This window comes from Actinomadura atramentaria DSM 43919 (assembly GCF_000381885.1).
Classification (GTDB): domain Bacteria; phylum Actinomycetota; class Actinomycetes; order Streptosporangiales; family Streptosporangiaceae; genus Spirillospora; species Spirillospora atramentaria.
Window position 1 is genome coordinate 396,070 of sequence record NZ_KB907212.1, and the last position, 53,929, is coordinate 449,998.

At 73.8% G+C, this 53,929-nt stretch carries 46 protein-coding genes (1 of these 46 cut by a window edge); 32 read left to right on the forward strand and 14 right to left on the reverse strand.

Annotated features, from left to right (window positions below):
- Positions 1 to 721: the 5' portion of a rod shape-determining protein gene (locus G339_RS0115205; RefSeq protein WP_019631938.1), read on the reverse strand. The gene continues 356 nt to the left of window position 1, outside the view; the window shows 721 of its 1,077 coding nt (coding positions 1–721); the start codon lies at positions 719 to 721; its stop codon lies beyond the left edge, outside the window.
- 906 nt (positions 722 to 1,627) lie between these two features.
- On the reverse strand, positions 1,628 to 2,914 hold the full coding sequence (locus G339_RS0115210; protein ID WP_019631939.1) for a L,D-transpeptidase: 1,287 nt from the start codon (positions 2,912 to 2,914) through the stop codon (positions 1,628 to 1,630).
- A gap of 296 nt (positions 2,915 to 3,210) precedes the next feature.
- Between G339_RS0115210 and G339_RS0115215 the strand changes: the two genes are divergently transcribed.
- Positions 3,211 to 3,987 (forward strand): thioesterase family protein, encoded by a 777-nt coding sequence (locus G339_RS0115215; protein ID WP_019631940.1) that lies wholly within the window; start codon positions 3,211 to 3,213, stop codon positions 3,985 to 3,987.
- On the opposite strand, the gene G339_RS0115220 is transcribed toward G339_RS0115215, so the two are convergent.
- Together G339_RS0115220 and G339_RS0115225 are read right to left on the reverse strand one after the other, a co-directional pair.
- Entirely contained in the window at positions 3,984 to 5,183 is a 1,200-nt protein-coding gene (locus tag G339_RS0115220) for a PucR-like N-terminal domain-containing protein (RefSeq protein WP_019631941.1), read from the reverse strand. The two genes, G339_RS0115215 and G339_RS0115220, sit on opposite strands and share 4 nt — an antisense overlap.
- A gap of 344 nt (positions 5,184 to 5,527) precedes the next feature.
- On the reverse strand, positions 5,528 to 6,712 hold the full coding sequence (locus tag G339_RS0115225; protein ID WP_019631942.1) for a cytochrome P450: 1,185 nt from the start codon (positions 6,710 to 6,712) through the stop codon (positions 5,528 to 5,530).
- Between the two features lie 181 nt (positions 6,713 to 6,893).
- Between G339_RS0115225 and G339_RS0115230 the strand changes: the two genes are divergently transcribed.
- Entirely contained in the window at positions 6,894 to 7,709 is an 816-nt protein-coding gene (locus tag G339_RS0115230) for an SAM-dependent methyltransferase (RefSeq protein WP_019631943.1), read from the forward strand.
- A 6-nt stretch (positions 7,710 to 7,715) separates the two neighbouring features.
- Here the strand turns inward: G339_RS0115230 and G339_RS0115235 are convergent, their stop codons facing one another.
- Positions 7,716 to 8,114 carry a PPOX class F420-dependent oxidoreductase gene (locus tag G339_RS0115235; RefSeq protein ID WP_019631944.1) on the reverse strand — a complete coding sequence of 133 codons (399 nt, stop codon included), beginning with the start codon at positions 8,112 to 8,114 and terminating at the stop codon, positions 7,716 to 7,718.
- 100 nt (positions 8,115 to 8,214) lie between these two features.
- On the opposite strand from G339_RS0115235, the gene G339_RS33785 reads away from it, so the two are divergent.
- Complete coding sequence (locus tag G339_RS33785) at positions 8,215 to 8,901, forward strand: hypothetical protein (RefSeq protein ID WP_019631945.1); 687 nt, start codon at positions 8,215 to 8,217, stop codon at positions 8,899 to 8,901.
- A gap of 83 nt (positions 8,902 to 8,984) precedes the next feature.
- Complete coding sequence (locus tag G339_RS0115245; protein WP_019631946.1) at positions 8,985 to 11,048, forward strand: catalase; 2,064 nt, start codon at positions 8,985 to 8,987, stop codon at positions 11,046 to 11,048.
- 125 nt (positions 11,049 to 11,173) lie between these two features.
- Here the strand turns inward: G339_RS0115245 and G339_RS36705 are convergent, their stop codons facing one another.
- Positions 11,174 to 11,632 carry a MaoC/PaaZ C-terminal domain-containing protein gene (locus tag G339_RS36705; protein ID WP_019631947.1) on the reverse strand — a complete coding sequence of 153 codons (459 nt, stop codon included), beginning with the start codon at positions 11,630 to 11,632 and terminating at the stop codon, positions 11,174 to 11,176.
- Positions 11,633 to 12,652: 1,020 nt separating this feature from the next.
- Between G339_RS36705 and G339_RS0115255 the strand changes: the two genes are divergently transcribed.
- Together G339_RS0115255 and G339_RS0115260 are read left to right on the forward strand one after the other, a co-directional pair.
- Positions 12,653 to 13,417: an enoyl-CoA hydratase family protein gene (locus G339_RS0115255; protein ID WP_019631948.1), complete on the forward strand. Its 765-nt coding sequence runs from the start codon at positions 12,653 to 12,655 to the stop codon at positions 13,415 to 13,417.
- A 641-nt stretch (positions 13,418 to 14,058) separates the two neighbouring features.
- Positions 14,059 to 14,625, forward strand: coding sequence for a hypothetical protein (locus G339_RS0115260; RefSeq protein WP_240489819.1), 567 nt, complete (start codon positions 14,059 to 14,061; stop codon positions 14,623 to 14,625).
- Here G339_RS0115260 and G339_RS0115265 read toward each other — a convergent pair.
- Positions 14,600 to 14,827 carry a hypervirulence associated TUDOR domain-containing protein gene (locus tag G339_RS0115265; RefSeq protein WP_019631950.1) on the reverse strand — a complete coding sequence of 76 codons (228 nt, stop codon included), beginning with the start codon at positions 14,825 to 14,827 and terminating at the stop codon, positions 14,600 to 14,602. The two genes, G339_RS0115260 and G339_RS0115265, sit on opposite strands and share 26 nt — an antisense overlap.
- Positions 14,828 to 15,699: 872 nt before the next feature.
- On the opposite strand from G339_RS0115265, the gene G339_RS36710 reads away from it, so the two are divergent.
- The gene (locus G339_RS36710) at positions 15,700 to 18,951 is read left to right on the forward strand and encodes a prolyl oligopeptidase family serine peptidase (RefSeq protein WP_169514737.1); all 3,252 of its coding nucleotides are present in this window, start codon (positions 15,700 to 15,702) and stop codon (positions 18,949 to 18,951) included.
- 1,086 nt (positions 18,952 to 20,037) lie between these two features.
- Here G339_RS36710 and G339_RS33805 read toward each other — a convergent pair.
- Together G339_RS33805 and G339_RS38795 are read right to left on the reverse strand one after the other, a co-directional pair.
- Positions 20,038 to 22,788, reverse strand: a complete 2,751-nt coding sequence (locus tag G339_RS33805) for a VIT domain-containing protein (protein WP_051107842.1) — start codon at positions 22,786 to 22,788, stop codon at positions 20,038 to 20,040.
- Positions 22,785 to 23,408: a MerR family transcriptional regulator gene (locus G339_RS38795; RefSeq protein WP_019631957.1), complete on the reverse strand. Its 624-nt coding sequence runs from the start codon at positions 23,406 to 23,408 to the stop codon at positions 22,785 to 22,787. Before G339_RS38795 ends, G339_RS33805 begins: the two co-directional genes overlap by 4 nt.
- A gap of 202 nt (positions 23,409 to 23,610) precedes the next feature.
- On the opposite strand from G339_RS38795, the gene G339_RS36715 reads away from it, so the two are divergent.
- Positions 23,611 to 24,867: an RNA polymerase sigma factor gene (locus tag G339_RS36715; protein ID WP_019631958.1), complete on the forward strand. Its 1,257-nt coding sequence runs from the start codon at positions 23,611 to 23,613 to the stop codon at positions 24,865 to 24,867.
- Positions 24,868 to 24,911: 44 nt separating this feature from the next.
- Positions 24,912 to 26,399, forward strand: a complete 1,488-nt coding sequence (locus tag G339_RS33815) for an NlpC/P60 family protein (protein ID WP_084693254.1) — start codon at positions 24,912 to 24,914, stop codon at positions 26,397 to 26,399.
- 96 nt (positions 26,400 to 26,495) lie between these two features.
- Here the strand turns inward: G339_RS33815 and G339_RS0115320 are convergent, their stop codons facing one another.
- Positions 26,496 to 26,987 carry an inorganic diphosphatase gene (locus G339_RS0115320; RefSeq protein WP_019631960.1) on the reverse strand — a complete coding sequence of 164 codons (492 nt, stop codon included), beginning with the start codon at positions 26,985 to 26,987 and terminating at the stop codon, positions 26,496 to 26,498.
- Between the two features lie 217 nt (positions 26,988 to 27,204).
- Here G339_RS0115320 and dacB point away from each other — a divergent pair, with 217 nt between their 5' ends.
- From dacB to G339_RS0115375, 11 genes are all read left to right on the forward strand, one after another.
- On the forward strand, positions 27,205 to 28,506 hold the full coding sequence (gene dacB, locus G339_RS0115325) for a D-alanyl-D-alanine carboxypeptidase/D-alanyl-D-alanine endopeptidase (protein ID WP_019631961.1): 1,302 nt from the start codon (positions 27,205 to 27,207) through the stop codon (positions 28,504 to 28,506).
- Between the two features lie 114 nt (positions 28,507 to 28,620).
- Positions 28,621 to 29,745: a zinc-dependent metalloprotease gene (locus G339_RS33820; protein WP_019631962.1), complete on the forward strand. Its 1,125-nt coding sequence runs from the start codon at positions 28,621 to 28,623 to the stop codon at positions 29,743 to 29,745.
- A gap of 150 nt (positions 29,746 to 29,895) precedes the next feature.
- Positions 29,896 to 30,888 carry a tRNA lysidine(34) synthetase TilS gene (tilS, locus tag G339_RS0115335; protein WP_026341469.1) on the forward strand — a complete coding sequence of 331 codons (993 nt, stop codon included), beginning with the start codon at positions 29,896 to 29,898 and terminating at the stop codon, positions 30,886 to 30,888.
- A 56-nt stretch (positions 30,889 to 30,944) separates the two neighbouring features.
- The gene (hpt, locus tag G339_RS0115340) at positions 30,945 to 31,508 is read left to right on the forward strand and encodes a hypoxanthine phosphoribosyltransferase (RefSeq protein ID WP_019631964.1); all 564 of its coding nucleotides are present in this window, start codon (positions 30,945 to 30,947) and stop codon (positions 31,506 to 31,508) included.
- Between the two features lie 333 nt (positions 31,509 to 31,841).
- Positions 31,842 to 33,854, forward strand: a complete 2,013-nt coding sequence (ftsH, locus tag G339_RS0115345) for an ATP-dependent zinc metalloprotease FtsH (protein ID WP_033323109.1) — start codon at positions 31,842 to 31,844, stop codon at positions 33,852 to 33,854.
- A 4-nt stretch (positions 33,855 to 33,858) separates the two neighbouring features.
- On the forward strand, positions 33,859 to 34,485 hold the full coding sequence (gene folE / locus G339_RS0115350) for a GTP cyclohydrolase I FolE (RefSeq protein WP_019631966.1): 627 nt from the start codon (positions 33,859 to 33,861) through the stop codon (positions 34,483 to 34,485).
- A 45-nt stretch (positions 34,486 to 34,530) separates the two neighbouring features.
- The gene (folP, locus tag G339_RS33825) at positions 34,531 to 35,424 is read left to right on the forward strand and encodes a dihydropteroate synthase (protein ID WP_169514738.1); all 894 of its coding nucleotides are present in this window, start codon (positions 34,531 to 34,533) and stop codon (positions 35,422 to 35,424) included.
- On the forward strand, positions 35,417 to 35,839 hold the full coding sequence (locus G339_RS0115360) for a nuclear transport factor 2 family protein (RefSeq protein WP_019631968.1): 423 nt from the start codon (positions 35,417 to 35,419) through the stop codon (positions 35,837 to 35,839). Before folP ends, G339_RS0115360 begins: the two co-directional genes overlap by 8 nt.
- Positions 35,836 to 36,201, forward strand: coding sequence for a dihydroneopterin aldolase (folB, locus tag G339_RS0115365; RefSeq protein WP_019631969.1), 366 nt, complete (start codon positions 35,836 to 35,838; stop codon positions 36,199 to 36,201). The genes G339_RS0115360 and folB overlap by 4 nt, the downstream gene beginning before the upstream one ends.
- Positions 36,198 to 36,773, forward strand: coding sequence for a 2-amino-4-hydroxy-6-hydroxymethyldihydropteridine diphosphokinase (gene folK / locus G339_RS0115370; RefSeq protein ID WP_019631970.1), 576 nt, complete (start codon positions 36,198 to 36,200; stop codon positions 36,771 to 36,773). The genes folB and folK overlap by 4 nt, the downstream gene beginning before the upstream one ends.
- Entirely contained in the window at positions 36,770 to 37,243 is a 474-nt protein-coding gene (locus G339_RS0115375) for a DUF3180 domain-containing protein (protein WP_019631971.1), read from the forward strand. Before folK ends, G339_RS0115375 begins: the two co-directional genes overlap by 4 nt.
- 1 nt (position 37,244) lies before the next feature.
- Here the strand turns inward: G339_RS0115375 and G339_RS0115380 are convergent, their stop codons facing one another.
- Positions 37,245 to 38,408 carry an NADH-quinone oxidoreductase subunit D gene (locus G339_RS0115380; RefSeq protein WP_019631972.1) on the reverse strand — a complete coding sequence of 388 codons (1,164 nt, stop codon included), beginning with the start codon at positions 38,406 to 38,408 and terminating at the stop codon, positions 37,245 to 37,247.
- A gap of 164 nt (positions 38,409 to 38,572) precedes the next feature.
- On the opposite strand from G339_RS0115380, the gene G339_RS0115385 reads away from it, so the two are divergent.
- Together G339_RS0115385 and G339_RS33830 are read left to right on the forward strand one after the other, a co-directional pair.
- Positions 38,573 to 39,106 (forward strand): PH domain-containing protein, encoded by a 534-nt coding sequence (locus G339_RS0115385; RefSeq protein ID WP_019631973.1) that lies wholly within the window; start codon positions 38,573 to 38,575, stop codon positions 39,104 to 39,106.
- A 1,091-nt stretch (positions 39,107 to 40,197) separates the two neighbouring features.
- Positions 40,198 to 41,331 carry a PH domain-containing protein gene (locus G339_RS33830; RefSeq protein WP_240489820.1) on the forward strand — a complete coding sequence of 378 codons (1,134 nt, stop codon included), beginning with the start codon at positions 40,198 to 40,200 and terminating at the stop codon, positions 41,329 to 41,331.
- Here the strand turns inward: G339_RS33830 and G339_RS0115395 are convergent.
- Positions 41,328 to 42,335, reverse strand: a complete 1,008-nt coding sequence (locus G339_RS0115395) for an SAM-dependent methyltransferase (RefSeq protein WP_019631975.1) — start codon at positions 42,333 to 42,335, stop codon at positions 41,328 to 41,330. The two genes, G339_RS33830 and G339_RS0115395, sit on opposite strands and share 4 nt — an antisense overlap.
- A gap of 100 nt (positions 42,336 to 42,435) precedes the next feature.
- On the opposite strand from G339_RS0115395, the gene G339_RS33835 reads away from it, so the two are divergent.
- Positions 42,436 to 43,638, forward strand: coding sequence for a sensor histidine kinase (locus tag G339_RS33835; RefSeq protein ID WP_019631976.1), 1,203 nt, complete (start codon positions 42,436 to 42,438; stop codon positions 43,636 to 43,638).
- On the forward strand, positions 43,635 to 44,309 hold the full coding sequence (locus G339_RS0115405) for a response regulator (protein WP_019631977.1): 675 nt from the start codon (positions 43,635 to 43,637) through the stop codon (positions 44,307 to 44,309). Before G339_RS33835 ends, G339_RS0115405 begins: the two co-directional genes overlap by 4 nt.
- A gap of 503 nt (positions 44,310 to 44,812) precedes the next feature.
- On the opposite strand, the gene G339_RS0115415 is transcribed toward G339_RS0115405, so the two are convergent.
- Positions 44,813 to 45,442, reverse strand: a complete 630-nt coding sequence (locus G339_RS0115415; RefSeq protein ID WP_019631979.1) for a hypothetical protein — start codon at positions 45,440 to 45,442, stop codon at positions 44,813 to 44,815.
- 122 nt (positions 45,443 to 45,564) lie between these two features.
- The gene (locus G339_RS38800) at positions 45,565 to 46,332 is read right to left on the reverse strand and encodes a hypothetical protein (protein ID WP_157407683.1); all 768 of its coding nucleotides are present in this window, start codon (positions 46,330 to 46,332) and stop codon (positions 45,565 to 45,567) included.
- Positions 46,333 to 46,545: 213 nt separating this feature from the next.
- On the opposite strand from G339_RS38800, the gene G339_RS0115425 reads away from it, so the two are divergent.
- From G339_RS0115425 to G339_RS0115455, 8 genes are all read left to right on the forward strand, one after another.
- The gene (locus G339_RS0115425) at positions 46,546 to 47,418 is read left to right on the forward strand and encodes a helix-turn-helix domain-containing protein (RefSeq protein ID WP_019631981.1); all 873 of its coding nucleotides are present in this window, start codon (positions 46,546 to 46,548) and stop codon (positions 47,416 to 47,418) included.
- 20 nt (positions 47,419 to 47,438) lie between these two features.
- Positions 47,439 to 47,696, forward strand: coding sequence for a DUF397 domain-containing protein (locus G339_RS0115430; protein WP_019631982.1), 258 nt, complete (start codon positions 47,439 to 47,441; stop codon positions 47,694 to 47,696).
- A 234-nt stretch (positions 47,697 to 47,930) separates the two neighbouring features.
- The gene (locus G339_RS0115435) at positions 47,931 to 48,803 is read left to right on the forward strand and encodes a radical SAM/SPASM domain-containing protein (RefSeq protein WP_019631983.1); all 873 of its coding nucleotides are present in this window, start codon (positions 47,931 to 47,933) and stop codon (positions 48,801 to 48,803) included.
- An 11-nt stretch (positions 48,804 to 48,814) separates the two neighbouring features.
- Positions 48,815 to 49,615: a hypothetical protein gene (locus tag G339_RS0115440; protein ID WP_019631984.1), complete on the forward strand. Its 801-nt coding sequence runs from the start codon at positions 48,815 to 48,817 to the stop codon at positions 49,613 to 49,615.
- A complete protein-coding gene (locus G339_RS39845; RefSeq protein ID WP_019631985.1) occupies positions 49,612 to 49,842 on the forward strand; it encodes a hypothetical protein in 231 nt (76 codons plus the stop codon). The genes G339_RS0115440 and G339_RS39845 overlap by 4 nt, the downstream gene beginning before the upstream one ends.
- Complete coding sequence (locus G339_RS36145; protein ID WP_019631986.1) at positions 49,839 to 50,435, forward strand: hypothetical protein; 597 nt, start codon at positions 49,839 to 49,841, stop codon at positions 50,433 to 50,435. The genes G339_RS39845 and G339_RS36145 overlap by 4 nt, the downstream gene beginning before the upstream one ends.
- Positions 50,436 to 50,564: 129 nt before the next feature.
- Entirely contained in the window at positions 50,565 to 51,335 is a 771-nt protein-coding gene (locus tag G339_RS0115450; RefSeq protein ID WP_019631987.1) for an ABC transporter ATP-binding protein, read from the forward strand.
- Between the two features lie 3 nt (positions 51,336 to 51,338).
- Positions 51,339 to 53,837 carry an ABC transporter permease gene (locus G339_RS0115455; RefSeq protein WP_019631988.1) on the forward strand — a complete coding sequence of 833 codons (2,499 nt, stop codon included), beginning with the start codon at positions 51,339 to 51,341 and terminating at the stop codon, positions 53,835 to 53,837.
- Positions 53,838 to 53,929 lie beyond the last annotated feature (92 nt).

Sequence of the window (53,929 nt, forward strand, 5' to 3'; positions counted from 1 at the left end):
GCGGCAGGCCCGTCCGCAGGTCCGTGCCGTGGACGAGCGTCCGCTGGCGTCGGCGGCGGCCGCGCGGGTCCAGCGCGCCGACCGCGATCTTCACTTCCTCGGCGGCGTCGGGGGAGATCAGCAGGTGCAGTTCCTCCCGGACCCACGCCATGATCGCCGCGTCCAGCGCCTCGCCGCCGACCGGCGCGGTCACCGACCCGACGAGCCCGCCGAACGCCATCACCCCGACGTCGGTGACCTGCGCGCCGATGTCCGCGACCACCGCGATCTCCCGGCCGCCCTCCGGCAGGCCCGCGCCGATCGCCGCCGCCAACGGCACCGGGACGACGCTCACCTTCCGCGCGCCCGCCCGGTAGGCGACCTCTTCCATCGTCTGCCGCTGCAGCGGCGTCATGACGCTCGGCGCGGTCACCGCCATCTGCGGGCGCGCCATGTAGTGGCTGCGGTGGTGGGCGCGCAGCAGCTTGCGGATCAGGATCTCGACGTCCGCCGTGTCGCGCGGCACGCCGTTCCACACGGGACGGACGAGGTCCACGCCCGCGCGCCGGTCCGCGAGCGCCAGCGCCCGGTCCCCGACCGCGAGCGTCCGCCCGGACGCGGCGCACCGCGCGAGGACCGTCGGCTCGCTGACCACGAGGCCGCGCCCCGCGACGTGCATGCGGAGGGTCGAGCCGCCGATGTCCAGCGCGGTGCCGCGTCCGGGAAAGTCCCGCAGATTCATTCGTCCTACCCCCGAGGCCGGTGCCGATCGCGCGCACACGAAGGAGACCCTGAACTTGGGTGGGTTCCGGGCGAGTTGGTGTGCGTTGGCGGAGTTCTCGGTATGAGTCCTCGCCTGGGGGCCTTTGACCTAACGCCAGAGTCGAGTCTCGGTACGGCAAAAGACCCCACAGAGGGCAGAACCCCCGAGCGCCCGGCCACTCGCCTAGCGGCTCGCGGCCGCGCGCGGGAATCCCGGGCCCAGCCGTCGCACGCACCGAGCACGGCCGGACACCGCGCGGCCCCGCGCGCGGCGCCCCGGGGCGCCGAGGCAGTGCGGGGCTGCGCGCGGGAATCCCGAGCCCAGTCGTCGCGCGCACCGAGCACGGCCCGTGCGCGGCGCCCCGGGGCGCCGAGGTAGTGCGGGGCTGCGCGCGGGGAATCCCAGGCCCAGCCGTCGCACGCACCGAGCACGGCCGGACACCGCGCGGCCCCGCGCCGTACGCGCGCATCCTTGAGGATCAGGCGTCGCGGACAGCCGGGCGGCGCGAGCCGCGCGAGGCGACCTTTCGGTCGGGCTTTCGGTCGGGCGCGCGTGCGGCGCGGACGGCTGGGCGCTGCGCGTCCGCGCGGTGCCCGTGCGCGGGCGTCGCGCGACGGAAACGGCTGGGGCGCCGCGCGGCGCCGCGCGCGGCGCCCCGGGGCGCCGAGGCAGTGCGGGGCTGCGCGCGGAAGGCTCGCGGTCAGGTGTTCGCGTGTGGCGTGGACGGCAGGTGCTACGCGGCCGAGCGCGCGGGACGCCCCTGGTCGGGCCTCGCGTGTGGTGCGGGCGGCCGGGCGCTGCCCGGTCGCGTGCGCACCCGCGTCGGACACCGCGCAACGCGAACGGCCGGGCACCGTGTGGGGCCCGGCCGTTCGCGGAGGCTCGTCAGGGAGTGCCCGTCTCCGGGCCCGCGTTGGTGCCCGCCGGGGCGTCCGTGGCGGGGGCGGTCGGGGTCGCCGGGGTGCGGGGAGCCGTGGTGACCGGCTTCTTCAGGCGGCCGCCCTGCACCCACTGGTCGAACGGGAGCTGCCAGTAACCCCAGCCGTTCGTCCACTCCAGCTTCCGCTTGGTGCCGGTGATCGTCACCATGTCGCCCGGGTACGCCCAGTTGAAGAACCACTGCGCGTCGGCGGCGGGCGAGCGGACGCAGCCGTGGCTGCAGTTGCGGTTCCCCAGGCAGCTCGGGTCGTCCATGTTCTGGTGGATGTACTCGCCGCTGTTGGAGATGCGGTACGCCCACGGGACCTTCTCGTCGTACCAGCCGGGGTCGCCCTTCTTCTTGCCGGGCGGCCGCATGCGCTCCAGCCGGACCTTGTTCATGGTCAGGTGGACGCCGCTGGTGGTGAGCTGGTGGTCGATCCCGTCGGACTGGACGTCGCCGCCGGACCCGAGGCTGACGCCCCACGACCGCACGACGCGCCCGTTCTTCTTGACCGTCAGCCGGTCGGTGGTCGCGCTGACGGTGATGATGTGCGAGTCCCCGATGCGGAACGTGTGGGTGACGTCCTTGTCGCCGAACACCGCGTCGCCGATGCGCAGCCCCGCGTAGTGCGCGGTGACCGTCACCTTCTGGCGCGGCTTCCACGGCTTGCGCGGCCGGAACACCACGGACGGGAGGCCGTTGAACGACTCGCCCGCGCTGAGCCAGCGCCAGCCGCCCTCGGTCGGCTTGTCGGACTTGACCTCGAGGGCGCGCTCGATCGCGGTGCGCGCCTTCACCGGGACTTCCTTGTTGAACTGGACGAAGATCGGCATTCCGACGCCGACCGTCTCGCCGGTCGCCGGGACGATCTGGCTGATCTTCGTCGCGGCCGTGGCGGCGCTGGTGGTGAACCGGCTCGTCGCGGTCGTGGACGTCTTCTTGCCGTCCGCCTTCGCCGACACCTCGTAGCGGGTGCCGGGCTTCAGCGACCAGGTCGTGCGCCACGTCCGGTGGTCGGCCGCGAGCGCGCCCGGCACCTCCGCGCCGCCCGCCCGCACCGACACCTGGCTGAGCGTCCCGCCCTCGGCGGTGACCGTGACGCCCCGGTCCGGCGCGGCCTCGCCCGCCGCGTCGGCGGGGGTGATCGTCACCTTCGGCGCGCCGTCGGAGCCGCCCGCCGAGGTCTCTCCGCCGTCACCGCCCTTCGCCGAGCACCCTGTGGCCAGCGCCAGGATGGTCAACGCGACCAACGCGGTTCCCCGTCGCACGTTCTTCCGTGTCCCCTCATCGCGGCCGACGCCTGCGCGCCGAGCCATGCCGCCGGGGCGCGTGGTGCCCGCGCGGCGGCCAGGGGAGAACTTTATCCCTGAATGCCCTGTGGTTACGGGCGTATCACCGTTCCCGGTGGTCCGATATCTGGCCGGTCCTGGCCTGAAATGCCGTGGCGTCCGGTACACGGCGGGGCCGCGGCCCGCGTCCGGTGATCTTCACAGCGCGCACGGGCGCCGCCTAGGCTCGGTTCCGGCTCCCAGGTCTGGAGGACGCGATGGCCTTCTACGAACCGCTCGGCGGCGGCCGGTTCCGCAGCACCCCGGCGACCGCCGGGCCCTGGTCGCCCGAGACGCAGCACGCCGGGCCCGTCGCGGCGCTGCTCGGCCGGGCGTTCGAGCGGCACGAGCCCGCGCCGGGGCTGCGCGTGGCGCGGATCACCGTCGAGATCTTCGCGCCCGTGCCGGTCGCGGACCTGTCCGTCGCGGTGCGGACCGTCCGGCCCGGCCGCCGCGTCCAGTTCCTCGACGGCGAGCTGACGCACGACGGGCGGACGGTCGTCCGTGCGTCCGCCTGGCGCGTCGCCGCCGCGCCGGACGGGCTCGAACCGCTGCGGAACGCGCCCGCGCCGCCGCCGCTGCCCGCGTCCGCCACGCCGCTGACGACCTGGCCCGGCGCGCACGTCGGCGGCTACCTGTCCGCGATGGAGTGGCGGTTCGTCCACGGCTCGTTCGACAAGCTCGGCCCGGCCGCCGCCTGGGGGCGGGCGACGGTCCCGCTCGTCGCGGACGAGCAGGACTCGCCGCTCGTGCGCGCGCTCGTCGTCGCGGACACCGGGTCGGGCATCGCGGGGGAGATCGACCTGGCCTCCCACCTGGTCATCAACACCGACCTGACGGTCGCGCTGCACCGCGACCCGGTCGGCGAGTGGATCTTCATGGACGGCGCGATGCACGCCGACCCGGGCGGCGGCGGGCTCGTCGAGACCGTCCTCGGGGACGCGTCCGGGCGCGTCGGCCGCGGCCTCCAGACGATGCTGGTCGACCGCCGCTAGGGACGCTCGGTCCTGAGCAGCGACCGCCAGGTGTGCAGCAGCATCATCAGCTCCAGGTAGCGGTCCGGATCGGCCAGGTCGTGGTCGAGCAGGCCCTCCAGCGTGCTGAGCCGGTACCGGACCGTCTGCTTGTGGACCTGGAGGCGCTGCGCGGCGGCGGCCGCGTTGCGGCCCGTCTCCAGGTACGCCAGCAGCGTGTCGACGACGCGCTCCCGGCGGCTCGGCGGCAGCTCCATGATCGGCGCGAGCCGCTGCGGCAGCGCGGCCTCCAGCAGGTCCAGCCCGGCGGACGCGACGAGCGTCGGCAGGTGGTCCAGGCACCGCACGACGCCGCCGGGCGACTCGATCCGTCCCTGCTCGGCCAGCTCCAGCGTGCGGCGCGCCCAGCGCAGCGACACCGCGCCGCGCGACAGGTCCACGGTTGGGCCGACGGCGGCGGCGAGCCCGCCCAGCCCGTTCCGGAGCGGGTCGCCGGCGGGGCCGTCCGGGTCGGGGACGATCAGCGACGGGACCGGTCCGCTCCAGTCGGTCAGGACGGGCGGCGGCAGCACCGGCGGCGGCGCGCCGTCCGCGGGCGGCCGCACCGCGACGACGGCGATGGTGCTCGGCGCGGTCCAGCCCGCCGACCGGGCGAGCTGCGCGACGGCGGCGCGGTCCACCAAGCCCTCGCCCGTCAGCATCGCGTGCAGGCGGGCGCGGAACTGGGCGCGCTGGGTCTCGGGGCGGTCCTTGGCGGCGGCGTAGCCCGTCGCGGCGGCCTCGGAGATCGCGTCGAGGTAGGCGAACAGGGACTCGGTGAGCCGCCCCAGCGTCTCGTGCGGCCAGTCCGAGCGGGCGGCCTGCTTGGCGAGGCCGCGCGCGGCGACCTGCCCGCACAGCCGCATCGCGGTCTGCAGGCCCTCCAGGCTGCGGCCCTTGCGCGCCTCGTACGCGCCGATCTCGGCGTACGTCGCGTGGACGGTCTCCCAGGACGCGCCGGGGCGGGACACGATGGTGAGGAAGTCGGCGACCGCGCGGCGGATCGACTGCCACATCTTGCGGCCGTAGTTGCTGTCGATGGGGCGGGCGTACTCGGGGATGCGCTGCTGGATCCACTGCATCATCTCCCGGGCGATGTCGTCGACATACGGCCGGATCGGGTCGATCAGCTCACGCGGGATCGTCCCCCAGGGAACGTCAAGGGCCGGATCGCTCACGATCTCCTCCTCATGGCCTGTCCCCGATGCGCAAATTACCGGCAAGTAACCAGTTGGTGATATCCGACACGGCGGCCCCGGGTCAAGACGCTCACCGGCGGACGGGCGGGCCGTTCCCGCCTCGGCCGGGCGTCGCGGCGACGCGGCGGGCTACGCGTCCCGGCGGCGCCCCGCCGAAGCGGCGACGCCACGCCGAGCGGCGCGAGGGATTCGCAGGGGTGTGGAATCCGTCCGCACCCGTGCCCCATGCGACGCCTGAGCCCCCCGCGTCACAACGAAACCGGAACCGGGAGGAAACGGCGCGGCCCCGGACTCTGTGGAGTCCGGGGCCGCGCCGTGGTGGGTCAGCGGGGGGTGATGCGCGTCGGTAGGGAAGCGAAGCCGCGGTCGTTGGACGAGTTCACCCGGCGCGCGTTCGCCGTGTCGATCTCGTAGTCCGCGACGACCGCCGTCAGCTCGCCCAGCGCGATGCGCGCCTCCAGCCGCCCGAGGCTCGCCCCCAGGCAGTGGTGCCGCCCGTTCCCGAACGCCAGCGACCCGCTCGTGTCGCGGTCGAGGTCGAACCGGTCGGGCTCGGCGAAGACCTCCGGGTCGCGGTTCGCGGCGCCGGTGAGCAGCAGGACGCGCGCGCCCGCCGGGATCGTCCGCCCGTGCAGTTCGACGTCCTCGACGGCGGTGCGCGCGATGGCCTGCGTCGGCGGGTCGTAGCGCAGCGCCTCCTCGACCCAGTCCTCGACGCGTCCCGCGAACGCCTTCGCGCGCTGGTCGGGGTGCTCGTAGGCGGCGTGCCAGGCGTTGCCGAGCAGCAGCATCGTCGTCTCGATGCCCGCGCCGACGAGCAGGATCAGCACGCCGACGACCTCCTCGGGCGTCAGCCGGTCCTCGCCCTCGGCGGCGTCGAGCAGCCCGGACAGCAGGTCGTCGCGGCGCTCGCGGGCGCGCTCGACGGTCAGCTCGGTGTAGTAGCCGACGAGCGCGCCGATGGCGGCGACGGCCTCGGGCGGCAGGTCGGTGCCGTCGTCGTCCTCGGGCCGGTACATGATCGCCATGCCGAGGTCGCGGACGCGGGCGCGGTCGGCCTCGGGGACGCCGACCAGTTCGGAGATGACGTCCGTCGGGAAACGCCCCGCGAAGTCCGTCATGAGGTCGAACGTCCCGCCGTCGAGGGCGGGTTCGAGGCACGCCAGGGCGATCTCGCGGATGCGCGGCGCGAGCTCCTGGACGCGCTTGGCCGTGAACGCGCGCGCCACCAGGCTCCGCATCCGCGTGTGCTTCGGCGGGTCCATCGCGACGAACGAGAAGAACCGCTCCGCCTGCGGCCCCCAGAACGCGGGTTCGAGCCGGAGCCCGTTGCGGCTGGAGTACCGCGACGGGTCGCGCAGCGCCGCGAGGACGTCCGCGTGCCGGGAGATCGCCCAGAAGTCGTCCGCGTCGTTGCGGAAGACCGGGGCCTCCTCGCGGAGCCGCCGGTAGACGGGATAGGGGTCGCTCTGGATGCCGAAATCGAACGGGCTGTAGTGCAGGTCCATGACCCGCCTCCTGGGATCGTCGCTGCGCACCGGGAACGATCATGGCCGGACGTGCGGGCTTATGCCACCAGTTCGCCGTATCTGCCCAACATGCCGGTCAACTGTCGCTATCACCGGATGAGTGGGCACAATGGGCGGATCATGGTCCCTGCGGCGCGGGACCTGGGAAACCGAGGTTGCAGTGGACGACGAGCAGGCCCCCCGCGGGATCGACCCCACCAAGGCCCACCCGGCCCGGCGGTACAACTACTGGCTCGGCGGCAAGGACAACTACGCCGCCGACCGCGAGTCCGCCGCCATCGTCGCCTCGGCGTTCCCGACCGTGCGGCTCGCCGCCGTCGAGAACCGCAAGTTCCTCCGCCGCGCCGTCACGTACCTGACGGCGGACGCCGGAATCCGGCAGTTCCTCGACATCGGCACCGGGCTGCCGTCCGCCGGGAACGTCCACGAGGTCGCGCAGGCCATCGCGCCCGAGTCGCGGATCGTGTACGCCGACAACGACCCGATCGTGCTCGTCCACGCCCGCGCGCTGCTCACGAGCGTCCCCGAGGGGCGCACCGCCTACCTCGACGCGGACCTGCGCGACCCGGAGAAGATCGTCCGCCATCCCGACCTGCTGCGGACGCTGGACCTCGGCCGGCCGGTCGCGCTGATGCTCGTCGCGACGCTGCACTTCGTCACCGACGACGAGCGGCCGTACGAGATCTTCTCGACGCTGCGGGAGATCCTGCCGTCCGGCAGCCACGTCGTGATCTCGCACGCGACCGACGAGTACCTGACGCCGGAGGCGCGCGCCGAGGCGGACGCGGCGAACGTGCGCAGCGGCGTCCCGTTCCGGATGCGCTCCCGCGACGAGGTGCTGCGGTTCGTCGACGGCCTGGAACTCGTCGAGCCCGGGATCGGCTCGGTCGTGGACTGGCGGCCGGACGAACCGGTGGACGAGCGGCCCTCCGTCGAAGAGGTCTCGATGCTCTGCGTGGTCGCGCGCGTCCCCTGATCCGCGTCAGGGGATCTCGCGGCGCGCCATGCCCTCGGCGGACGGGTCCACACCCCACGTGAACACCAGGCGCGGCCGGACTCGGATGACCTCGCCGCTCAGCCCGGACGGGGTTTCCTGGCCGGTGAGCGCCTCGGCCGTCCCGCGGATCTCGATGCCGCGCACCTTCCACGGGTCGAGGCTGGCGATGTCGTCCACGACGAACGCGACCTGCGGGTTCCGCTGGATGTTGCGGAACTTGCGGCTCGTACCGAGGTTGTAGCCGTAGATGTCGATCGTGCCGCGTTCGGCGTCGTACCGGTAGCCGACCGGATTGTTCTGCGGGTCGCCGTCCGGACCGACGGTCGCGAGGCGGCCGAGGCGCTGCGTGCGCAGGTAGGCGCGTTCCTGTTCGGTGAGGCTCATGGGACGAGCGTGCAACCTCAGGTGCGGTGGAGGTCAAGGCTTACATCGCCGCGTGTCGGGTAGCGGGGGAGGACCGTAACCGACGAAAGGCGCACGTCCGATGAAACTGCCGTCTCCCGCCCGGTCCGTGGTGCGCAAGCCGCACGCGGTCCGCCGCACGCTCGGGGTGGAGACCGCGACGCGCCGCGGGCTGATCGGCGGCGTCGTCCCGCTCTGGCTCGGCGCGGGGCTCGCCGACTGGTGGTGCCACCGGCGCACGCACATCGAGCGCAACGCGGGCGCGCACGAGTCGGTGATCCACTCGCTGATGATGGCCGAGGCGGGCGTCCCGGTGGTGCTCGGGCTGTTCTGCGAGGTCAACTCGGGCGTCCTCGCGGTGTGCGGCGGCGCGCTCGGCGTCCACGCCGCGACGGCCGCGTGGGACGTGAGCTACGCCGAGGACCGCCGCCGCGTCACGCCGTTCGAGCAGCACTGCCACAGCCTGCTGGAGGTCGTGCCGCTGATGGCGACCGGGTTCCTCGCCGTCCTGCACTGGGACCAGGCGCGGGCGCTGTTCGGCCGGGACCTGCACCGCGCCGACCTGCGGGTGCGCCGGAAGCGCCCCGACCCGCTGTCGTGGCGGACGCGGCTCGCGCTGCTCGGCGCGATGGGCGTGTTCGGCGCGCTGCCGTACGCCGAGGAGATGGTCCGGTGCCTGCGGGCGCGCCGGACGATCCGCGCGACGCCGCCCGCCGAGGAGCCGCCGACCAGGACGCTCACCTTCGCCGCCGATCAAGAGATCCGGTAATTCGCGGTAAAACCTGCATATCGCCACGCCTTCCGGGCACGACTCGCTCCGCGATGCCGGATACGGAACGGAAGGTGGCGAGGATGGCGAACGGTCGCCGCGATGCCAAGGACGAGCAACTGGAGAACTACCGGGTCTCTCCCCAGGACGCGCCGTTGACGACGGATCAGGGCATCCAGGTCGACGACACCGACAACTCGCTGACCGTGGGCCAGCGCGGGCCGACGCTGCTGCAGGACTTCATCCTGCGCGAGAAGATCACGCACTTCGACCACGAGCGCATTCCCGAACGCGTCGTCCACGCGCGCGGGGCGGGCGCTTACGGCGTCTTCCAGGTGTACGGCGACTCCCTCGCCGAATACACGCGCGCGGAATTCCTGCGCGACCCGTCGATCGAGACGCCGGTGTTCGTGCGTTTCTCGACCGTCGCCGGATCGCGCGGGTCCGCCGACACCGTGCGCGACGTCCGCGGGTTCGCCACCAAGTTCTACACGAACCAGGGGAACTTCGACCTGGTCGGCAACAACATGCCGGTGTTCTTCATCCAGGACGGGATCAAGTTCCCCGACTTCGTCCACGCGGTGAAGCCGGAACCGCACAACGAGATTCCGCAGGCGCAGTCCGCGCACGACACGCTCTGGGATTTCGTCCAGCTCCAGCCCGAGACGATCCACATGATGATGTGGGCCATGTCGGACCGGGCGCTGCCGCGCAGCTACGCGCAGATGCAGGGGTTCGGAGTCCACACGTTCCGGCTGGTCAACGACCGCGACGAGGCGACGTTCGTCAAGTTCCACTGGAAGCCCAAGGCGGGCGTCCACTCGATGGACTGGGACGAGACGCAGAAGGTCGCGGGCAAGGACCCGGACTTCAACCGGCGCGACCTGTGGGACCGCATCGAGAAGGGGAACTACCCGGAATACGAACTCGGGGTGCAGCTCGTCCCGGCCGCCGACGAGCACAAGTTCGACTTCGACCTGCTCGACCCCACCAAGATCATTCCCGAGGAAGAGGTGCCGGTCCGGCCGGTCGGGAAGCTCGTCCTCAACCGTAACCCGAACAACTTCTTCGCGGAGACCGAGCAGGTCGCGTTCTGCATCGCGAACGTGGTGCCCGGCATCGACTTCACCGACGACCCGCTGCTGCAGGCGCGGATCTTCTCCTACCTCGACACGCAGCTCATCCGGCTCGGCGGGCCGAATTTCCCGCAGATTCCGGTGAACCAGCCCGTCGCGCCGGTGCGGAACCACCACCGCGACGGCTACCACCAGATGCGCATCGACACGCCGCACACGTCGTACCACAAGAACTCGATCTCCGGCGGCTGTCCCGCGCTCGCCGGGGACACCGCTTTCCGGCACTATCCGGAACAGGTCGACGGAAAGCTCATCCGGAAGCGCGCCGAAAGCTTCGAGGACCATTATTCGCAGGCGACGCTGTTCTGGAACAGCATGGCCGACTTCGAGAAGGAGCACATCGTTTCGGCGTTCCGGTTCGAGCTCGGCAAGGTCGACGACGCGTCCATTCGGGAAGGCGTCGTCAAGCACCTCAACCACGTCGACCACGGGCTCGCGACGCAGGTCGCCGAGGGCGTCGGCGTGCCGGTGCCGGACGAGGTCCTGCCGAACCACGGCCGGACGTCGCCCGCGCTCAGCCAACTCAACCTCGTCGGCGAGCCGCTGCCCGGCCGCAAGGTGGCGGTGCTCGTCGCGGACGGCAGCGACTCGTCCTCGATCGTCGCCGCCGGGGAGGCGCTCGCCACCAAGGGCGCGGTGCCCGAACTGCTCGCGCGGACGGACGGCGTCGTCCAGGCCGCGGACGGCGGGCGCGTCGAGGTCACGCGGGCGCTGCCGACGATGGCGTCGGTGCTGTACGACGCGATCCTCGTCCCGGACGGCGAACGCGCCGCCGACACCCTCTCCGGGGACGGCCTCGCGGTCTTCTTCGTGACGGAGGCGTACAAGCACGGCAAGCCGATCGCCGCCGTGGGCGCGGGCGCGAAGGTCCTCGAACGCGCCGGGGTGCCCCAGGACGCGCCGGGCGTCCTCGTCGCGGCGACGGCGGACGAGTCCTTCGTCCGCGCGTTCCTCGACGCGGCGAGCGGCCAGCGCTTCTGGTCCCGGGACGTGGCCCACATCCCGGCCTGACCGACCCGCGAACGCCAGGCGCCCAGGGCCGCGACGACCAACGCGACCTTGGGCGCCTGCCGTATGCGCCCAGCCGTCCTGCGCGGGCCGTCGTGCGGGCCGCAGTGGCCGACGCCCTGCGGCGTTCAGCCGGACGTGACGACGTACATGATCCAGTCGGCGATCACGGCGGTGCGCGGACTCGTGCCGCCGTCGTCCACCTCCATCGTGTTGCGCGTCGTGACGCGGGTCCGGCCGGGCTCCTTCTCCACGGCCTCCACCAACTCGGCCCGAACCCGCACCCGCGCCCCCGTCGGAACCGGGCGCACGAACCGCACCCGGTCGAGCCCGTAGTTGAGGGCGTAGCCGCCGCGCAACCTCAGCTCGCGCTTGTGGAAAGCCGCGAGCATCGACAACAGGAGGAACCCCGAAACCGCCCGCTCACCCGCCGCCCCGACCGGCGACGGACGACGCCCGAGAAAGTCCTCCCGCAGAAACGTGGCCTGGCAGAACGCCTCCTCGTCCTGCGGCCCGACCTCGACCCACCCGGACTGGAACAGCTCCGTCCCGGGCGCACCCGCAAGGTCGTCGAGCGTGTACGGCATCGGCAACTCCCTCGAACGACAACGGCCCGCCAGGACGCTAACCGCCCGCCCACCTCCGACCGGACGCCACCCCCGAAAAGCCCCGACGCCACCGTGCAGCCGGAACAACCCCACAACGAACTCAGCACACAACCGCGCGCGCTTCCTCCCGGCCGAGCACCGCTCGACGCGGCGCGCAACGGATACGCCCCTCCGACTTCCGCCAACCCGTGGACTCCGCACGGCATGAGCCCGGCGCCACCGGGACGGCCACGCAACGGGTTCATTACCGCCAAGCGCGCGCTTTCTCCCGGTTGAGCACCGCTCAACGCGGCCCGCAACGGATAACACCCAACGTCCAACTTCCGTGAACACGTGGACTGCCCACGGAACGACACGAGCCCGGCGTCACCGGACGGCCACGCAACGGATTCAGTACCACTAAGCGCGCGCTTTCTCCCGATTGAGCACCGCTCGACGCGGCCCGCGATGGGTACGCCCAACCTCCGACTTCCGTGAACACGCGGACTCCGCGCCGCACGACACGAGCACGGCACTCACGCCCGACACCTCGCTGCGGCGCCGCGACACGGTGGCTCGCTGCGATGCATCGGCCGGCAGCGCGGCAGTCCGGGGTGGGCGGCCCGATTGTGCTGCTGGCGGTTACCTGGCCGCCTGGTTGCGCGGTGGCCCAGTCGCACGGGGACCTGGCGGCCGGTGGATCGGCGGTGTGTGATCCGGCGGCGTGGACCGGCGGCTGGCGACTCGGCAGCATTTGACCGGTGGACCGGTGGACCGGTGGACCGGTGGACCGGTGGACCGGTGGCGCGGTGGGCCGGTGGTGCGGTGGGCCAGGGGTGCGGTGGCTTGGTGGCTCGGCTCTGTAGTGCGTCTGGCCCTTTCGCGCGGTGCGGTGCGTTCGGTCGGCGGGCCGTGTTGCTGGGCGGTAGGACCGAGTCGGGTTCGGTCGGCTTCGGGTGGGCGCGCTATAAAGCGAGGACGGCCGCGGCGCGCGTGCCGCCGTTTCGGGAGGGAGACCCGGTGAGCGAAGAGACCGTCGTCCGGTACGAGGTGGAGCGCGGAATCGCGACGATCACGCTGGACTCGCCCGCGAACCGCAACGCGCTGTCCGCGGCGCTGCGCACGGGCCTCGCCGCCGCGATCGAGCGCGCGGGCGCCGACGACGCGGTGCGCGGCGTCGTCCTGACCGGCAGCGGCACGGTGTTCTGCGCCGGCGCGGACCTGAAGGAGATCGCGTCCGGCGCCCCGCCCGCCGGGCCGGGCATCCCGGATATCCTCACCGCGCTGCTCGATCTGCCGAAGCCCGTCGTCGCGCGGCTGAACGGCACCGTCCGCGCGGGCGGCGTGGGGCTCGTCGCCGCGTGCGACATCGCGGTCGCCCCGGACGACGTGACGTTCGCGTTCACCGAGGTCCGCATCGGCGTCGCCCCCGCGATGATCGCCGTGGCGTGCGCGCCGCGCATGACGTCCCGCGCGGCGTCCCGCTACTTCCTGACGGGCGAGACCTTCACCGCCGCGGACGCCGTCGCCGCGGGCCTCGTCACCGCCGCCTGCCCGCGCGACGAACTCGACACCGTCGTCACCGCCATGCTCGACGGCATCCGCCGCGCCGAACCGAACGCCCTCGCGGCGACGAAACGCCTCGTCCGCGACCTCCCCGGCCTGGACCGCACCGAGGCGTTCTCCCGAGCCGAACGCCTCTCGGCCGAACTCTTCGTCAGCCCGGAAGCCGACGAGGGCCGCCGCTCCTTCTTCGAGAAGCGCCCGCCTTCCTGGGCACTCTGACGCTTTCCGGACGACCTGCATGCGGTGACCGAACCCCGCAGGCGGACCGTTCCAAGGCGCCGGACGTTCGTGCGCTGCGCGGTTCGCACACCGCCGATGCGTCCTGGCGCAATCGTTCGCCGCGCGCGGTTCGCGTTGGTGCGGTGGGTCGGCCTTCAGGCAACCGGCGATCGTGCGTGGTCAATTCGACGGCTGCCGGGGTGGTGACCGGGTCGCAACGTGGTGACCCGCGCCCGTAAAAGCTGGTGACCGTGCGTTCAGCAGTTGGTTCCCGTCGCGCGGTCCATGACGCGGGGTGGTTCGTCCGACGTCCGTGCGCGGTCTGGAGTCGTGGCCGTTCGTGGATCGCTCTCGGCGCGCGGTCGCGCGTCGCCGCCCTCGACCGACGACTGTTCGCGATGTCGCGTCTCGACGGTTGCTCAATCGCGGGAACGTAGGCCGTCCGCGCGCAGCGTCCTGTCCGCTTGGGAGGTCGTCCAGGCGCTCGCAGACTGACCCCGCTGTCGGAACAAGGCGTGACTAGGAGCGAACAAGCCGCGCGGGGGAGTCCGCGACGCTGATCTCCCTCCGACGGGGGAGGCTCGCGAACGGCGACCACCCGGATGCTCGGACAGACGGGTTCCGAGCGCCAAGGAGTCATCGTGATCAGCGGAAGCGCGGTTGCACAACGGAATGCCTTCCGAACGGACATACCGCCGTGGGCGCGACGCGCGGCGGCCCTCGCGGCGCTCACCACGCTGCCGTCCGGCCTCTGGCGGCTGCCGCTGGCGTTCGGTTATTCGATGGGCCTCGGCCCGGACGTGTCGCAGACCCTGGGCGCGCCCGGCTGGGGATCGGCGTACATAGTCGCGCTCAGCGTGCTCGCGGAAGGACTGGCCTTCCTGACGCTCGGACTCGTCCGACCGTGGGGCGAGCGGTGGCCGCGCTGGGTGCCGTTCGCGGGCGGTCGGCCGATCGCCGTCCGGAGCGCGGTCGTCCCGGCCGTGCTGGGCGGCTTCGCGATCACCGCACTCGCCGTCGCCTACCTCGCGGCGGCAATCCTGGGCAACGGCCCCGGCGAGGGATCGCACGGCCCGGCACTGTGGCTCATGTACGCGTGCTACGCGCCACTGATCGCATGGGGCCCGCTGCTGTTGGCGGTGACGCTCCACTACTACCGGCGGCGGACGGGCGGGGCGGACCTCAGCCGTCCCGATCCCGTTCGGTGAGCGCGGACGGCCGGTGGACGGCCTTCTTCCCGCTCTTGTCGCTGCGGACCAGGTACTGCGGGTCGTCCTCCGACGCGGCGACCTCCCGCCCCGCCGCGCGCGTCCGCTCGGTGATCCGACCCTCGACACGGCCGGGAACGCGGACCCCGTGGCTGCTCCACTCGACCTCGTCGCCCGGTGCGAACTCCTGTTCACCACCCATGATTGCCTCCGATCGCGGTCGGTTTCGCCCGCGCCTACCCCACGCAACCCGCCGCCGAACGTGCATCCGGACGGCCGCAATCGGCGAACCGCCGCCGCGCTGGTCTCCCGAGTCACGGCCGCGCGATGATCACGCCGACCTGGCCGACTCGTTGCGATTGAGACGGGCGTCCCACGGTCTCTGAACGAGGCTTGCCGCGCGTTCAGCGTTCCGCTCTGACGCTGTTCCCGCCGCGAGCCGTCGCCGCAGTTCGGCGCGCCCGCCGAAACCTGCGCGTCGGTCATTCCCTCGCGCGGTGTTCCGGCGACCGTTCGCTCCGCCGAGTGCCGGCTGCGCGTCGTCGAGCTGGTGGTCGGCCCGCCGCCGAGCGCGGCCGGGCCGCGTTGCGCGCCGGTTCGGTGACCTCGCGCTCGACCCGTACATCCCGCGCCGGGCCAAGCTCGTCCGCGCGCATTCCGGCCCGGCGGCCGCTGCTGTGCGACTGACGTCGAGAGACCCGCGCCCGTGCGGAGCGTCCGGCGCGGCGCCCGACCGTATGCATGCGGCGCGCGTCCGGCGTCCGCTGTTGTGCGACTGATGTAGGGAGGACTGCGCCCGTGCGGAGCGTCCGCCGCAGCGCGTCCGACCGTACGCATGCGGCGCGCGTCCGGCGTCCGCTGTTGTGCGACTGATGTAGGGAGGACTGCGCCCGTACGGAGCGTCCGCTGCAGCGCGTCCGAGGGTACGCATTCGACGCACGTCCGTTCCGCCCTGCCGACACCCAGCTCCCCGCGCAGCGTGCGCGCCTGCGGCTTCTTTCGTTCCGCCGTATCGGTCACACTCCGGCGTGGACAATGACGTTCGGCGACGACGGGGGGCGTATGGACGGCACGGTGGCGGGAACACGCGGTGGGGCGGTGGACGTCCTGCACGGCCGGACGGTCCATGATCCGTACCGGTGGCTGGAGGACGGCGACTCGGCTGCGTGCGCCGCCTGGCTGGGCGAACGGGCGGTCGAGTTCGAGGACCAAGCCGCGCGCTGGACCGGTCGCAGCCGGTTCCGGCGTTTCCTGGAGGACGCCGCGGGAGCCGGAACCGCCGCGACCCCGCCCGTGTGCCGCCGCGGCCGCCGCTTCTACCTGCGCGGCGCACCGGGCCGACCGTTCCCCCGGCTGATGGTCGCGGACGCGGACGGCCCCGAGCGGGTCCTGCTCGACCCGGCCGTCCTCGACCCGTCCGGCGGGACGACGCTCGACGCGTGGCGGCCGTCGCCCGGCGGCGGACTGGTCGCCTACCAGCTCTCGCGCGGCGGCAGCGAACGCCCCGAACTGCGCGTCCTCGACGTCGAACGCGGCCGGGACGTCGGCCCGCCGCTGCGGCCGGGCCGGGTGACGCCGATCGCCTGGCTCCCCGACGACACCGCCTTCTACTACGCGGACACGCCAGGCGGCGGCGCGGGCGGACGGCGGCTGCTCCTGCACCGCGTCGGGACCGATCCGTCCGCCGACACCGAGGTCTTCGCGACCGACCTCCCGCAGTTCTCCGTCGTGATCAGCCCGGACGGTCGGCGGCTCATGCTCAGCGCCGCCCAGGGCGCCGCCGCCGGAAACCTGCTCTGGCTCGCGGACCCCGCCGCGCCGCGGTCCGCGACCCTGATCCACGACGGCTCCCGCGACGGCTCCCGCGACGGCTCCCGCGCCGCGCTCAAGTTCGCCCCGGACGGCCGCATCTACGCGATCACCGACGCCGACTCGCCCTTCGGCCGCTTGTGCGCCGTGGACCCCGCCGCACCGCACTCCGCCAACTGGACGACGCTGATCCCCGAAGAACCCGGCAGCGTCCTCACCGCCTGCGCGCTCCTCACCGACCCCGAACCGCGCCTGCTGATCACGCGCACCCGAAACGGCGCAGGCGAACTATGGCTGCACAACACCGAGGGAGCGGCCCTAGCCCAGATCCCGCTCCCAGGCCGAGGCACGCTGACCCGCCTCACCGCACCTCCCGAGGGCGGCGACCGCGCATGGTTCGTCTACACCGACGTGACCACGCCCCCGACCGTCTACCGCCTAGAACCCGCCAACCACCGCACACCTCACAATCCATCCATCGACGTCCCGGAGCCGCCCGCACGCCGGACAGCCTCCGACGCACATCCGGCTGTAGTCGAGTCGGCCACCAGCGGGCCGACTGACGAACCGTTGCCCGCCGAAGACACCAATTCGGCTACGTACCGGCTCGTCCGAGAGTCTTTCCCAGCCGCCGAAGACATCGAGTCGCCTAGCCGCCCGACGACTGCCGAACTCCCAAGCGTCGACGCCGACGAGCCGCCCGCTCGCCGCGTAACCCCCGACCCGCCTCAGGCCGTAGAAGCGTTCACCCGCCAGGTGATCGCCCCACCGCCGAACGAACACGGCGAACCGGCCGTCCGCGTCGAGACTTCTGGGCAATCGTCGGCCATCGGCCACGCGGGACCGGCGGATGGCCGGGTGGCCGACGAGCGGCCTGCGGTTGAGGGACGCGCGGATGCGGTGGATGGGTGGGTGAGCGTCGAGTCGCCGTGTGACGGCGAAGAGCCGACTCGCGATCGGGCGGCTGTCGAGCGAGCGTCGGCCAGCGTGTGCGCGGAACCAACGGCGAGCTGGCGGGACGTCGGGTCGTCACCCGGTGGGTCCGCCCCTCGCGAGGCGGGGCCGGTAGTTGCTGGAGCAGTTGCCGAGCGGTCTGCGATTGGAGGCTGCGCGGACGCGGCGGTCGGGCAGGCGGGCGCGGGTTCGGCGTCGCGTGATGGTGCCGGGCCGACTGTCGAGCGGTCGTCGGCCGACGCGTGCGAGCAATCGGCGGCGAGCCTGACCGAGCCTGGCAGGTCCTCGCTCAGTGAAGAGGCTGGGCAGTCGGCCGGTGGAGCGGCTGCCGAGCGGTCTGCGGTTGTGAACTACGCGGACACGGCGGTCGGGCGGACAGGTGCCGAGTCGTCGCGCGCGGGCTCGTCGTCGGGTGATGGGGCGGGGTCGGCCGCCGAGCGGTCTGCCGTTGGGGGCCGCGCGGACGCGGCGGTTCGGTGGGCGGGTGCTGAGTCGCTGTCGGTCGGAGCCTCGCCCGGCGGAGGTGGGGGAGAGGCTGTTCGGCGGCGTGCTGCTGAGCGGTTCGCCGGTGTTCACGCCGAGTCGGCGGGGCGGCCGGGGGAGCTGTCGACTGGGTTTTCGCCCAGCCGGGATGCGGCGGCGGTTGCGCGTGAGGCGGGTGTTGGCTCGGCGGAGGTTGCTCGGCGGGTGGCGGTTGCGTGGCGGGCCGGGATCAGGGCGGGCGGTGGTGTGGGGCGGTCGGAGGTCCGCGAGCTCAGTTATCGGTCGTTTGACGGGACGTCGGTCGGGCTGCGCGTTGTCGTGCCGGTCGGGGCGGCTGGGCCGTTGTCGGTGCTGCTCACTGCGTACGGCGGGTTCGGGGCTTCGACGCCGCCCGCGTATTCGCCGGTCGTCGCCGCGTGGGTTCGGGCGGGTGGCGCGTACGCGGTGGCCGGGGTGCGCGGGGGCGGCGAGCACGGCGCCGCTTGGCATGACGCCGGGCGCGGGCCCAACAAGCCCGCGGCCGTCGCCGATCTTCTTTCCGCCGCCGACTGGCTCGTCGCGCAGGGGTGGACGACGCCGAAGCGGCTCGCCGTCAAGGGCGCGTCGCACAGCGGGCTGATGGCGGCCGCCGCGCTCGTCCGGCGGCCCGACCTTTTCGCGGCGGTCGTGTGCTCGGACGCGCTCACCGACATGGTCCGCTACCACCGGTTCGGGCTCGGCCGCCTGTGGACCGGCGAGTTCGGCACCGCCGACGACGCCGACCAGCTCGCCACGCTGCTGACCTACTCCCCGTACCACCTGGTCGCGCCCGGCACCCGCTACCCGGCGGTGCTGCTGACCTGCCCGAGGACGGACGCGCGCGTCGACTCCCTGCACACCCGCAAGCTCGCCGCCGCCCTGCGGCATGCGACCGCCGCCGACCGTCCCGTCCTGCTGCGCTGCGAGGACGGCGTCGGCCACGGCGCGCGTTCCCTCGACCGCTGGCTCGGCCTACAGGCCGACATCCTCGCGTTCTGCGCACTGCACACCGGGCTGGACGGGGAAACGCCCGTGCCTCCGACCACCGACGCCCTACGATGAGTGACCGATCGACTTCGTACCGACAACTGGAGGCATCCGATGAACGAACTTCCCCTGCCGGTGATCAACGGTCTCGGACTCCCGGCCGACGAGGCCGTCGAGATCGAGGCGTGGCGGCGCGAGCTGGCCGAGGGCGACGAGAACTGACGCCCACCGCCGCCGCCCCGCGTCGACGGACCCCGCCGACGCGCGGGCGACGGCCGGCCTCCGCCCGGACCACCGAGCGGAGGCCGCACCACCCCTGACGACCACCGCTACCGACCCGCCCCTCCGGCGATACGGCCGCTGCCTCACTCCCGCGCCCGCCGACCCTGCCGCCCGACCAAAAACCGCCGCCGCGTTTCAGCTCACGCGACCGCCGGTGCCCCGGCCCGGAGCGCCGCCTTCCGCGCCTGCTACAGCCGCGCGGTCTCACTCCCCCGACCGCCGACCCCTTGCCCCGGCCGAGTCGCCGCTACCTCGTTCATGCGACCGCCGACGTCATGCCGCCCTTCCGGAGAAATCCGCCGCCGCTGCCTAGCTCCCGCGACCGCTGACGCCCCGCCCCGGGGCCCGCCTTCCGCGTCTCCCCCAGCCGCCGCGGTCTCGCTTTCCGCGACCGTCGATCCCTGCCCTGGCAGAGCCGCGTTTCGTCGTTCGCGGAAACTTCGCCGCAATGCCGCGCCGCAGAAGCCGCCACCGCGTTCTCGCTCACGTGATCGTCGGCGCCGTGCCCCGGAGAGCCGTGTCCCGCGTCTGCCACAGCCGTCGCGATCTCTTTCCGCGACCGCCGACCCTTGCCCTGGCAGAGCCGCGTTCCTTCGCTTGTGGAAACGCCGCCGTCATGCCGTCCGCCGGAGAAGCCGCTGCCGCGTTTTAGCTCACGTGATCGTCGGCGCAGTGCCCCGGAGTGCCGTGTTCAGCGTCTGCCGCAGCCGTCGCAGTCTCATTTCCCGCGACCGCCGACCTCTTCCCCCGGCGGGGTGCGGACGCGGAGCGGCGGCGTCGGGCGGCGGCGTGTTGCGGCGGCGTCGGGCGGCGGGGGGTCCTTTCTGTTGGGGTCTTGGCGTGTGTCTGTGGGGGTTTGGCGGGTGGTGCTGGGGTGGGTCAGCGTGATCGTTTCCAGAAGGAGCGCTTCGGCGGGGTGGTGATCGTGTCGAGGGCCGTGATGGTTCGCGTCCAGAGGGCTTCCGTGGTGGGCGGGGTCGGGTTCGCTCGGTAGGTGTGCAGGGCGGTGACCAGGTCGTTCAGGCCGTTGAGCGTGTTCGGGCCGACACGGTTCAGGGCCGCTTCCAGAATCGGCAGCAGGTGGTACAGCAGATGCGTGCGGCGTTCGGGCTCGGTGCCCGTGAACGTTCGCAGCGCCTGCAGTTCCCGGGCGAGGACGGCCTTCGTGGTCTCCGGTTCGGGCAGCGGCGGTGCTGCGGGGGTCGGCGGGACGGGGCGGTCTATCGGGTACGGCATGCCGGGCACCGCGGATTCGTCGGGTGCGGCGGCGCGTTCGGCGGCCGAGTCCGGTGCTGCGCCGTAGCCGCCGGCGGGCGCGTTGGGCGAGGGCGCGGCGGGGGGCGCGGGCGGAGGTCCCGAAGGGGCGGCCGGTCTGCTCGGAGGGGCGGGCGGAAGTCCTGGGGAAGCGGGCGGTGTGCTCGACGGAACCGGCGCGGCTCCCGAAGGAACCGGTGCGGGACCCGAAGGGGTTGGCGCGGGTCCTGAAGAGGCGGGCGGGGGACTCGAAGGCGCGGGCGGTGTGCTCGAAGGGACGGGCGGGGGGTCCGAGGGGGCGGGCGGGGTCGCCGGGCGCGGGGCCGATCCGGGGGCGGGCGGGGCGCCGAAGGCGGTGGCGTCGGGGGCGGGGGCGCTGAACGCGGCGGGGGCCGGAGGCATGGCGCCGCGATCGCCTGCGGCGCGGAGCGCGCGCTTCGCCCGGCGCGGAGCGGGCGCCCCTGGAGCCGGGGCGCCCGGCACCGCGGGCGGGACGGGAACCGGGCCGCGCTGGGCGAAGGCGTCCTCCACGGGCTGGATCACCTGGTGCGGTGCCTGGCCGGTCGTGTTCACGCGCTCCGAGTCGACCGCGACGAAGGCGGTGAACCGGCACAGCACCCCGAACCGCAGGGACGTCCGCACGATCCGCTGCTCCTGGTCGACCGTGCCCTCGATGACGTAGCGGTCCTCCAGGTCGCGCAGATGGGCGCGCGCCCAGATCGCACCGGCCGCCGGGGCGTCCACCACGGCCGGGGCGAGCCGCCGTTCCCAGGGCTCGCCGTTGGCGGCCGTGCCGCGCAGGACGACGTCACCGGTGGGCGGGCCGGTGTAGCGGCCCGCGACGACCAGCGGGGAACCGGGGTAGAGCGCGCCGAACCGGCGCGGCGCGACGCTGTCGGGGTCGACGGCGAGCCCGGCGGGGACCAGCTCCAGCCCGGTGACCAGCGGCGCGCCGATCCGGTGGTGGATCGCCTCCATCGCCGCGTCCAGCCGGTCCTCGGACTCGACCAGCTCGCAGCGCCCGCCCGCCGCCAGCCGGTGCAGGAACCCGGCGTTCACGGCGCGGTCGATGCCGACCGTGTGGACGCGCACGCCGGTCAGCCGGGGCAGCAGCCGGGCGAGCAACTGGTCCTCGTTGCCGACCTGGCCATCGGTGATCAGGACGAGCACCCGGTCTCGCCCGGCGTCGGCGAGCAGGCCGGCGGCCTCGTCCAGCGGCGCGAGCATCTCGGTGCCGCCGCGCGCGTCGACCGCCGCCAGATGCTCCACCGCGCGGAACCGGTTGCGGTCGGTCGCGGGGTTGAGCCCGGCCGGCAGGTCGGGGCGCTCGGTCACCGTGTCGAAGGACAGGACGGCGAACCGGTCGTCGGCGGTGAGCGTGTCCACGATGCGCGCGGCGGCGCGCCGGGCGCAGACCATCTTCCAGCCGCCCATGCTGCCGGACCGGTCGAGGACGAGGACGACGTCGCGCGGCCGCACCCGGTGCTCGCCGGACGGCAGCACGGTCAGCGTGAACGTCCCGCCCGTCTCGTCGCGGTCCGGCGCGAGGGCGAGCGCGGCGACCTCCGCGGCCCCGTAGCCGAGGCGGAGGACGAAGTCCCGGTCGAGGCGCTCGCCCGGGTCCAGCCGGACGGTCGTGCGCCCCGGCGCGGACTCCTCCGACACCACGTGCAGCGCGGAGCGGATCTCGGTGAGCGGCAGGGCCGTGGTGTCGACGTCGACCGTGATGCCGAGCCGGACCGGGTTGGGGAAGCCGGGCAGCAGCACCGGCGGGCTGATCCGGGAGGCGTCGGGCACCGCGTCGGTGTCGGGCGCGACGCCCCGCCCGGCCTGCTCCCCGTCCAGCGGTGCGCCGGGGACGTAGCGGCGGGCGACGACGAGCGGGAACCGGAACTCCGCGACGCCGCCGGAGCCGGACGTCTCGTACGGCAGCGGCTGGCTGAGCGTCAGCCGCACGGTGACCCGCTCGCCGGGCGGGATGTTGCCGACCCGCAGCGTGAAGACGTCGGGCCGGTCCTCCTCGGCGATGGCGGCGCGCTGCCCGGCCGCGACGGCCGCGTCGTACCGCGCTCGCGCCGCGCCGCGTTCGGCGAGCACGCCGTCGACGACGCGGTCGGCGACCTCCATGCGCAGCGCCGTCACGGCGGCGCGGTCGGGCAGCGGGAAGACGTAGGTGGCCTCCAGCGGCACGTCGAACGGGTTGCGGAAGCCCTGCACGACGTCCAGCCCGGCGGCGAGGCCGGTGATCGACGCGCGGACGTCCACGGTGTCGAGCGGGAGGTTGCCGCGCTCGGTGGTCAGGGCGCCGAGACCGCCGCCCGGCGGTTCCGCGACGGGGGGCTCGGGGTCGTCGAGGGGGGCGATGCGCACGGTCACTGGGCTCTCCCGGCTGGGTGGTCGGACGTGCTGGGCTCGGACGGGGCGGCGGGGTCGGGGGCGAGCAGGCCGCGGCGGCGCAGCTCGCGCAGCAGCGGGCCGGCGGCGTGCGCGATGGCGTCGAGGTCGTCGCGGTCGAGGTCGGCGTCGTCCAGCAGGAGGGTGAGGCCGGGCGCGAGCCGGACGCCGCGCACCGGCGCCGGACCGGCCGCGGGGGCCGGGGCGCTCTCCGCCAGGACGGCCGGGACCCGGGACGAGACGTCGGGCCGCGCGGCCCAGAACCTCTCCCGCGGCTCCGGCGCGCCGTCCTCGATCCCGGCGACGGCGGCCAGCGTCGCGTCGGTGGCGGCGGCCAGCTCCACCTGGATCTCGGCGATCGACCGCCCCTGCGCCTGGCGGCGTTTGACCGCCACGAGCTGCAGCAGGTGCCGCCGCCCGTACAGCGCGACCCGGCCGCGCCGCCCGAGCGGCGGATCGAGCAGGCCGATCGTCGTGTACCAGCGGACGAGGCGCTCGTTCGGCACGTCGCGCACCCGGCCGTTGGCGCGCGGCGGCTCGTCCGCGGCGAGGACCGCCGCGGCGCGCTCCGCGAGCTGCCGGATCGTCCAGGTGTCGTCCATGCCGCCGATGGTGACACTGTAATCGTGACACTGTCAACTCGGCGTCCGCTTTGCCTGGAAACGGCGGCCGGTTCAGGGACGGCCCGCAGCGGCCGGGGGCAATCGACGCAACCTTTCTGGAGCCGGATGAAACGCTTAATGGTTGCTGCCGATGTCGGTAAACTGCCATGCGCTCTGCGCGTGAGCCTTTACCTTTCCCCTCATGGACGACCGCCTTCTGGTCGAGGCCCTGCGAGCGCGCGCGCCCGACGCACCGGCCGCCGTGTACGACGCCTACGGGGAGGGCCTTTACACCTACTGCCGCTCCCGGCTGGGCGACGCGGACGCCGCGCGGACCGCCCTGCGCGACGCGCTCGTCGTCGCCGAGACGCACGTCTGGCGGCTGCGCGAGGCCGGACGATTCCGCGCCTGGCTGTTCGCGCTGGCCGCCGGGGAGTGCGCCCGCGCGGAGAGCGGCGGCGCGCCCGCCGCGGGCGAGGACGGGGACGACGACGGCGAGCCGGGGCCGCGCCGCGCCGCCCGCCGCGCCGTCGCCGCGCTCTCCGCCGAGGCCCGCGACCTGCTCGGACTGCGCCACGAGCACGGCCTCGACCCCGCCGACGCCGCGCGCGTCGCGGGCGTCCCGGACGGCGACGCCGCGCTGGACCGGGCGCACCGCGAGCTGGAGGCCGCGCTGACGGCCGAGATCCTCGCGGACGTTCCCTGCCCCGACCGCCCGGCGGACGCGGACCGGCCCGCGCGGCTGCTCCAGCACGTCCGCGACTGCGACGTCTGCGCGCCGCGCGCCCCCCGCACGGTGTCGGCGGCGAAGGTGTTCGCGGAGCTGCCGCGCCCGCCGATCCCGCGCGCGCTGCGCCCGGAGACGATCGCGTGCTTCCGCGATCCGGAGCTGGTCGGCCGCCGGTTGTTCGTCGCGGCCCGCGTGACCGATTTCGGCGCGGACGGCTTCCCGGCGCTCCCCGGCCGCCCGGCCCGGCGCGGCGGGGGCCGCCGCGGGCTCGTGTTCACCGCCGGGGCGGCCGCGCTCGTCCTGGCGGGCGCGCTGTCGCTGGCGCTGTGGCACGGCGCGAACGGCTCCGAGCCCGCCGCCGGACGCGGCGGGGCCGCCGAGGGGGCGACCGCCGACGCGCCCTCGGCGCGGCCCGGCGCGCGGGTCACCGCCCGGCCCACCCGCCCTGCGGCGGGGCAGCCGACCGCGACGGTGCCCGTCTCGGGGAGCTACAGCTTCGGCGCGAGCGCGTCGCTGCCGCCGCCGGACCGGTCCACCGGTGGGCGTCCGCGCCCGCGGCGGCCGTCGCATCCGCAGCCCGCCCCGACGACGCCGGGCACGCGGACGGGCGGCGGCACGCCGGACGGCCCGCCCGCGGGCGGCGCGTCCACGCCGCCGCAGACCGACGAACCGACGACCCCGGCCTCGCCGCCGTCCACCGACTCCGAACCCGCTCCGTCCGGAAGCTGAGTGTCGCCGCGACAAGAATGATCTTGGACGGTTACGTTCGGTGAATGATCATCTCCGTGCGTCGTCGAACGACCGTCCTGGCCTGCGCGAGCGTCCTCGGCACGGCCGCGACCGGCACGGCCGCGACCGCGCCGGTCGCGGCGCGCGGTCCGGAACCGTCCGCGGCCGCCGCACAGGCGAACGCCAGGTCGAACGCGTCGCCTGCCCGCGGGAGGGCCGTCGCCGCATCGGATGCGCTCCCGGCCGCATCGGACGTACCCGCCGAGCGCACGGCCGCGCTCGGCGCAGCAGCCCGCTTCGCTGGGCCGGGCGCGCTCGCTGCCCAGCGCGCGACCGCGTTGGACGCGTTCGCTGTTCGGGGAACCGCCCGCCTCGCCGTATCGGGCGCGCTCGCCGCCGAGCGCACGGCCGTGTCGGGCGTACCCGCCGCTCGCGTGGCCGTGTCGGACGGGTTCGGCGCGGCCGCTCGCTTCGTCGGGCCGGGCGCGGTCGCCGCGCGGCGTGTGGCCGCGTTGGACGCTTTCGCTGCTCGGCGGGGTCGCAGGCCCGGGGACGTCGGGGGGATCGCGGTGCGGCTGGCGCAGGCCGTTGGGGAGTTGGATCGACTCGACGCGTGTGCCGAGGCGGCGGTGGAACGTTACAACGCGGCGCGCGTCGCGTTGGGTCGCGCCCGCGCCGACGCCGACGACACCGCCCGCCGCGCTGGGACCGCGCAGCGCACCCTCGAAACGGCCCGCGCCGACCTCGCCGCGCTCGCCGCCGCCGCGTACCGCGAGGCGACCGGCTTCGGCCCCTACGCCGCGCTCACCGGATCGGGCGGCCCGCAGGGCTACCTCGACCGAGCCGAACTCGCGGAGGTCGTCGCCCGCCACCGCGCCGCCGCCGTCGACCGAGTCCGCGCCACGGCGATCGTCGCCGACGTCTTCCGCCGCCGGTCCGCCGCGGCGCTGGCCGAGCGCGCCGCAGCGGCGAACCGCGCCGCCGCCGCCGAGCAGGCCGCGCGCGGCGAGGAGGCGGCGCAGCGCGCGACCGTCCGCACCCTCAAGGCCCGCGTCCGGGACCTGCGCCGCCGCCTCGGCCACCGCCCAGGAAAGCAAGAGCTACGCGCGGCGCCGCGCGGCAGGGGACGCGGCGCCGAAGTCGTCCGCGCCGCGCTCCGCTGGCTGGGCACGCCCTACTCCTGGGGCGGGGGTACGACAGCCGGGCCGAGCCGCGGCATCGAGCAGGGCGCGCGCACGAAGGGCTTCGACTGCTCGGGTCTGGCGATGTACGCCTGGGCTCGCGCGGGCGTCCGCCTCGACCACTGGACGGGAACCCAGTGGACGTCGGGCCCGCATGTACCGCTGAACGAACTGCGCCGGGGAGACCTCGTCTTCTTCGCCGACGACACCGGTGACCCGGCCACGATCCACCACGTCGGGATCTACGTCGGGGGAGGCCGGATGGTGGAGGCGCCCTACACCGGTGCGCGCGTCCGCGTCTCGTCGGTCCACCGCGCCGGGCTCATCGGCGCGACGCGTCCCGCGGGCTGACGGGGAGACGCCGCGGTCCCCTCCGCGCGGAGGGGACCGCTGATGCCGTGCCACGGGCGGCGGGAGCGGACGGAGCGGGCCGCCGCGCGGCCGGGATCAGTGCCCGCCCTGGTCGGCGAACCGCTTGCGGGACCGCTCGATCTCCTGCTCGGCCTCGACCCGTCCGGTCCAGCTCGCGCCCTCGACGGACTTGCCGGGCTCCAGGTCCTTGTAGACCTCGAAGAAGTGCTGGATCTCCAGGCGGTCGAACTCCGCGACGTGGTGGATGTCGCGCAGGTGCTCCATGCGCGGGTCCGTCGCGGGGACGCACAGCACCTTGTCGTCGCCGCCGGCCTCGTCGGTCATGCGGAACATCCCGACGGCGCGGCAGCGGATGAGGCAGCCGGGGAACGTCGGCTCCTGGAGGATGACGAGGGCGTCGAGCGGGTCGCCGTCCTCACCGAGGGTGTCCTCGATGAACCCGTAGTCCGCCGGGTACTGGGTGGAGGTGAACAGCATCCGGTCGAGACGGATGCGCCCGGTCTCGTGGTCTACTTCGTACTTGTTCCGCTGGCCCTTGGGAATCTCGATCGTGACGTCGAAATCCATCGGTGTCCTCCGCTCCCTGCTCGCTCGCAGTGAATAGTCTTTCGGGAGTCTGTGCGGGTGAGGCCGACCCCCACAGGGTGGTTACCCGGTACAAGGATGTCGCACGTTGGTCAGTGCCGAGCAGGAGAGGGGCGTTCAGGCGCCGATGGGGGCCCGCACCCTAGCAATCACCACGCTGTCCCTGCTGAACGTCTTCAGTGTCGGCGCCGGCGCCGCAGTGGCGAACTTCACACCGGAGCGGCGGCTCGCGCCGCGCCCGCCCGCGGTCGCCGAACGGGAGGTCGCGCTGACGTCCGGGGGCGTCCGCGCCGCCGACACCGGGAGCGCGCCGCTGCCGAACGCCGGGACGCTGACGGCGCGCCTCAACGCCGTCCTCGGCACGACGAAGACGCCCGTCAACGCCGTCGTCCTGGACGCGGCGACGGGCCGCGAGCTGTTCGCCAGGAACGCCGACGCCCCCGCGACGCCCGCGTCCACCACCAAGATCGCGACGACGGTCGCGGCGCTCGCGTCGGTCGGCCCGGCGCACCGCATCACGACCCGCGCCGTGCAGGGCGACGGCGGCGACGTGGTCCTCGTCGGCGGCGGCGATCCGACGCTGACCGCGCTGCCCGCCGCGAAGAACGCCGCGCACCCGCCGTACGCGTCGCTGGCCGACCTCGCCGCGCAGACCGCCGCCGCGTTGAAGGCGCGCGGCGTCGCGCAGACCCGCGTCGACTACGACGCCACCGCCTACCAGGGGCCGCGCACCGCGTACGGGTGGAAGCCGAACTACCTCCCGGACGGCGAGGCCGCGCCCGTCAGCGCGCTCACCGTGGACGAGGGGCGCGTCGACCCGGCGTCGCGCGCCCGCGTCCAGGACCCGCCCGCCGCCGCCGCGAAGACGTTCGCCCGGCTGCTGACGCGCGACGGCGTGCGGGCGTCGGCGGGCCGCTCGGTGCGGGCCGCGACGGGCGCGGCGCAGCTCGGCGCCGTCCAGTCGCCGCCGCTGTCCGCGCTGATCGAGCACCTGCTGACCGAGAGCGACAACGACGTCGCGGAGGCCGTCGCCCGGCAGGTCGCGATCAAGCGCGGCGCGGAGCCGTCGTTCGCGGGGGCCGCCGCGGCGGTGCGGCAGGTCCTCGCCGGGCTCGGCGTCGCGGACGGCGTCTCGGTCAACGACGGCAGCGGGCTGTCGGCCGCGAACCGCATCACGCCGCACGCGCTGGCCCGGCTCGCCGCGCTCGCCGCGTCCCCCGACCACCCCGAACTGCGGTCCGTCATCACCGGGATGCCGGTCGCCGGGTTCTCCGGGACGCTCCGGCCGCCGCGCTACACGACCGCGCAGACCGCGGCGGGCGCGGGCACCGTCCACGCCAAGACCGGGACGCTGTCGGGCGTCAGCACGCTTGCCGGGATCACGGCGGACGCGTCCGGGCGGCTGCTGGCGTTCGCGTTCATGGCTGGGGACGGCACCGCGCCCGTCGATCCCGGCGTCCTCGACCTCCTGGCCGCGTCCGTCGCCGCCTGCGGCTGCTGACGGGGTGTGGAGCCGGACGTACGGGAGATAACCACCACGGTCGTTCGTTGAACGATCGAGCAGGGCGCAGCGGCGCCGCGGCCGAGACGTACGGTGGTGTTCATGAGCGCCTCAATGATCGACTGGAACACGGCGGTCCAGGCGGGCACCCGGCTCGTCCGGCCGGGGCCGCAGGTCAGCCACGCCGAGGCCCGGGAGGTCGTGGCCGAGCTGCGCGACCTGTCGGCCATCGCGCACGGCCACGTCCGGGAGTTCACGGGCATGGCCAGCGAGGTCGATCCGGCGCCCGCGACCGTCGTGGACCGGCCCGGCTGGATCCGCGCGAACGTCGACGGGTTCCGCGTGGTGCTCGAACCCCTCATGGAGCGCATGCAGGAGCGGCGCACGTCCGGGTTCCTCGGCTACGGGCCGGGCGGCGTTATGGTGCAGGCCGTCGGGTCCCGCGTCACCGGGCTGCAGGTCGGCGGGCTGCTGGCGTACATGGCGAGCCGCGTCCTCGGGCAGTACGAGCTGTTCCTCCCGCCGGACCCGGAGGGCCGCGCGCCCACCGGGCGGCTCACGCTCGTCGCGCCGAACATCGTCCACGTCGAGCGCGAGCTCGAGGTCGACCCGCACGACTTCCGGCTGTGGGTGTGCCTGCACGAGGAGACGCACCGCGCCCAGTTCACCGGCGTCCCCTGGCTGCGCGAGTACGTGCAGGACCAGATGACCGAGTTCCTGCTGGCCTCCGACCTCGACCCCGGCGCGCTCCTCGACCGCATCCGGGACGCCGCCGACGTCGTCGCGGACGCGATCCGCGGCGGCGACGGCAACCTCATCGACGCGATCCAGTCGCCCGAGCAGCGCGCCGTCCTCGACCGGCTCACCGCCGTCATGACGCTCGCCGAAGGACACGGCGACTTCGTCATGGACGCGGTCGGGCCCGAGGTCGTGCCGAGCGTCCAGAAGATCCGGTCGCGGTTCCAGGGACGGCGCGAGGGCGGGTCGCGGCTGGACAAGACCGTCCGCCGCCTGCTCGGCCTCGACCTGAAGATGAAGCAGTACGCCGAGGGCGCGGTGTTCGTGCGCGCCGTGGTCGGCGAGGTCGGGATGGCGGGCTTCAACGAGGTGTGGACGTCGCCGGAGACGCTGCCGACGCACGCCGAGATCGCCGAGCCCGCGCGCTGGATCGAGCGCGTCCTCGGCCCGCGCGCGGTCGACGCCCCCGACGTGCCCGAACTCCCCGCCGACGACTCGTGACCCGCCGCACCGGCCGCGCCCTCGGGCGGCCCGGCCGCCGCCTCCGACGTGCCGCCGCAGGTCGTCGCCTCGGACGTGCCGCCGTTGGGCGGTCCGCCGCACGCGTCGGGCCGCCCGGTGGCGTGCGGGTCGGGCGCCGTCTCGTGCGCCGTGGGGCCTGAGCCGGTCGTCGCGGCGCTGCGGAACGCGGTGCGCGCGGCGCTGGACGGGCTGGCCCCGGACGCGCCCGTGCTCGTCGCGTGCAGCGGCGGCGCGGACTCCCTCGCGCTCGCCGCCGCGCTCGCGTTCGAGGCGCGCCGCGCCGGACGCCCCGCGGGCGGCGTCACCGTCGACCACGGACTGCAGGACGGCTCCGCCGACCGCGCCGCCGCCGTCGTCGCGACGCTCACCGGCCTCGGCCTGGACCCCGTCGAGTCCGTCGCCGTGACCGTCCCGTCCGGCACCGAGGCGGGCGGCCCCGAGAACGCCGCCCGCGACGCCCGCTACGCCGCGCTCGACGCGGCCGCCGCGCGGCTCGGCGCGTCCGCCGTCCTGCTCGGCCACACCCGCGACGACCAGGCCGAGACCGTCCTGCTCGGCCTCGCGCGCGGCTCGGGCGCTCGCTCGCTCGCCGGGATGCCGCCGGAGTTCGCGCGCGGCGGCGTCCGGTACCGCCGCCCGCTGCTGGACCTGCCGCGCGCCGCCACCCGCGCCGCCTGCCGCGCGCAGGACCTGACCCCGTGGGACGACCCCCACAACGACGACCGCTCGTACACCCGGGTCCGCGTCCGCCACGACGCGCTGCCCGCGCTGGAGAAGGCGCTGGGCCCCGGGATCACCGAGGCCCTGGCCCGCACCGCCCGCCTCCTGCGCGACGACGCCGACGCGTTGGACGAGCAGGCCCGCCGAGCCCTCGCCGCCGCGTCCGAGGGCGGCGAGGGCCTGGACGCCGCCGTCCTCGCCGCCCTGCCCCGCGCCGTCCGCACCCGCGCTCTGCGGTACGCGGCGGTCGAGGCGGGCTGCCCACCGGGTACGCTCGCGGCGGTCCACATCGACGCCGTGGATCGCCTGGTCACGGCCTGGCACGGGCAGCGTCACGTCGATCTGCCCGGCCGGGTCGGCGCGCGCCGGACGCGCGGCAGGCTGCTGTTCGGAAAGGGCTGACCCCCTTTCCCCGGCGCGCCCCCGCCGGCGCGTCCGTCTCCCGGGAGGGTGGAGTCGTGGACGAGAAGGACCTGGGTTCGGACCTGGCCGAAGTGCTGATCAGCGAGGCCCGGCTGCAGGAGAAGGTCCGCGAGCTTGCCGCGCAGATCGACGCGGACTACGCGGGCAGGGATCTGCTGCTCGTCGGCGTCCTGAAGGGCGCGGTCATGGTGATGGCGGACCTGGCGCGGGCGCTGCACACGCCCGCGTCGATGGACTGGATGGCGGTGTCGTCGTACGGGTCGGGCACCAAGTCGTCCGGCGTCGTGCGGATTCTGAAGGACCTGGACACCGACATCTCCGGCCGCCACGTCCTCATCGTGGAGGACATCATCGACTCCGGACTCACGCTGTCGTGGCTGATCAGCAACCTGCTGTCGCGCGGACCGGAGTCGCTGGAGATCTGCGCGCTGCTGCGCAAGCCGGAGGCGGTGAAGACCGAGATCGACTGCCGCTACCTCGGCTTCGACATCCCCAACGAGTTCGTCGTGGGGTACGGGCTCGACTACGGCGAGAAGTACCGCAACCTTCCGTTCGTGGGCACCCTCGCGCCGCACGTGTACGGCGGGTCCGCGGGCTGAACCGGCGCGCGCCGGGCGAAATGTGACGTTCGCCCAACGCGAACCGCCCGGCGCGGCCTCCCGGACCCGGTACAGGGAACAACAGGTCACCACGGATCGTTGCAAAGGTGGCTGATGGGTATATCCAACGGATCAGGGGATCGGCGCTGGCTGCGTCCTCTGTATTAGGCGGTGTACCGTCGATATCCCGGACCCCGCGGTCCGGGGGGCCGCACCGGGACCGAAGGGGACCGGCCAGGGTCCGCAGTGGACCTAGCCCGCACGGCGGGCGAGGAACCCCAAACACACGTTGGTCAGGAGGGACGGGCCTCCCCGCGAGGGGTGACCGGATACATGGACGTGAAGCGCTATTTCCGCGGGCCGCTGCTGTGGATCCTGCTGTTCGGCCTCATGGTCGCCCTCGTCATGTGGAGCGTCAACCCGGGTCGTTCCTACGACCAGACCGACACCTCCAAGGTCGTCCAGGAGATCAACGCGGGCCAGGTACATTCGGCCAAGATCGTGGACAAGGACCAGAAGATCGAGGTCACCCTCAACAACGCCGACAAGACGCGGCAGCAGGCGTCGTGGGTCGACGGGCAGGGCGTCCAGCTCCAGCAGCAGCTCCAGCAGCAGTACAACCAGGGCAAGCTGCCCGGCGGCTACAACGTCGACGTGCCCAAGCAGAGCGTCTTCATGAGCCTGCTGTTCAGTCTCTTGCCCATCGTCGTCATCGTGCTGATCTTCCTGTTCATCATGAACCAGATGCAGGGCGGCGGCTCACGGGTGATGAACTTCGGCAAGTCCAAGGCGAAACTGATCACCAAGGACACCCCGAAGACCACCTTCGCCGACGTGGCGGGCGCCGAGGAGGCGCTGGAGGAGCTCGAGGAGATCAAGGACTTCCTCCAGAACCCCGCCAAGTTCCAGTCGATCGGCGCCAAGATCCCCAAGGGCGTGCTGCTGTTCGGCCCGCCCGGCACCGGCAAGACCCTGCTGGCCCGCGCGGTCGCGGGTGAGGCGGGTGTGCCGTTCTACTCGATCTCCGGCTCGGACTTCGTCGAGATGTTCGTCGGCGTCGGCGCGTCCCGCGTCCGCGACCTGTTCGAGCAGGCCAAGGCCAACGCCCCGTCGATCATCTTCATCGACGAGATCGACGCCGTCGGCCGGCACCGCGGCGCGGGCCTGGGCGGCGGCCACGACGAGCGCGAGCAGACGCTCAACCAGCTCCTGGTCGAGATGGACGGCTTCGACGTCAAGGGCGGCGTGATCCTCATCGCCGCGACGAACCGGCCCGACATCCTCGACCCGGCGCTGCTGCGCCCCGGCCGGTTCGACCGGCAGGTCACCGTCGACCGCCCCGACCTGGAGGGCCGCAAGGGCATCCTGCGCGTCCACGGCCGCGGCAAGCCGTTCGCGCCGGACGTCGACCTCGACGTCATCGCGCGCCGCACCCCCGGCTTCACCGGCGCGGACCTCGCCAACGTCATCAACGAGGCCGCGCTGCTCACCGCCCGGTTCGACCGCAAGCTGATCGACATGGAGACCCTCGAGGAGTCCATCGACCGCGTGATGGCCGGGCCCGAGCGCAAGACCCGCGTGATGTCGGAGAAGGAGAAGAAGATCATCGCCTACCACGAGGGCGGCCACGCCCTCGTGGCGCACGCGCTGCCGAACTCCGACCCCGTCCACAAGGTGACGATCCTGCCGCGCGGCCGCGCCCTCGGGTACACGATGACCCTCCCGATGGAGGACAAGTTCCTCACCACCCGCTCGGAGATGGCCGACCAGCTCGCGATGCTGCTCGGCGGGCGGACGGCCGAGGAGCTGGTGTTCCACGAGCCGACGACCGGTGCGGCCAACGACATCGAGAAGGCCACGTCGATCGCCCGCAACATGGTCACCGAGTACGGCATGAGCGAGCGGCTCGGCGCGCGCAAGTTCGGGTCCGGGCAGGGCGAGGTGTTCCTCGGCCGCGAGATGGGCCACGAGCGCGACTACTCCGAGGACATCGCGTCCGCGATCGACGACGAGGTCCGCCGCCTCATCGAGTCGGCGCACGACACCGCCTGGGAGATCCTGGTCGAGTACCGGGACGTCCTGGACGACCTCGTCGTCAACCTGATGGAGAAGGAGACGCTGTCCAAGGAGCAGGTCCTCCAGATCTTCGCTCCGATCAACAAGCGCCCCCACCAGAACTCCTACACCGGCTACGGCAAGCGCCTCCCCTCCGACCGCCCCCCGATCCTGACCGCCAAGGAGATGGCGCTCCTCGGCCCGCAGGACGTCCCGAACCTGTCCAAGAGCAACGGGCAGAGCGGCGACGGGGAGCAGCCGGGCGGCGAGCAGCCCTCGGGCGAGAGCTGATCCGTTGCCGAACGAGCACGACGCGTACGCCGCGGCGGCGGTCCCCCCGGACCCCGCCGCGGCGCCCGTCGACCACGAGCGCATCGAGCGCGCCGTCCGCGAGATCCTGTTCGCGATCGGGGAGGACCCCGACCGCGACGGGCTGCGCGACACCCCGTCCCGCGTCGCCCGCGCGTACGCCGAGCAGTTCGCGGGGCTGCGGCAGCGGCCCGAGGACGTCCTGAACAAGGTCTTCGAGGCCGACCACGACGAGATGGTCCTGGTGAAGGACATCGAGTTGTACTCAGTATGCGAGCACCACCTCGTCCCCTTCCACGGGATGGCGCACGTCGGGTACACGCCGAACAAGACCGGGCAGGTCACCGGGCTGTCCAAGCTCGCCCGGCTGGTGGACGTGTTCGCGCGGCGGCCGCAGGTGCAGGAGCGCCTGACCAGCCAGGTCGCCGACGCGGTCATGCGCATCCTGGAGCCGCGCGGCGTGATCGTCGTCATCGAGGCCGAGCACCTGTGCATGACGATGCGCGGCGTGCGCAAGCCCGGCGCGCGGACCGTCACGTCCGCGGTGCGCGGCGACTTCCGCGACCACGCCGAGACGCGTGCGGAGGCGATGAGCCTGATCCTCGGCCGCTGAGCGGCCGGTCCCCCGGGCGGCCCGGCGGGGCTTAGGCTTGATGCCATGACCAGTGCCGTTGTACCCGAGATGCCCGCTCCGGGGCGTTGTCTCGTGATGGGCGTGGTCAACGTGACGCCCGACTCGTTCTCCGACGGCGGTTCCTGGTTCGACCGGGACAAGGCGATCGGGCACGGCCTCGACCTGGTCGCGGCGGGCGCGGACGTCGTGGACGTCGGCGGCGAGTCCACCCGGCCGGGCGCGCAGCGCGTCACGCTGGAGGAGGAGCTGCGGCGGGTCGTGCCGGTCGTGTCGGCGCTCGCGGCCGACGGCGTCCCGGTCAGCGTGGACACGATGCGCGCGGAGGTCGCGGAGGCGGCGGTCGGGGCGGGCGCGCGGCTCGTCAACGACGTCAGCGGCGGCCTCGCGGACCCGGCGATGGCGCGGGTCGTCGCCGCCGCGCGCGTCCCGTACGTGGTGATGCACTGGCGCGGGCATAGCCACGACATGTACTCGCGGGCCGTGTACGCCGACGTGGTGCGCGAGGTCCGCGACGAGCTGCTGCGCAGGGTGGACGCGCTGCTGGGCGAGGGCGTCGACCCGTCGATGATCGTGCTCGACCCCGGGCTGGGGTTCGCGAAGAACCCGGCCTCGCTCGACAACTGGGCGCTGATCGCGCATCTGGAGGCGCTGACCGGCACCGGCCATCCCGTGCTCGTCGGGGCGTCGCGCAAGCGGTTCCTCGGGAAGCTGCTGGCCGGGTCGGACGGCACGCCGCGCCCCTTCGCGGGCAGCGACGACGCGACCGTCGCCGTCACCGCGCTCGCCGCCGCGGCGGGCGCGTGGTGCGTGCGGGTCCACCGCGTCGCGCCGAACGCCGACGCGGTGCGGATCGCCGCGGCGGTGCGGGCCGCGCGCGGCGCGGGGCCCGGGTCCGACGGAGGGGAGCCGCGTGGCTGACGGTCCGGAGGAGGCCAACGCCGAGTACTACGCGGCGTTCGAGGCGGGCGACCTCGACCGGATGGGCGACGTCTGGGCGGACGGCGCGTTCGCGGCGGGCGTGAGCTGCGTCCATCCGGGCTGGCCGCTGCTGCGCGGCCGCGACGAGGTGCTGCGGTCGTGGGCGCTGATCATGGCGAACACGACGTACATCCAGTTCGTCCTGACCGACGTCGCCTGCGACGTCTACGGCGACCACGCGGTCGTCACCTGCAAGGAGAACACGCTGACCGCCGACGAGGACGACGCGGGCGGCGCGGGGTTCCTGGCGGGCGGCAGCATCGTGGCGACCAACCTGTTCGTCCGGTCGGGCGGCCGGTGGCGGCTGCTCGTCCACCACGGATCACCGATCCTCGGCACCCCAGAGGAAGAATGAGCGACGACCGCATCGAGCTGCGCGGACTGCGGGCGCGGGGCCGGCACGGCGTGCTGCCCGCCGAGCGCGAACTGGGGCAGGAGTTCGTCGTCGACGTGTCGCTGACGCTCGACACGCGCCCCGCCGCCGCGGCGGACGATTTGTCGCGTACGGTCGACTACGGATCACTCGCGGGGCGGCTCGTCGCGGCCGTCGAGGAGGACCCGGTCGACCTCCTGGAGACGCTGGCGGAACGACTCGCGGGGATCTGCCTGGCAGAGCCGGTGGTGGAGGCGGCGGAGGTCGTCGTCCACAAGCCGAGCGCCCCCGTGCCGCACCCCTTCGCGGACGTGGCCGTGAAGATCAGGAGGAGTCGCCTATGACAGCGTCCGACCGCACCGTCACCGGCGGGCACATGATCGTCGCGCAGCACGTCGTCCTGTCGCTCGGCAGCAACCTCGGTGACCGCCTGGACAACCTCCAGGAGGCCGTGGACGCCCTGTTCGACGCCCCCGGACTCGACTTCGCCGCGCTGTCCCCCGTCTACGAGACCGCCCCCTACGCGCCGCCCGGCGCGGACCTGCCCGAGCAGGGCGACTACCTCAACCTCGTCGTCACCGCCGACACGCGGCTCGCGCCGGAGAGCCTGCTGGAGCGGGTGCTGAACATCGAGACGTCGATGAAGCGGGTCCGCGAGGTCCGGTGGGGGCCGCGCACCCTGGACATCGACATCGTCGCGTTCGGCGACGTCGCGAGCGCCGACCCGGACCTGACGCTGCCGCATCCGCGCGCGCACGAGCGGGCGTTCGTGCTCGTGCCGTGGGCGGACGTCGAGCCGGACGCGGAGCTGCCCGGGCACGGCCGCGTCGCCGACCTGGCCGCCGCGAAGGCCGCCGAGGGCGGCGCGTCCGCCGTCACCCGCCGCGACGACCTGAGCCTGCAGCCGCCTGCATGAAACCGACGCGTCCGCTCTCCGTCGCCGGCCTGGTCGTCGTGGTCGGCGTGATCACCTGGGCCGTGCTCCACAGCGCGTACACGACGCTGCCGCCGCTGCCGTGGACGGCCGTCCCGACGCTGCTGCTGCTCGCGCTCGGCGAGGGCTTCACCGGCTGGAACATCCTGCGGCGCATCCGGCGCAAGCCGGGGACGCGGCCGGTGGAGCCGCTGGTCGTCGCGCGGATGGCGGCGCTGGCGAAGGCGAGCGTCCACGCCGCCGCGGTCCTCGCCGGGGTGTTCGGCGGGTTCGCGGCGGTGCTCGCGGGGGACCTCGACAAGCCCACGCCGCGGCACGACTTCTTCGTCGCGGGCGGGACGGGACTGGCCGCGCTGGCGCTGGTCGGCGCGGCGTACTTCCTGGAGTACGCGTGCCGCGTCCCCAAGGACCCCGACGAGGAGCACCGGAGCCACGGGGCCTCGCGGGCCTGACCTACTTGTCGATGTCGCCGACGACGAAGAACATCGAGCCGAGGATCGCGACCATGTCCGCGATCAGCGTGCCCGGCAGCATCTCCGACAGCACCTGGATGTTGTTGAACGACGCCGAGCGCAGCTTCATCCGCCACGGCGTCTTCTCGCCGCGCGACACCAGGTAGTAGCCGTTCAGGCCGAGCGGGTTCTCCGTCCACGCGTACGTGGCGCCCTCGGGGACCTTGAGCACCTTCGGGAGCCGCTGGTTGATCGGGCCGGGCGGCAGGTCCGCGAGCCGGTCCAGGCAGGCGTCGGCGAGGTCGAGGGAGGCGTGGACCTGCTCCAGCAGGCACTCGAAGCGGGCCAGGCAGTCGCCCTCGCCGCGGGTGACGACGCGGGTGTCGAGTTCGCCGTACGCCAGGTACGGCTCGTCGCGGCGCAGGTCGAAGTCCACGCCGGACGCGCGGGCGATCGGGCCGGAGACGCCGTACTGCAGGATCTGCTCGCGGGTGAGGACGCCGACGCCGCGCGTGCGGGCGCGGAAGATCTCGTTGCCCATGATGAGGTCGTCGATGTCGCTCATGCGCGACCTGACCTGGGCCACCGCCGTGCGGGCGCGGACCGTCCACCCGGCGGGCAGCTCCTCCTTGAGGCCGCCGACGCGGTTGAACATGTAGTGCATCCGGCCGCCGGAGACTTCTTCCATCACCGCCTGGAGGGCCTCGCGCTCGCGGAACGCGTAGAAGATCGGCGTGATCGCGCCGACCTCCAGCGGATACGAGCCGAGGAACATCAGGTGGTTCAGGACGCGGTTCAGCTCCGCCAGCAGCGTCCGCGTCCAGGTGGCGCGCTCGGGGACCTCCATGCCGAGCATCCGCTCCACCGCCAGGACGACGCCCAGCTCGCTGGAGAACGCGGACAGCCAGTCGTGGCGGTTCGCCAGCACGATGATCTGGCGGAAGTCGCGGGCCTCGAACAGCTTCTCCGCGCCCCGGTGCATGTAGCCGACGATCGGCTCGGCGCTCGTGATGCGCTCGCCGTCGAGGACCAGGCGCAGCCGCAGCACGCCGTGCGTGGACGGGTGCTGGGGGCCGATGTTGAGGACCATGTCCTCGGTGGCCAGGCCGTCGTCCTTCTCGGCCAGCGCGCCCGCGCCGATACCGACGATCCGTTCCGTCGTCATGGTCGAGTCTCCACTGCGCCCGCCCCTGATAGCCGCCCATGTCGGTGCCCCGCCGCGCGTCCGCGCGCGGCGGTCGCCATCGTCTCATGGCGGGGCGTGCGGCTTTTCCGGTTGACTAGGGGGCAATGAACGCAACACACGGCGAACCACCGCAACCCACGGCGATGCCCGCGCAGGGGGTCGAATCGCCGCCTCCGGCCGCCGCCCCGGCGGCATCGGCCTTCGCGCTCGGCGACGGGCGGGACTGGTCGCGCATCTCCCCGCGCCACACCTGGTCGCGCGGCCTGTCGGCGACGCTGTGGGCGGTGCCGTGCGCCGTCGCGGGCGGTCTCGCGGGCTGGCGCAACGGCGGGGCGGTCGGCGCGGCCGTGCTCGTCGCCATCGTGCTCGTCGCGCTCGCCGCCGTCTGGACCGTGGCGGAACTCACCCGGCGGTCCTACGGCTACGCCGAACGCGACGACGACCTGGTCCTCACGCACGGCGTCTTCGTGCGGCGGCTCGTCGTCGTGCCGTACGCGCGGATGCAGTTCGTGGACGTCACGGCGGGGCTCGTGGACCGCTGGACGCGGGTCGCGACCGTGCGCCTCCACACGGCCGCCGCCGCGACGGACGCCCGCATCCCCTCGCTGCCCGCGGCGCAGGCCGCCGAACTCCGCGACCGCCTCGCGAACCGCGGCCCCCAGGGACTGTGGCCATGACCCCGAACCACCCGAACCCGGACTCCGAGAACGACCCCGCGCCGCCTCCCGGCCTGCCGCCCGAGGACGGTCCTGCGCCCGAGCTTCCAGGTGTGGGTTCCGGGCCTGCGCCGGAGGCCGGGGTCGCCGGACCGGACGCGTCGTCCACCGCCGGGTCCACGCCGGGGTTTCCGGGCGCGGGCTCTGGGCCTGTGCCAGGGCTTGCAGCCGACGAGCGGCCCGACGCAGCCGTGCCGGACGTGTCTCAGGGGGCTGCTCAGTCGGGGCCGTCGCAGGGTGGTGCGGCGGGGCCGTTGCCGGGTGGGTGGGCCGCGCCGACGCCCGCGCCGCCTGAGCGCGCGGGTCCGCCGCAGCCTGCCGGGCCGTATCCGTCCGGGGCCGAGCCGTCCGGACCGTACGCGTCCGGGTTTCAGGCCGCGCCGTATCCGCCTGCGCAGCCTGCGGGTCCACCACGGGCTCCGCATCCGTCGGCGGGGTATCCGGTGTCGGGATATAGCGCGGGTGGATATCGGCCGCGGCCTTATCCGCCGGAGCGGGGCGGGCCCGTCCCGCCGCCCGGTGGGCCGGGGCCGCAGGGTTGGGGGTCGGGGGCGCCCGCGCAGCCGTACGCGCGCCCGCCCGTCCCGCCGCCCGGCGCGTTCCAGCAGCCCGGCCCCGGCCCAGGGTCCGGGCCCGTGTCCGGGCAGGCGTACGGGCCTGCGTTCGGCCCCGCGTTCGGCCCCGCGCCTGGACCCGGGCTTGGACCCGCGCCTGGACCCGTGCCGGGGCAGGCGTACGGGCCTGGGGGTGCGGTTATGCCGGGGCCTGCGCAGCCCGTGCCCGGAGGGCCGGTTCGGGGGGTGGCGCCTCGGGGGTTCGTCTCGCCGCCTTACGCGGGGCTCTTTCCGCCGCAGGCTTACGGGCCGCCGCCCGGCGCGGGGTTCCCTTATGCGCCGTCCGCGCCTCGGGTGCCGGTCCGGTTCTCGGTCGGGACTCATCGGCCGCATTGGGCCACCGCGCCGTTGCGGGCCGCCGGGATTCTCCTCATCTACCTTGTGCTGCTCGGGTTTCCGCTGTTGTTGAGCGGGTCCGCGGACGGCGCGACGCGGCTCATGCGATTCGCGGCCGTCACCGGTGTCATGGCGCTCGTCGCGATCGGCGCGGGCCTGTGGGGCTGGCTGTCGGTGCGGTTCCGCGTCGAGGGAGACGACTTCGTCGTCGTGACGGGCCTGCTGCGCAAACGGACCCGCAGCGTCCCGCTGACGCGCCTGCAGGCCGTGGACGTCGTCCGGCCGCTGGTCACCCGCGTCTTCCGGCTCAGCGAGGTCCGCGTGGAGGCGGCGGGCGGCGAGCAGACCGGCATCGCCCTGCGCTTCCTCGGCCGCGACGCGGGCGAGGATCTGCGCAACGAGCTGCTGTCGCTCGCGTCCGGAAAGCCCAGCCAGGCGCCGCACATGCCGGAACGGCATTTCTGGCGCGTCCGCTACGGCTCGCTGCTCGGCTCGCTGCTCATGCGCATCCCGGTGATGGCGACGTTCCTGCTGTTCGTCGGATCGCTGGTCTTCATGGTGTTCGCCGGGGAGCCCGCGCTGCTCGCGGTGACCGTCCCGGCGCTGCTCGCACTGATCCGCGACGTCGTCGCCCCGGCCGTGATGTACGCCGGGTTCCGCGTCGCCGTCTCGCCGGAGGGCCTGCGGCTCCGCTACGGCCTGCTGGAGACGCGGACGCAGACGCTGCCGCCCGGCCGCGTCCAGGCGGTCGGGATCGTCGAGCCCGCGCTGTGGCGCAGCCTCGGCTGGGCGCGGCTGGAGATCACCGTCGCCGGGTACGCGGGCGAGCGGCAGGCGCTGTCGTCGGTGCTGCTGCCGGTCGCGCCGCGCGCGGTGTGCATGGGACTCGTCCGGCTGCTGTTCATGGAGCGGGACGTGGACGCGATCCCGCTCGTCCCGCCCGCGTCGGTGGCGCTGTCGCTGGACCACCCGCACGGGGCGGGCGCGGACGGCGTCCTGTTCGTGTCGCGGCGCGGCTGGCCGTCGCGGCGCACCGACGTGATCCCGCACGTCCGCGCGCAGAGCGTCCGGCTGACGGTGAACCCGGTGCAGCGCGTGCTGGGCCTGGCGACCGTCCACGTGGACGCGCCGTCCGGGCCGATCCGGGTCCGCGCCGCCGACCGGGCGGCCGGGGAGGCGCGCGCGATGGTGGAATCGCTCGGCCGACTCGCGGCGGACCCGTCCAACGCGCCCTAGGCGAGGGCGGCCAGGACGGGCGGCAGCTCCGTCCCGACCGCCTGGGCGAGCCACCCGAACCCGCCGAGGCCGCCCGGATCGGTCAGCTCGGCGTCCTCCCCGGCCGCGCACAGCGCCGCGAGGTAGCCGCGCGGGTCGCGGTGGGCGAGGTCCAGCGGCGGGCGCGATCCGGACAGGCCGAGCGCGCGCAGGACGTCCCGCTGCGTCGTGAGCAGGCTCGCGGTCGCGCCCGCGCGCTCGCCCGCGACCTGGCAGGCGTCCAGCGCGACGTGCGCGGTGACGTCGCAGGACCCGTCCGGGACCGGCGGGACGGTCGCGCCGTCCCGGTAGCCGGTCAGCGTGCCGTAGACGGGCCGTTCCCCGGCGCGGTGCGCGTAGTCGACGGCGACCGCCAGGCCCCGGTCGAGCCGCGCGACGACGCTGGCCCACGCGGCGCAGCGCGGATCGCCGACCTCGGCGCGGTCGCCGGGTTCGCGCAGCGGCCACCAGCGCTCCAGCCACTCCAGTTCGTCGGCGGACGGCTCCGGCCCGGCGCGCTCCGCACCGGTACGCGCTTCTACGAGGACTTTCCGCGGCCCGTCCGGGGTCTGCTCCACGACGTCGAGCGGGACGTTGTCCAGCCACTCGTTCGCGACGACGAGTCCGGTGACGCGCTCCGGCGGCGCGGGCAGCCACGCGATCCGCTCCGGCAGTCCCGCCGGGCGCGGCGCGACCTCCACCGCGACCGGGACGAGCCGCCCGGCCAGTTCGGCGGGGACGCGGTCGAGCAGGTTGACCAGCAGCTCGCCCGAGCCCGCCCCGATGTCCACGACGTCGAGCCGGTCGGGGCGGCCGAGCGCGGCGTCCACGTCGGCCAGCAGCGTCGCGAGCGCGGCGGCGAACCGCGGCGAGGCGTGGACGGACGTCCGGAAGTGCTCACCGGGCCGCTCCCCGCGCCGGTAGAAGCCCCCGTCGCCGTACAGCGCCCGCTCCATCGCGTCCCGCCACGTCTCCCAGACCGCCACGCCAGGGACGGTATCGCGCGCCGGGTAATCCTCAAGGGGGAACGCCCGTCAGCCTCACGGCCGATCCAGCCCCGATCGGCCGGAACATAGGCTGACGGGCATGGTCAGGAGGTTCTGGGACTGGTGGCGGCGGCATCCCGCGCTGGTCGACGCCGCGTTCCTGACACCGGTGGCCCTGCTGTCCACCACCCAGGCGGGGCTGATCACCGACTCGCGGCCGCATCCGGTGGTCGCGCCGCTGTACGTCCTGCTCAGCGCGGGATCGCTGCTGCCGATGGTGTGGCGGCGGCGGTGGCCGCGCGCGACGTTCGCGGTCGTCGCGCTGGTCTCGCTGGCGCAGTGGTGCCTGCACGTTGATCTGATCCCGGCGAACATCGCGGTGCTCGTCGGGCTCTACACCGTCACGGCGTCCTGCCCGCCGCGGTGGGGGATGTCGGCGCTGGCGGTCGCGCAGCTCGGCGCGGTGATGGAGGTGGCGCAGCTCTGGACCGGCGGGTGGAAGGACATGCGCGACCCGCTGCTGATGTTCGCCGGGACGAACTTCGGGATCTGGCTGCTCGCCGTCCACATGCGGACGCGCCGCGAGTACCTGCGGTCGGTGGAGGACCGCGCCGCCCGGCTGGAACGCGAGCGGGAGAACGAGCTGCGCACGGCGCGGGCGGGGGAGCGGGCGCGGATCGCCCGCGAGATGCACGACGTCGTCGCGCACAACGTCAGCGTGATCGTCGTCCAGGCGGACGGGGCCGCCTACGCGCTCGACGCCGACCCGGCCCGCGCGCGGCAGGCGCTCGCGGCGATCTCCGAGACGGGGCGGACGGCGCTGGGGGAGATGCGGCGGCTGCTCGGCGTGCTCCGCGAGGACGACGACGTGTCCGCGTACGCGCCGCAGCCGGGCCTCGCCGACCTCGGCGACCTCGTCGACCAGGTGCGGGAGGCGGGGCTGCCGGTGTCGGTCGAGGTCGTCGGGGAGCGCCCGGCGCTGCCGGAGGGGCGGCAGCTCACCGTGTACCGGATCGTCCAGGAGGCGCTGACCAACACGCTCAAGCACGGCGGCCCCCGCGCGTCCGCCGACGTGCGGCTGGACTACCGGCCGGGCGAGGTCCGCGTCGAGGTCCGCGACGACGGCCGGGGCGCGGCGGCCGCCGACGACGGGCGCGGGCACGGCCTGCACGGCATGCGCGAGCGGGTCGGGGTGTACGGCGGGGAGGTGCGCGCCGGGCCGCGCGCCGGGGGCGGGTTCGAGGTGGTCGCGCGGGTGCCCACGGGTGCGGCCGCCGCGCTGAGCGGAGGGGAGGCCCGGTGATCCGGGTGGTGCTGGTGGACGATCAGGAGCTCGTCCGGACGGGGTTCCGGATGGTCCTGGACGCCCAGGAGGACATCGAGGTCGTCGGCGAGGCGGGCGACGGCGCGGCCGCGCTGCGGCTGCTCGCCGGGACGCCCGCCGATGTCGTGCTGATGGACGTGCGGATGCCGCGCGTCGACGGCATCGAGGCGACCCGGCGGCTGGCCGAGTCCGGCGACGGCCCGCGCGTGATCATCCTGACGACGTTCGACATGGACGAGTACGCGTTCTCCGCCATCAAGGCGGGCGCGGCGGGATTCCTGCTGAAGGACGCCGGTCCCGGGCAGCTCATCGCGGCGATCCGGGCCGTCCACTCCGGCGACGCGGTGGTCGCGCCGAGCACGACCCGCCGCCTGCTGGACCGCTTCGCCGTCCACCTGCCCGACGAGCGGGACCGGGCGGCCGACGCCCTCGACAGCCTCACCGGCCGGGAGCGCGACGTGCTGCTGCTCGTCGCGCGCGGGCTGTCCAACGCGGAGGTCGCCGCGAGCCTGCATCTGTCGGAGGCGACGGTGAAGACGCACATGGGGCGGCTGTTCACCAAGCTGGGGCTGCGCGACCGCGTCCAGGCCGTCGTCCTCGCCTACGAGACGGGCCTGGTGAAGACCGGACGGCCGGTCCGCCGGGACTGATCGCCCCTCCGCTTCGACAGCCCGGCGGCGGCCGGGGCCGCGCGGCGCGGCTGATTCCGCCGGGCCGGCGGCGGACGGCGCGGCGGCGGCCGTGCGGAGTCTGCCGTGTCGGGCGGTGTTTCAAAGTCCCGGCCCACGGCCCTCGCCTGGCGGCTCGGACCTCACCGGGCCTTGCGGTATCGCTCCGCGATCTGGGCGGTGAAGCTCTCCTCCGGCGTCGCTTCACCGCCCAGTCAACGCACTCGCGCTGTGGCTGGGGCACTTTGAGACACGCCCTGGACGTGTCGTGTCGCACGCCCTGCCGTGTTCGGGTTGCTGTGTGGGGCGTCCGCCGTGTTCGGGTTGTTGTGCGAAGCGTCCGCCGTGTTCGGGTTGCTGTGCGGGGCGTCCGCCGTGTTCGGGTTGCTGTGCGGGGCGTCCGCCGGGTTCGGGTTGCCGTGCGGGCCGCTCGCCGGGTTCGGGTTGCCGCGTCGCGGGGCGCGTTCGGATGCCGGGCCGGACGCTCAGCCGGGGTCGAGGGACACGACCGTGTAGTCGTCCAGCCGCATGAGGATCTGCGCGGCGCGCATCCAGCGGGTCCGGGGGTCGTCGTACTCGACCGCGACGGCCTCGTCCTGCTCGATGGTGGAACGGCCAGGCCGGTAGAGCGTGCCGAAGACCCCGCCGATGACGGCGCGGCGGGCGCGGACGGCGACGTACCCGCCGCGCAGGTGCGGGCAGGCCGCCACCGACCGCCGGGCGCATCCGGGGCAGACCGGCGGGTGGCCGGTGCTGATCGGGGCGGGCCACGGGTCATCCTCGTACTCCCGCGTCGAGAGCAGCCACAGGGCCGATTCGTCGCACGGCGCGGCGCAGACCTGGCAGAGCCTGCGGTTCATGGCGCGGCGCTGCCGCAGGAGGTGGACGCGTCCGAAGTCGGGCCGCCCGCGCCCGGGGCTGACGGACATGCGAGTCCACAGCACGCCGTGCCGGTCGCGGTCCAGCGCGGTCTCGTCGGCGTAGCCGAGCCGTCCCCCGCGGACGACGAGTTCGCACGGGAGGAACCGTTCCGAGGACCACGACGCGATGTACGGAACGAGGCCCTGCCGGGCGGTCGCCGCGACGGGGGGTTGCGGTTGGGGGGAGGAGAGCACCGGAGTTCCTGTCTCGGGCCGCGGGACGGTCGGCCGCCCTGCGGCGGGCGTACGGGAGGTCTGGCGTCGGAGCCCCGGGCGGGTGAAACGGTCGCGGGGCTCGCGGTGGGCGGGAGTCCGGCTCAGGCCGGCCCGGACCGCCGGGCCGCGCCCGGAGCCGGACGGCCGCCCACCGGGCCGCCCACCGGGCCGCCCACCGGGCCGCCCACCGGGCCGGACACGGTGCCGGACACGGTGCCGGACACGGTGCCGGACACGGGGCCGGACACGGGGCCGGACACGGGGCCGGACACGGGGCCGGATGCGGGGCTGTGCGTGGGGCTGTGCGTGGGGCTGTGCGTGGGGCTGGATGTGGTGCCGCGCGTGGTGTCGGATGCCGGGCCCCGCGCTGGACTGTTCGTGGGGTTGTGCGCCGGGCTGGACGCGGGGGTCTGCGCCGGGCCGCGCATCGGGCTGTGCGCGGTGATGGACGCAGGGCTGTGCGCCGGGCCGTACGCGGGGCCCTGCGCCACGTGGTGCGTGGTTCCGGGCGCGGGGCCGCGGGCCGGGCTCGACGTGGGGCTCTGCGCCGGGCCGTGGGTGGGGCTGTGCGTGGTGTCGGATGCCGGGCCGCGCGCGGGGCTGGGCATCAGGTTGTGCGCGGTGCTGGACGTGGAACTGCGTGCGGCGGCGGGGCGGGGGCCGTGGATGCGCTGGATCGCCTCCTGCTCTTCGAGCTGGGCGAGGAGGTCGTCCGGGCCGTTCGCGACGAGCGTGGCGGCCAGGCCGCGCCGCAGTTCGCGGTCGCTGAGCGACCGGCGGCGGGTGGCGCAGATCAGTTCGCCGCGTCGGCTCGGCCAAAATGACCATTCCGGCCAAATGGTGTTGAGCCGGGAAAGTTCTTGGTTCAACGCCCGTCCCCTTCTTTCTGCGGTACACGATGGCTCGAAGCGCACTCGGCGGCCGAGTCCACGCGGAAGCGACAGACGGGCGGACACGGAGCGTTGAGCGCGACTACTCTGAGAGTGTGCCCCCCAGGCGGCCGAAAGTAAACCGTCTAATCTGCACTGGTGCAGATTAATCGGTTCGCATTGGTGGGCAATCGTGACGAGGAGGTACGAACCATGACCGGTCGAACGAGCCCCACGGTCCGCCGCCGGCGGCTGGCCGCCGAACTCGCCAAGCTCCGCAGGGAGACCGGCAAGAGCCGCGACGCGGTCGCCGAGCACGTCGGCGTCGCGCCCTCGACCATCACCCGCTTCGAGAACGCGTCCGCGGCCCCGCCGGTGATGACCGTCGCCGGGATGCTCGACTTCTACGGCGTCTCCGGGGCCGAGAAGGAGATGTGGGTGACCGTCGCCCGCCAGGCCCGGCGGCGCGGCTGGTGGTCCCGCTATGGCGACACGATCCCGGACTACTTCAAGTTCTACGTGGGCCTGGAGGAGGAGGCCTTCGAGGTCCGCTCGTACGAACCGGAACTCGTTCCGGGGCTTCTCCAGACCGAGGGGTACATGCGCGGGCTCATGGCCGCCGACCTGCACCCGATCTCGGGTGCGGAACTGGACAGGTGGGTCAAGCTTCGGCTGAAGCGGCAGGAGAAGCTCCGCGAGCCCGATGCGCCGAGGCTCTGGATGGTCATCGGCGAAGGCGCCATCCGGACGCAGGTCGGCGGGCCGGAGGTGATGGCCGAACAGCTTCGCCACCTCGCGGAGATCTCGTCGCCGACGGGTCCGGTCATCGTCCAGGTCCTGCCCTTCGCCGCAGGCGCGCATCCCGCGATGGACGGCTCCTTTACGGTCCTCGGCTTCCCCGAACCGCGCGACCCCGACGTCGTGTACGTTCAGTCCCGCAAGGGCGGGATGTACTTGGAAGATCCGCCCGACCTCACCGAGTACAACGACATGTTCCAGCATCTCGTGGCACGGGCGCTCGGTCCCGAGGAATCGCGTGCGATGCTGGAGAGCGTCGCGGACGAGATGGCCGGACCGGCCGCATGAGATAGGAAGCGCGGGTAGTCGTGGACGAGATCACCTACCACCTCGGCTGGCGCAAGAGCAGCCGCAGCAGCCAGCACGGCAACTGTGTCGAGGTGGCGGCGTGGCGCAAGGGCAGCCGCAGTTCGCAGCACAACGAGTGCGTCGAGCTGGCCGCCGTCACGTCCGGCATGGCCCTCCGCGACAGCAAGGACCCCGAAGGCCCCCACCTCCACATCGCCCCCGACACGTGGGCGTCGCTCGCCGCGCGCATCAAGAGCGGGCGGTTCGACCTGGCGTGACCCCCTAGTGACTCGACCGACCGAAGGTCCCGGCCCCTCGAACGGGCCGGGACCTTCGACGTTCCCCCACCCGTCCCGGCCCCGCAAGACCCACCAAGCAACAAATACCTAACCTGACCCATCCCGGCCACGCTCTTGCATCTGCACTGTGCAGATTAGACCCTCGGGTAACTGCGGAACGGAGACACGGAACAGCGCTCCGTAGTCCGAAAAAGCTTCAGAAGGGCGGCGGTAATGACAGTGATCGCGAAGTCCTCATCGGCGGGTTTACCGATCACTCGATTCCTCTGGCTGGACCTGACCCGGAAGTGCCAGCTCGCCTGCACGCACTGCTACAACTCGTCCGGCCCGGACGGCGGCCACGGCACCATGACCAGACGCGACTGGCTCGCCGTCCTGGACCAGGCCGCCGCCTGCGGCGTGCGCGCCGTCCAGTTCATCGGCGGCGAACCGACCCTGCACCCCGACGCACCGAACCTCGTCGCCCACGCCCTGGACCTCGGAATCAACGTCGAGGTCTACAGCAACCTCGTCCACGTCAGCACGGAATGGTGGCGTCTGTTCCAACGCGACGGGATCTCACTGGCGACGTCCTACTACTCAGACCAGGCCGCCGAACACAACGCGATCACCGGCCGCCCGAGCCACGCCAGAACACGGGCGAACATCGAAAAGGCGGTGAGTTTCGGCATCCCGCTGCGCGTCGGAATCATCGCCACCGACGACGCCCAGCGCGTCACCGAGGCCCGCCGCGAACTCGAAGCACTCGGCGTCACGCGCATCGGCCTCGACCACGCCCGCCCGTTCGGCCGCGCCTCGGGGGGCAGGGAACCCGACCCGTCCGGACTCTGCGGCAACTGCGGCCACGGTGCGGTGTCCGTCGGCCCGGCTGGTGACGTGTCGCCGTGCGTCTTCTCCGGCTGGATGGCCGTCGGGAACGTCCATGACACGTCTCTCGCCGCTATTCTTGGCGGCACCGCGATGGAGCGGGTCCGCGCCTCGATTCGTTCCACCGCTAGCCAGGGGATCTGCCAACCCGACATTTGCGAGCCGGATCACTGGTGCAAACCGGGATACCCGGACAGCGGATGCAATCCGCGCTACTAAAGGTGGACGCCGTGGCCCAGGAAATACCGGCAGGACTGTTGGCTTTGATCCAGGCCCGAGTCGGCGATGAGATCAGGTTTTCGTCGACCGCCGCCCGCGGCAACAGTTCCGATGCCACGGTGCTGATCGACTCCGAACATGGATCGTTCTTCGTGAAAGCGATGCGGAACAGGCCCGGTGGGCGGCTCGACTCGCTTCTACGAGAGGAAGCGATCAACCCGTTCATCCGGCCCGTCGCTCCGGCGATGCGGTGGAGGGCAGAGGACGACGACTGGGTCGTGCTGGGGTTCGACGCCGTCGATGGGCGGTCATCGGATTTCGCTCCCGGCTCAGCCGATCTGCCCGCTGTCATCGACGTGTTCAACCGCATCGCCAATCTTGAGTTGCCCGAGGTCGCACGGGATTGGCGCGAAAGCCGATGGGACCGCTTCGCGGCCGACGCCGAAGAGGCGGAACTCTTCAAGGGCGACGGGCTGCTGTACACCGATCCCCATCCTGGAAACCTGATGGTCGGTGCTCGCACCGCGTGGGCGGTGGGCTGGTCCTGGCCGACACGCGGCGCGGCGTTCATCACTCCGGCGAGCTTTGCTTTCCAGTTGATCGTCCACGGGCACAGCCCGGAATCCGCAGAGCTTCACGCGAGTCACTGCGCGGCGTGGCGGGTTGCGGACTCACGGGCAATCGACGCCTTCGCCGCCGCGTACACGCGCTTGCACCGCTGGCTCCGCCTCCAGCGGCCCGGCGAATCCTGGATCAGCGCGATGGCGGACGCGTCCGAAACATGGGCCGAGCATCGAGGCGTCGCGCCGTGACCAGCGGGCCGGACGCGGCGTACCGGGCGTGGCTCTGCGAAATCCTCGACGCGGCGGCCGAGGAATTCGGGTTGACGTTGAGCGGGCCGCCGTGTTTCGGGTGGCGCATCCGTTCGGCGAGCGTCCCGGCCGAGAGCGCCGACGGCCCGCGCTGGGTGCGCGTGATGACCGAGGACGTGAAATGGGCGCACGGCGAATGGTGGACGGGCAACACTGACGCAACGTGATCGACGGCATTTCCAAGCCGCGCGTTCTGCATGTCTCCGAAGGCACGCCCGGACAGCGGAAACTGCGCGTGGAGGTCATGACCCGCCAGGCCGGCCGTCCCTGCTCGTCCACCGATGTGGTGCGCGCGCCTCTGACGTTGCCGGACAGGTGGTGGGACGACCTGCGCGATGCCCTCGACCGGCTCGCGGGCGTCCCCACCGACCGGGGCCGCTGTGAGTCCGGCCGGGTCGTCGTCGGCATTCGCGAACACCTCGGCGTGGACGTGGACCCCGCCGCGCTGCGCTGGGAGACCGTCCACGGCGATCTGCACTGGGCCAACGTGTTCGCCGACCCGTTCGGGCTGGTCGACTGGGACCACTGGGGACGCGGCCTCGTCGGCTACGACGCCGCCACCCTGTACTGCCACGCTCTCCTGGAACCGGAGACCGCCGCGCGTGTCCGCACGACGTTCGCCCACGTCCTCGACACGCAGGACGGCGTCCACGCCCAGATGTCCGTCATCGCCCGCCTGCTCAAGCGCGCCCGGCTCGGCGACTTCCCCGACCTCGTCCCGGAGCTGCGCCGCTTGGCCGGACGGTTGATCGCAGGGTAGACCTCAAGTCGTACGCGCGGTCGCCGTTACGACTGAAAGCCGACCCGAAGCAGAGCTTCGCGGCCGATGTTCGGAAGGCCGCGGATTCCTAGCGTGGAGGACGTCCACGAGCCATCGCTAGGAGCATCTGTGACCAGCGCCTATGCCAGTCCGCCCGCGGCCGCGCCCGCGCCGCCCGTCCCCGCCGTCCGCGCGGAGGGGGTGACCAAGGCGTACGGGTCAGGCGACGCGACCGTCCACGCGCTGCGCGGCGTCGACGTCGCGTTCGCGGCCGGGGAGTTCACCGCGATCATGGGTCCGTCGGGGTCGGGAAAATCGACGCTGCTGCATTGCCTGGCGGGGCTCGACACGGTCGGCGGCGGCCGGGTCGTGCTCGGGGACACCGACCTCGGCGCGCTGAACGACCGGCGGCTCACCCTGCTGCGCCGCGAGCGCCTGGGCTTCGTCTTCCAGGCGTTCAACCTGCTGCCGACGCTGACCGCCGAGCAGAACATCCTGCTCCCGCTGGAACTCGCGGGCCGCCGCGTCGACCGGGACTGGTTCGACCGGATCGTCGACGTCGTCGGCCTGCGGGACCGGCTCCGGCACCGCCCGGCGGAGCTGTCGGGCGGGCAGCAGCAGCGCGTCGCGTGCGCCCGCGCGCTCGTCGCCCGGCCCGAGGTGATCTTCGCGGACGAGCCCACGGGGAACCTCGACTCGGCGTCGGGCGCGGAGGTCCTGGCGTTCCTGCGCGCGTCCGTCCGCGAGATGGGCCGGACGATCGTCATGGTCACGCACGACCCGGTGGCCGCCGCGTACGCCGACCGCGTCGTCTTCCTGCGCGACGGCGCGGTCGTCGGCGAGCTGGCCGACCCGACCGCCGCCGCCGTCCTCGACCGCCTCGCCGCGCTGGAGGGCTGACCGGTGCTGAGGACCACGCTCGCGGGGCTGGCGGCGCACCGGCTGCGGCTGCTGTCCACGGTCGTCGCGATCACGCTCGGGGTCGGGTTCGTCGCGGGGACGTTCGTGCTCACCGACATGATCGACCGGGGCGTCGCCGCGTCGTTCGCCCGGTCCGCCGACAAGGTGGACGTCGCGGTACTGCCGCCCCAGGGCAAGGAAGAACTACCGGCGGGCCTGCTGGAGCGCGTCCGCCGCGCGCCGGGCGTCGCGGACGCGCACGGCGTCGTGTTCGGCGACGCGCCGCTCGTCGGGAAGAACGGCCGCGTCCTGCGCGGCGAGCCGGCGGCGGGGCTGTCGATGCCGTCCGGGCGGCTGCTGCGCTACCGGATGGAGGACGGCCGCGCGCCCGCCGCGCCGGACGAGGCCGTCCTCGACGGGTGGACGGCGAAACGGGAGGGGTTCCGCGTCGGCGACACCGTCACCGTCCTGGACCCGAAGGACCGGCCGCGCCGCTTCCGGCTCAGCGGCGTGTTCGACGCGGGCGTGGACTCGCGCGTCAACGGGCGCGGGGCGGTCGGGTTCACGCCCGCCGTCGCGCCCGTCGTCACCGGCGCGCGCGGGTACGCGGAGATCGACACGGTCGGCGGGGACGTCGCGGGCGTCGCGGCGGCGGTCGGCCCCGGCTACCGGACGATGACCGGCGACGCGCTCGGCGCGCTGCTCGCCCGCTCCAACGGCCTCGACACCAAGGTGCTGCGCGCCGGGCTGCTGCTGTTCGCGCTGGTCGCGATGCTGGTGTCCGCGCTGGTCATCTACAACACGTTCTCGATCCTCATCGCGCAGCGGACCCGCGAGATGGCGCTGCTGCGCTGCGTCGGGGCGACGCGCCGCCAGGTGTTCCGGAGCGTCCTGCTGGAGGCGGCCGTGGTCGGGCTCGTCGGGTCCGCCGTGGGGCTCGCCGCCGGGACGGGCCTCGGCGCGGGCGCGCTCGCGCTGATCCGGGGGATGGGCGGGCACCTGCCGCCGTCGGACGTCGTGGTCACCGCGCGGACGGCGCTCGTCGCGGTCGCGGTCGGGCTGGTCGTCACGGTCGCGGCGGCCGTCGCGCCCGCCGCGGCGGCGACCCGCGTCGCGCCCGTCGCCGCGCTGCGCGGGGAGCGGGAACCGGCGGGCGGGCGGTTCCGGCCGGGCGTCGCGCGGGTGCTGCTGATCGTCGTGTTCGGCGGCGCGGGGCTGGCCGCGACGGCGCTCGGGACGGTCGGCATGGCGCCCGGCGAGGCGGCGATGTACGCGGTCGCGGGCGGCGGGGCGCTGTTCTTCCTCGCGGTGATCGCGCTGATGCCCGTCCTCGTCGGGCCGCTCGGCCGTGCGGTCGGGGCGCTGCCCGCGCGCGTCGGCGGCGTCACGGGGCGGCTCGCCGTCGCCAACGCCCGCCGCTCCCCGCGCCGCACCGCGACGACGACGATCGCGCTGACGGTCGGCGTCGGTCTGATGACGCTGTTCGCGGTCGTCGCGGCGGGCGGCAAGGCGACGTCGAACCGCCAGGTCGACGAGCACTTCCCGATGGACTTCCAGGTCAACGCCCGGCACCTGCGCGACGGCGGGACCCCGGCGTTCCCGGCCGGGCTCACCGCGAAGCTGCGCGCCCGGCCGGAGTTCGGCGCGGTCGCCGAGGGCCGCGAACGCGACGCGCGCGTCGGCGGCTCCGACCGGACGGTCTACGCGCTCGGCGCACCCGCCCTCGGCACCCTCGTCAGACCGGACTTCACGGCGGGCTCGCTCGCCGCGTTCCATCCCGGCACGCTCATCGTGGACGAGACCACCGCGAAGGACCTCGGCCTGCGCGCCGGATCGCGGACGACCCTCGCCGGGCGCGACGGCACCGCCGCGTTCCGCGTCGCGGGCGTCTACCGGCCCGCCGGCGTGCTGACGGGCGTCCTGATGACCGAGGCGGACTTCACGCGCGCGTTCGGCGCGGTCGCGCCCTCGGGGGTCTTCGTCAAGATCCGCGACGGCGTCTCCCCGCCCGCCGCCCGCCGCGCCATCGACGCCGTGACCAGCGGATACCCGACGGTCGAGGTCGCGTCGGCCGCCGAGATGAAGAAGCAGATGACCGAGAGCATCGACGTCGTCCTGATGATCTTCGGTGGCCTGCTCGGCCTCGCGATCGTCATCGCCCTCTTCGGCATCGCGAACACCCTGTCGCTGTCGGTCGTGGAACGCACCCGCGAATCCGCCCTGCTGCGCGCCCTGGGCCTGACCCGCCGCGGCCTCCGCCGGATGCTGTCGACAGAAGCCCTGGTCATGGCCGTCATAGGAGCCCTGACGGGCGTGACCCTCGGCATAGCCTTCGGCCTGGCCGCCACCCGCGCAATGGACGACAACGCCGTCTTCGCGGTCCCCTACCTCCAGGTAGCGGCCTTCATAGCCCTGGCCGGCGCCTCCGGCATAGCCGCAGCCCTACTCCCCGCCCACCGAGCCGCCAAGACCCCGATCGTCGAATCCCTATCCCACGACTGACCAACCACGACCTCCCCGCCCACCCCCCCGATCCGCCCCCGGACATCCCCCTAAGACGGCCCGCCGCCCAACAACTACCCACCGACCTGCCC

What these genes read in the sequence shown, in the direction of transcription:
- G339_RS0115215 (WP_019631940.1), top strand. Translation starts at nt 3,211, where the DNA reads ATGGCCTTCTACGAACCGCTCGGCGGCGGCCGGTTCCGCAGCACCCCG.
- G339_RS0115225 (WP_019631942.1), bottom strand. Translation starts at nt 6,712, where the DNA reads ATGGACCTGCACTACAGCCCGTTCGATTTCGGCATCCAGAGCGACCCC.
- G339_RS0115235 (WP_019631944.1), bottom strand. Translation starts at nt 8,114, where the DNA reads ATGAGCCTCACCGAACAGGAACGCGCCTACCTGCGCACGCAGCGCCTC.
- G339_RS33785 (WP_019631945.1), top strand. Translation starts at nt 8,215, where the DNA reads ATGAAACTGCCGTCTCCCGCCCGGTCCGTGGTGCGCAAGCCGCACGCG.
- G339_RS0115245 (WP_019631946.1), top strand. Translation starts at nt 8,985, where the DNA reads ATGGCGAACGGTCGCCGCGATGCCAAGGACGAGCAACTGGAGAACTAC.
- G339_RS36705 (WP_019631947.1), bottom strand. Translation starts at nt 11,632, where the DNA reads ATGCCGTACACGCTCGACGACCTTGCGGGTGCGCCCGGGACGGAGCTG.
- G339_RS0115265 (WP_019631950.1), bottom strand. Translation starts at nt 14,827, where the DNA reads ATGGGTGGTGAACAGGAGTTCGCACCGGGCGACGAGGTCGAGTGGAGC.
- G339_RS38795 (WP_019631957.1), bottom strand. Translation starts at nt 23,408, where the DNA reads ATGGACGACACCTGGACGATCCGGCAGCTCGCGGAGCGCGCCGCGGCG.
- G339_RS36715 (WP_019631958.1), top strand. Translation starts at nt 23,611, where the DNA reads ATGGACGACCGCCTTCTGGTCGAGGCCCTGCGAGCGCGCGCGCCCGAC.
- G339_RS33815 (WP_084693254.1), top strand. Translation starts at nt 24,912, where the DNA reads ATGATCATCTCCGTGCGTCGTCGAACGACCGTCCTGGCCTGCGCGAGC.
- G339_RS0115320 (WP_019631960.1), bottom strand. Translation starts at nt 26,987, where the DNA reads ATGGATTTCGACGTCACGATCGAGATTCCCAAGGGCCAGCGGAACAAG.
- G339_RS33820 (WP_019631962.1), top strand. Translation starts at nt 28,621, where the DNA reads ATGATCGACTGGAACACGGCGGTCCAGGCGGGCACCCGGCTCGTCCGG.
- ftsH (WP_033323109.1), top strand. Translation starts at nt 31,842, where the DNA reads ATGGACGTGAAGCGCTATTTCCGCGGGCCGCTGCTGTGGATCCTGCTG.
- folP (WP_169514738.1), top strand. Translation starts at nt 34,531, where the DNA reads ATGACCAGTGCCGTTGTACCCGAGATGCCCGCTCCGGGGCGTTGTCTC.
- folB (WP_019631969.1), top strand. Translation starts at nt 35,836, where the DNA reads ATGAGCGACGACCGCATCGAGCTGCGCGGACTGCGGGCGCGGGGCCGG.
- folK (WP_019631970.1), top strand. Translation starts at nt 36,198, where the DNA reads ATGACAGCGTCCGACCGCACCGTCACCGGCGGGCACATGATCGTCGCG.
- G339_RS0115375 (WP_019631971.1), top strand. Translation starts at nt 36,770, where the DNA reads ATGAAACCGACGCGTCCGCTCTCCGTCGCCGGCCTGGTCGTCGTGGTC.
- G339_RS0115380 (WP_019631972.1), bottom strand. Translation starts at nt 38,408, where the DNA reads ATGACGACGGAACGGATCGTCGGTATCGGCGCGGGCGCGCTGGCCGAG.
- G339_RS0115385 (WP_019631973.1), top strand. Translation starts at nt 38,573, where the DNA reads ATGCCCGCGCAGGGGGTCGAATCGCCGCCTCCGGCCGCCGCCCCGGCG.
- G339_RS33830 (WP_240489820.1), top strand. Translation starts at nt 40,198, where the DNA reads ATGCGATTCGCGGCCGTCACCGGTGTCATGGCGCTCGTCGCGATCGGC.
- G339_RS33835 (WP_019631976.1), top strand. Translation starts at nt 42,436, where the DNA reads ATGGTCAGGAGGTTCTGGGACTGGTGGCGGCGGCATCCCGCGCTGGTC.
- G339_RS0115425 (WP_019631981.1), top strand. Translation starts at nt 46,546, where the DNA reads ATGACCGGTCGAACGAGCCCCACGGTCCGCCGCCGGCGGCTGGCCGCC.
- G339_RS0115435 (WP_019631983.1), top strand. Translation starts at nt 47,931, where the DNA reads ATGACAGTGATCGCGAAGTCCTCATCGGCGGGTTTACCGATCACTCGA.